This is a genomic window from Mesorhizobium sp. WSM1386, assembly GCF_055901595.1.
The window spans coordinates 1,708,608-1,765,485 of record NZ_CM148373.1 but is presented as its reverse complement, the minus strand read 5'-3'; the positions used below and the strand labels follow the sequence as shown (position 1 = coordinate 1,765,485).

The window sequence follows — 56,878 nt, the reverse complement described above, 5'->3', positions numbered from 1 at the left end:
AAGCCGACATTCCCGACCGCTTCAAGGATTTGCTTGACCGCCTCGATCGGGTCGCCGGGAGCCCTTCAGGCAGCAGCGGGCGCCAGTAGCGACGCATCTGCGACGCTGGCCTCCAGCCACGACGCGCACGAATTTGACTCCTCAAATGTCCACGGCCTTGCCGTCTCGGCATCGAAAACAGGTTCAACTTGGTGTAGCGCCACGGCACGGAATTGATCCATCGCGCGACGATTACGCACAGTAATTTCGCGTGATCTTTGTCTTGCGGTGGCGGAACGCGCCGCCTATGGTTCCTGATGAACATGATTTCCCCTGAGGCCGCGGCCAACAGCAAGCGCGCCTGGCTCAAAATTCTGGCGCGCTACAAGAAGCCCGACCGGCGGCGCAGCACACTTGAACTCGCCATCACCCTCATTCCGTTCGCCACGCTCTGGGCGCTCTCTTCGGCCGCCTATGCCTATGGCCATTGGTGGGGACTGATCCTCATCCTTCCCGCGGCCGGGTTCCTGGTGCGGATCTTCATGATCCAGCACGATTGCGGCCATGGCTCCTTCTTCGCCAACCGCTACGCCGACGACTGGATCGGCCGCGCGCTCGGCATTCTGACCTTGACGCCCTATGACTGCTGGCGGCGCGCCCACGCCGTGCATCATGCCAGCGCCGGCAATCTCGACGAGCGCGGCATGGGAGACATCAGGACGCTGACCGTTACCGAATACCGGCAACTGTCATGGCGAGGCCGCCTGGCCTATCGTCTCTATCGCCATCCCCTGGTGATGTTCGGCCTGGGGCCGATCTGGCTGTTCATCTTCGAGCAAAGGCTGCCTGTCGGCATGATGCGCGGCGGCCTGACACCCTGGGTGTCGTCGATGACCACCAATCTCGGCATTGCGCTTGCCGCGGCCATCCTCATCTGGTTCGTCGGCCCCGGCGCCTTCCTGGTGGTCCATCTGCCGATCGTCATCCTCGCCGGTTCGGCCGGCATCTGGCTGTTCTATGTCCAGCATCAGTTCGAGGAGACGGAATGGGCGAAGGATTCCGAATGGGAATTCCAGCATGCCGCCTTGCACGGGTCATCCTACTACGACTTGCCGCGGGTGCTGAACTGGTTCACCGGCAACATCGGCGTCCACCACGTTCATCACCTCTCCGCCAAAGTGCCCGGATACCGGCTGCAGGAAGTGCTGCGCGACTATCCAGAGCTGCGTGGCATCGGCCGCGTCACGCTGATCGAGAGCCTGCGCTGCGTCAAACTGGCATTGTGGGATGAAAGCCGCCGCAAGCTGGTGTCGTTCCGCGAGGCACGGGCAGCGGCCTAGGCAATTCCAGGAAAAGTGTGACGGTTCCCCGGGGAAAAGCGCGTAGCGCTTTCCCTTGGGGAATTGCGTCAAGACAAGAAGTAGAACCGCCGCGCCTTGGGCGCGACGGCTGGCAGCGTCCGGATCACGCCGCCTGGCGTTCGTCGCGCATCAGGATCTCGCCATGGCGGATTTCCGTGCCCAGCACCTTCAGGCATTCGCGGATGAAGTTGGACAGGCCCGGCCAGCCCTTGGCTGACACGAGATTGCCGTCGACATGGGCGCCGGTCGGCGCGACGTCGATGTAGATGCCGCCGGCCAGCGTCACTTCCGGCTCGCAATAATGGAGTGCCGCGACTTCCCTGCCGCGCACCACGCCGTCGACGGCGATCAGGATCTGCACGCCGTGGCAGATGGTGAAGATCGGCTTGCCGGCCTCGTGGAAATGGCGCACCAGCGCCTGCACGCGCTTGTCGATGCGGATGTATTCCGGCCCGCGTCCGCCCGCCGCGTAGACGGCGTCGTATTTGGCCGGGTCCACCTCGGAAAACGTCTTGTTGAGGATATAGTCGTGGCCGAGCTTTTCCGTATAGGTCTGGTGGCCTTCGAAGTCGTGCAGCGAGGTCTTCAGGACGTCGCCCGCCTTCTTGTCCGGACAGACGACATGCACCGTGTGACCGACGGCATGCATGGCCTGTTCAAAGACGAAAATCTCATACTCCTCGCTGAACTCGCCAACGAGCATCAATATCTTCTTGCCAGCCATTTCCGGTTCCTCCCTTGTGGCCATATTTATTTCGGATCACGAAATAATACCCATATCCTAAGGGCAGGACGGCGAAAGGGAAAGCATAAATCGCACAATTGGTACGACCAGTTGGCGTCGATACCTGTTCCCGCGGTCATCGAGCACTTCGCGGCAGCGGAAAACGGCGCCACTGGTTCGACCAGAGCTACAATCAGGCGGCCGTCTTGATCGTGTCGGCGGCCTTTTCGGCGATCATGATGGTCGGCGCGTTGGTGTTGCCGCCGATCAGCGTCGGCATCACCGAAGCGTCGACGACACGCAAGGCTTGCATGCCGCGCACACGCAATTGCGGATCGACTACCGCCATATCGTCGACGCCCATCCTGCAGGTGCCCACGGGGTGATAGACGGTGTCGGCGCGAGCGCGGATATGGGCCATTAGTTCGGCATCACTCGAAGCTCCGGCGGTGTAGATCTCCTTGGCGCGGTATCTGGCCAGCGCTGGCGCTTCCAGGATGCCGCGCATCGTCCTGACGCCCTTGAGGAGCAGATGGGCGTCGCGTTCGTCGGACAGGAAGCGCGGATCGATGCGCGGTGGCGCCAACGGATCCGGCGTCGACAGCCCGACCTCGCCGCGCGAATGCGGCCGCAGCACGCAGACATGGCAGGAGAAGCCGTAGCCCATATGCAGCTTGCGGCCATCATCATCGACGATGGCGATGCAAAAATGGAGTTGCAGGTCAGGGCGGTCGATCGCTGGGTCGGATTTGAGGAAGGCGCCGCCCTCCGCATAGGGCGTGGCGATCATGCCGCCGCCATCCTTGCGCCAGCGCAGCATATGCCGCAGCAAGCCAGGCAGACCGCGCAGCCCGATGCCCATCATGTCGGCATCCCTCGATGTCCAGCCCATGATGAAATCCAGATGATCCTGCAGGTTCTTGCCGACGCCAGGCAATTCATGGACCATCGGAATTCCGTGGGCGGCAAGCTCGACGGCTGGGCCTACTCCAGACAGCAACAACAGTTGCGGCGAGCCAAAGGCGCCGCCGCAGACGATGACCTCGCGCCTGGCACGCGCAACGGCTTCGCTGTTGCCCTTGCGATAGCGCACGCCAGTGGCCCGCTTGCCGTCAAGGACAATCCCGGTGGCATGCGCTCCGGTGATGACCGTCAGGTTTGGCCGGCCGATCGCCGGATGCAGATAGGCCGCCGCCGCCGAACAGCGTTCGCCATTGCGGTCTCCACCCCAGAATTGCGTGACCTGATAGAGTCCTGCTCCTTCCTGTTCCGGTCCATTGAAATCGTCATTGCGGCGGATCTGGTTTTCGCCGCAAGCCTCGACAAAGGCCCGGGAGAGCGCACGCGGCTCCTGCTGCTCGGCAACCCGCAGCGGCCCGTCATCGCCGTGCAGGGCATCGCTCCCGCGCTGGTTGCCTTCCGCGCGCCGAAAATACGGCAACACCTCGTCCCACGACCAGCCGTCGCAGCCGAAATTGGCCCACTCGTCATAGTCGCTGCGATGGCCCCTGACATAGAGCATGGCATTGATGGCACTCGAGCCGCCAAGCGCCTTGCCGCGCGGCTGGTAGCCCTTGCGGCCGCCAAGACCTTGCTGCGGCACCGTCTCGAATGCCCAGTTGTGGATCTTCGGCCGGCCGGGCAACAGCGCGATGACGCCGGCCGGGGCGCGGATGAACAGGTTCCTGCCCTCGCCGCCGGCTTCGACCAGGCAGACCGTCCTCGATGGATCCTCGGAGAGACGCGCGGCAAGCGTGCAGCCCGCGGATCCTCCGCCGGCGATGACGTAGTCGAAAGTCATGATTCCCTCCTCCCACCCGGCGGATGTTTCCGTCCGGATAGCCCAGAGAAGGCCCGATCAGAGCTGATGTAAAGACGTCGGCGATTACCGCAGCGTCAGCTGTTGCGAAGGCGCCGCCAGGAATATTTCGGGCCCTTGGGTTCCTGCGCTTCGGCCGGCTGGTAGTAGAGCCCCAAGCCGCCAGTGCGGCCCTCCTCCAGGCGCTTCAACAGCACAGGGTTGGAGATCTCGAACTCATCGAAGCCGAGGCGCAGCATATGCGGCAGCTGGTCGACGAGAACCTGGCCGGTAGCGCGGACAGCGCCCTCGAAATCATAGCGCTCGCGCAGCAATTCTCCCTTGGAAAAGGAACGGCCGTCGCTGAAGGCAGGAAAGGCCAACGCCACCAGCGACAACTGGTCGAGCAGGTCGGCTATCTTCTCGAGCTGATCGCCGGGCTGCAGCACCACGCCGAGCCGTTCCTTTGCGGAGCGGCGCACCTCCGGATCGAGATCGAGGAATGCCTGCAGCGGCAGGATGAAGCAGCCATTGCCGGCGAGCGCGTCCGCGCTCTCGGCATGCGTCCATTCATCCTCGCGAAAACCATCCGGGGTCCAGAGCCGCGTGACCGGTGTCGTCGGTTCAGTCATCAAAAAAGTTCCTAAATATCCAAACGAGCCAAGGGTGTGTTGAGATTCAGGTCAGGCTGCGCCGAAAATGGCGGCTTCCGAGAACCGGAGCGGAGCGTATTTGAAGTACGTGAACACCGGCCTACGCCGACCGTAGCCTTAATCGCCACGGCCATTCAAGAGTACTTCGGCCGGCGAAGGCCGGAAGCGCGGGAAGCTGGCATTTGCAGGCCAGTCTCACCTGAATACCAGCATATCCTACAGGGATGCGTCGGTCAGCGATACTTCCAGCCCCGACAGGTGAATGCCGCACTCGGTCTTGGCATGGCCGGCCCAGCGGCCGCTGCGCGCGTCCTCGCCCGGCTGCACCGGCTGCGTGCACGGGAAACAGCCGATCGACAGATAGCCATAGGCGACCAGCGGATTTTCGCGCAGCGCATGCGCACGCATGTAGTCCGCCTGATCCGATGTCGTCCAGTGCGCCAGCGGATTGATGCGGATGCGCGGACCGACCGCCTCGAACACCGGCAGCGCGGCGCGCGTCGAGGCCTGGAAGCGCTTGCGCCCGGTGAACCAGGCACGGAACGGTGCAACGCCACGCGCCAGCGGCTCGACCTTGCGCACGTTGCAGCAGGCATCGGTATTGCTCTGGTGCAGATTGCCCGTCGGGTCGACCCGCTCGAGCGCCGCTTCCTCGGGTTTGATCACCCTTATGTTGGTCAGCCCGAAATCCGCGACGAGCGCGTCGCGATAGCCGAGCGTCTCCTCGAAATGCTTGCCGGTGTCGAGGAAGATGACAGGCAGTGTACGGTCGATCTCCGAGATCATGTGCAGCAGCACGGCCGAATCCGCCCCGAAGGACGACACGGCCGCGATCTCGTCATGAAACAGATCGCTTGCCGAGCGTTCGATGATCTCGAGCGCGTTCAGGTGACCATAGAGCGCATCGAGCCCCGCCGCCTTGGCGGCGGCGCCGTCATCGACGTCGGCTATTTGGTCAAGCGGCCTTGGCTTCGCCAGCATAGAGCGCCTCCTTGAACGGCGCGGGACCGACTCGGCGGTAGGCGTCGATGAATTTTTCCTGCGGGTTGAGCCGAAGGCCGAGATAGGTATCGACGATCTGCTCGATGGCGTCGGTGATCTCTTCCGACGAGAAGCCGCGGCCGATGATCTCGCCGACCGACGTGTTTTCGTCGGCCGAGCCGCCCAGCGTCACCTGGTAGAGCTCGGAGCCCTTCTTCTCGACGCCGAGGATGCCGATATGGCCGACATGGTGGTGGCCGCAGGCGTTGATGCAGCCGGAAATCTTCAGCTTCAGCTCGCCGATCTCGCGCTGCCGTTCAAGCGAGGCGAAGCGGCGCGAGATTTCCTGCGCGATCGGGATCGAGCGCGCCGTGGCCAGCGCGCAATAGTCGAGGCCCGGGCACGCGATGATGTCCGATATCAAATTGGAATTGGCCGTCGCCAACCCGATGTCGACCAGCGCGTCATACACGGCCTTGAGGTCGGCGCGCGCCACATGCGGCAGGATCAGGTTCTGTTCATGGCTGACGCGAAGCTCGTCGAAAGCGTATTTCTCGGCGATGTCGGCGACCGCTTCCATCTGGCTGTCCGAAGCGTCGCCCGGCACTTCGCCGATGCCCTTGAGCGAGATCGTCACCGCCGCATAGTCGGGATGGCGATGCGTCACCACGTTCTGGTCGAGCCATTCCGAGAAGCCCCTGGAATCGAGACGTGCCAGTTTGACCGTCTCGTCGCCGTCCGGCCGATCCGTCAGCACCGGCGGCGCGAAATAGGCCTCGATGGCGCGAATGTCGGCATCCGGCAGCTTCAGCTCCGCATCCTTCAACTCCTGCCACTCGGCCTCGACCTGGCGGGTGATTTCCTCGACGCCGGTCTCGTGCACCAGGATCTTGATGCGTGCCTTGTACTTGTTGTCGCGGCGGCCATAGAGGTTGTAAACGCGCAGGATCGCCGTGCAGTAGGACAGAAGATCGGCTTCCGGCAGGAAGTCGCGGATCTTGCGGGCCACCATCGGCGTGCGGCCCTGGCCGCCGCCGATATAGACGGCAAAGCCCAGTTCGCCGGCCGCGTTCTTCTTCAGGTGCAGGCCGATGTCATGCGTCTGGATGGCGGCGCGGTCGCGCTCGGCACCGGTCACCGCGATCTTGAACTTGCGCGGCAGGAACGAGAATTCGGGATGCACCGACGACCACTGGCGCAGGATTTCCGCATAGGGGCGCGGATCGGCGACCTCGTCGGCGGCGGCTCCGGCAAAATGGTCGGCGGTGACGTTGCGGATGCAATTGCCGCTGGTCTGGATGGCGTGCATCTCGACGCTTGCGAGATCCGCCAGGATCGCCGGAATGTCCGACAGCGCCGGCCAGTTGAACTGGATGTTCTGGCGCGTGGTGAAGTGGCCGTAGCCCTTGTCGTATTTGCGGGCGATGTGGCCGAGCATGCGCAGTTGCTTGCCGTTCAGCGTGCCATAGGGCACCGCGATGCGCAGCATGTAGGCATGCAGCTGCAGATAGACGCCGTTCATCAGCCGCAGCGGCCGGAACTGGTCCTCGGTGATCTCGCCGGACAGCCGGCGCTGGACCTGGTCGCTGAACTCGGCGACGCGGGCCTGGACAAAATCGTGGTCGAACTCGTCGTAACGGTACATGCTTCGTCTTTCAGGGCGCGTCCGCCCGCGTCTGGTGTCTGTTAGGCCGCCCAAGTCGACTGCTTGGCAGCCTGCTTGCCGAGATCGTTGCGGATGGTAGGACCCGCGGCGCGGATCTTCTCGCGCAACCGCACCGGCTCGACCACGCCGCCGACGACTTCAGCGTCGATCAGATTGACGTCGACCACTTCATTGTCGGCATAGGCCTTGGCGCCAATCGCCTCCAAGCGGTCTTCGGCCGCCTTGTCATGGGCAAGGTCGGCGTGGTCCACCGTCTCGGCCCAGCCGCCATCGGCGTACCAAACGGCGATGCCATCGCTTAGGCGGTTGGCGGTCAGTATCTTCATGACTGAACTTTCTCGGAGGTGGCCTTGGCCACGCCTTCATGCATGTGTGCCGCGAGCGGCTCGGACTGCTCGAAATTGGCACCGGCGACGGCGTCGCCGATAATGGTCATGACCGGGCCAGAGAGATCGGCGCGCGCTTCCAGCGACGGCAGGTCGGCGAGCGTGCCGTGGAAGCGGCGGCGGTTGGCGAGGCTGGCATTCTCGACCACGGCGACCGCCGTGTCCGGCGACAGGCCGGCCTCGACCAGCCGGCCGGCAACCTCGGCGGCGACCGAGCGGCCCATATAGACGGCGACGGTGGCGCCGGAAATGGCGAGCTTGGCCCAGTCGGGCAGGGAATTGCCCTTGAGGTCGTGGCCGGTGGTGAACACCATAGACGATGAAACGCCGCGCAAAGTGAGCGGCAGTTCGAAATCGGCGGCGGCGGCGAAGGCCGCGGTGACGCCGGGAACCACCTCATAGGCGATGCCGGCATCGCGCAGTGCCGCCATCTCCTCGCCGGCCCGGCCGAACACCAGCGGATCGCCCGACTTCAGCCGCACCACGCGCTTGCCCTGGCGGCCAAGCTCGACCAGCAGCGCGTTGATTTCGGCCTGGCTCTTGGTGTGGCAGCCTTTGCGCTTTCCGACCGGCAGGCGCTCGGCGTCGCGGCGGCCCATGGCAACGACCGCCTCCGGCACCAGCGCGTCATGGACAATGACGTCGGCCTCCATCAGCAGGCGATGCGCCCGCAGCGTCAAAAGATCCTCGGCACCGGGACCGGCGCCGACCAGGGCGATGTGGCCCGAAACCGGTGCGTTCGACAGCAACAGGTCGGTCGCGGCTTCATGCGCCCGCGAAAGCTCGCCCGCCTCGACGGCACGCGCTGGCGCACCGCCGAAGAAGTCGCTCCAGAAGCGGCGGCGAATATTGCCCTTGGGCAGTCTCTCGGCGGCGGCACGGAATGAAGCGGCAAGCGCCGCAAGCCCGCCGAGCGACGGCGACAGCATGCGGTCGATGCGGCTGCGCAATATCTGGGCCAGCACCGGGCCGGCACCCTCGGTGCCGATGGCGATGGCGACCGGTGCACGGTTGACCAGAGCCGGGGTGAAGAAATCGCAAAGTTCCGGCCGGTCGACGGCGTTGACTGGAATGCCCAGCGTGCGCGCGTCCTCGGCGACCCGGCGGTCCAGCGCCTCTTCGCCGCTGGCGGCAAACACCAAGACCGCGCCTTCGAGCTGCGCCGCGTCGTAAGCCGCCGCGACATGGTTCGCGCCCGTCTGGGCGATGAAGGCCAACAGCTCCGGTTCGGCGTTTTGGGCGATGATGCGCAAAACCGCACTCGACTGTCCGATCAGCCGCGCTTTGGCCAGCGCTTCCTCGCCGCCGCCGACGATGGCCACGGCTTCGCCCTCGACCCGCACGAAGACGGGGAAGGCATTGAGCTTGGGGGCGGTGTACGGCATGAAAACGGGCAGAGTCCTGAACTGGCTGCAGTTTTACGCCCGGGCGCGGAAAACCAGAAGCAAAGCACTCGCGCATCCTGTGATGGCAGGCAATCGCTTTTTCGCAACTGCGAAGGGCAAGAGAAAAATATTCCACATCCGCGCAAAGCGCGGATTCAAGCAACCGGGACAAAGCTTGATTTCAGATCTTTTTAGCCATCGGCGCAGCATCTCGCAAAACACTTTTTTCTAATTTCTACCAATTCAGTAGATTAAAGCCGCCTTCGGGCGCACCTGCCTTTCGGCGGCCGTCGCGCGGCCCTCAGGGCCGATTCCAGAGGTTGGAACATTAACGGTTCGCCACGCGTTCCCCTCCTGCCGAAGTCGAACTGTTCGGGACGCTCGGAAAGCCATGACCTCGAAGAAAGGAACCCGCCACATGATCAAGCTGAAGCATGGTATCTGGGTCGTGGTGGCTGACGGTGAAAAGGCGCTTTTCCTTCGGAACGCCGGCGACAACAAATTTCCGGACCTTCAGGTCGTGCAGGAGATGGAGCAGGAAAACCCGCCAACGCGCGAGCAAGGCACCGACAGTCCGGGTCGCTACAGTGACGGTCCCTCGGTGCACCGCAGCGCGGTCGAGGATACGGACTGGCATCGCATCGGCAAGGAACGCTTCGCCGACGAGATCGCCGACCGGCTCTACAAGCTCGCGCATGGCGGCGAGTTCAAGGAAATCGTGCTCGTCGCCCCGCCAATGGTGCTCGGATCCATGCGCAAGAAATTGCACAAGGAGGTCGAGGACAAGGTTATCGCCGAAGTCCCTAAGACATTGACCAATCACGCCATACCAGAGATCGAGGCCTTGCTGCGGGCCGCCTGATCGGTAGTCTGCCAATCGCCATTGGGGCAGCCCGATTTTCAGGTCGAATGGCTGGCTGCCCAGCCCTGTGCTCAACCATCCGCGGTCAGTTGGGTGCGCTGGTGAATGAGCATCCCTGGAGCGTCTTCGGTTGTTCCAGGAGCCGTTCGTTCCGCCACGCGGCAATGAGGTGTGGACCATGCTCGCCCTAGTCATTTCTTCCGGTAGTGTGGCCGGGCTGACGCTCGCCGAAGTCGACGAACCCCAGCCTCTCCCGAATGAAGCGCTGATCTCGGTCCGAACAACCTCGTTGAACCGCGGTGAACTGCGCCTGCTCACCATACGTCCGAACGGTTGGAGACCTGGCCAGGACATCGCCGGGATTGTCGAACGGGCTGCCGCCGATGGCTCCGGGCCAGCCGTGGGCGCCCGGGTTGCGGCATTGGTCGACCAGGCCGGCTGGGCCGAACGTGTCGCCGTTTCAACCGACCGTCTCGCCGTTATCCCGGATGAGGTCAGCTTCGTTTCCGCCGCCACGCTTCCGGTCGCGGGCACCACGGCGCTTCGGACTTTGCGCCATGGCGGCGACCTGGCCGGCCAGCGGGTCCTGATCACCGGTGCAAGCGGCGCTGTCGGCCGTTTCCAGATCCAGATCGCCCGCGAGCAAGGCGCTTCCGTGACAGCAATCACCGCCGCCCGGCATGCCGAGGATCTCCGCGGCCTCGGAGCCGAGCAGATTGTCGGGTCGATAGAGCAGGCCGAGGGGCTATTTTCACTGATTACCGAGTCGGTCGGTGGCGAAAGCCTGGCACACGCGATCGAACGCGTCGCACCCGGCGGCACCATCGTCATGTTCGGTTCGAGCAGTGGCGAGCTCACGCCGGTCGGGTTCCGCCAGTTCGTTCCGGGCCACGAGGGGGCGAAGCTCCAGACCTTCGCCTACTACACGTCCGGTCCTGACATTGGCACGGACATCGCATCGCTGCTCACCCTGGCCGCGGCCGGCCGGCTGGAGACCCGCGTCGCCATGACAGTGCCGTGGACGGACATCGCCAAAGCCCTGGATGCGCTGCGGCAGCGCAGCTTCAGCGGCAAGGCCGTTCTCACCATGACCGGATGAGGCAATTCTTAGCCTGAAGCCTCACACGTGCTGGCCGCCATTGATGTGAATTTCCGAGCCGGTCACGTAGGACGCCTGCTGCGAGCACAGGAAGAAGATGATGTCGGCGACCTCGGCCGTAGTGCCGAGGCGCCTAAGCGGGATCGTCTCGACGATCTTGTCCGTGCCCGGCGACAGGATCGCCGTGTCGATCTCGCCCGGCGCGATGGCGTTGACGCGGATGCCGTGCGGCCCGAAATCATGCGCCATTTCACGCGTCAGCGAGCCGAGTGCCGCCTTCGATGTCGCATAGGCGGTGCCGGCGAAGGGATGTACGCGCGTGCCGGCGATCGAGGTGACGTTGACGATCGATCCCTTGGCCGCCGTCAGTTCCTTGAACAGGCCGCGCGCCAGCATGATCGGCGCGAAGAAATTGACCTGGAACACGTCGCGCCAGACATGCATCGGCGTGTCGATCGAGTTCATGCGGCTGTTGCCATCGCTGAGCTTCGGCGAAATGCCGGCATTGTTGACCAGCGCGTGCAACTTGCCGCCATGCGCTTCCAGCCGGTGCCGAATTTCGGAAACGGCGATGCCGACGTCTTCCTGGTCGGCGAGATCGACCTTGATGTGGTCCTCGGGACCTGCTGGCCATGGGCAATCCTCGGCAAAGGCCTGGCGCGAACAGGTGATGACGCGCCAGCCCTCGCGCGAAAAGCGCTTGACCGTGGCATGGCCGATGCCCCGGCTGGCGCCGGTCAGCACGATGGTTTTTCGGGTGTCGAGTTCAGCCATGTCGGGTCTCCTGGCTGGAGATGTAGCCGAACGCCAGCGAGGTGGCGAGAGGCCGAAATGTCACCATTCGCCAGAACGCCGGAACCGGGAAGCTGCCGCCTCGTTGGTTCGACAATGCCAGCCAATCGACGAGATATAGCCATGAAACAGACAGCACCTCTCGACATCGCCACCGCCTTCACCACGGCGTGGACCAGCCATGACCTCGAAAAGGCGGCATCCTATGTCGCCGAGGACGTCGTTTTCGAAGGGCCGATGCAGCAGTCGACCGGCAAAGAACCCTATCTGAAAGGCCTGGCGAAGCTCTCGCAGGACGTGACCGGCGTGCGCATGATTGCCGCCTTTGGCGACGATCGCCAGGCTTTGCTCATGTACGACCTGATGACGAAGTCATCCGGAGCGCTGTCCTGCGCCAAACATCTTACCGTCAGCGACGGCAAGATCCATAGCGACAAGTTGACTTTTGACAGCAAGAAGCTTGGCAGCGCCAAGCCAAAGGCGAACGGCAGCTAACTCAACCCCCGCCGAGGATGTCGAGGATCGAGGTCTGCCGCTTCTTCAACGGACCACCGACGCTGCCTGGCGGCACGGGATGTCCGACCGAGGCCGTGGTGCCATCATCCGCCGGCATGCTGAAGCCATCGGCATCGACAGTCTGGGCAGGCCGCGCCGCGCGAACCGGTGCGGCCGCTTGTGCGGCCGGCGCCTGCTGGCCGACCGACGCGGAAGGAACCGGCGCCGGCTGGTTGTTGCCGGCCGACGGTATCTCGTCGGGTACGATCGTGTCGGGCGGCGTCGATTTCCAGGTGCCGGGCAGCGGCCTCACCGGCACACCCTCATGCGCGGCGACCATGAACTCGTGCCATGCCTGCGCCGGAAGCGCACCGCCGGTGACCTTCTTCATCGGGCTGCCATCATCATTGCCGAACCACACACCTGTGGTGAGGTTGGCGGTGTAGCCGACGAACCAGGCGTCGCGCGAATTCTGGCTGGTACCGGTCTTGCCGGCCGACGGCCAGGCAAAGGCTGCCTTCTTCGCGGTGCCGATCTCGACGGTGCCGGTCATCATCGAATTCATCATGCCGACGATCTCGGGCTTGACGACACGCGGCGCGCTGCCGCCACCGCTGTCGTACAGCACTTTGCCGTCGGCGGTTGTGATGCGGCGGATGAAGTGGATGTCCGGCTTGTACCCACCATTGGCGAAAGGCACATAGGCCGAGGTAAGTTCCAGCGGCGTCACTTCCGACGTGCCGAGCGCGATCGAGGTGTTGGACTGCAGATCGGATTGCACGCCCATGCGGTGCGCCGCCTCGACCACCGCGTTCGGCCCGACCTCCATGGTCAATTGCGCGGCGACGGAGTTCAGCGACTTCGCCAAGGCGGTCGCCAGCGTCACCTTGCCAAAATACTTGCCGCCGTAATTGTCGGGCGTCCAGTTGCCGATCTTGATTGGCGCATCGTTGCGTACGCTGTCGGGCGTGCGGCCGGCTTCGAGCGCCGCCATATAGACGAACGGCTTGAACGCCGAGCCCGGCTGGCGGCGTGCCTCGGAGGCGCGGTCGAACTGGCTGGTCGAGTAATCGTAGCCGCCGACCATGGCGCGCACCGCGCCGGAATCGTCGATCGACACCAGCGCGCCCTGGGTGACGTTGAGCTTCTTGCCGCTGTCGTCGATCAGCCTGCGGATCGACTGTTCGGCCAGCTTCTGCAGGTTCAGGTCGACAGTGCTATCGATGACGATGTCGCCGCGCACGTCGCCGATCAGGTCGGGCAGTTCTTCCATGATGGTATCGGCAACGTAGTTTTCCGACCCGGTCCAATAGGACGGCGAGCGCGTCGCCGGCGCGCTCAGCGCGGTCTTGAGCTCCTTCTCGCTGATCTTGCCCTCCTCGCGCATGGCGGCGAGCACGAGCTGCGATCGCTCCTCGGCAGCCTTCGGATCGCGCGCCGGCGACAGCCGCGACGGGGCTTTCAGCAAGCCGGCAAGCAATGCCGCTTCCGACAGGGTGACGTCGCGCGCGCTCTTGCCGAAATAGCGCCGGGAAGCCGCTTCGACGCCATAGGCGCCGGAACCGAAATAGACCCGGTTGAGGTACATTTCGAGGATTTGGTCCTTGCTGTGCTTGTGCTCCAGCCACAGCGCCAGCAGCACCTCCTGCACCTTGCGCTCCAGCGTTCGGTCGGGCGTCAGGAACAGGTTTTTGGCCAATTGCTGGGTCAGCGTCGAACCGCCTTGCGAGAAATGCCCGCCGATGACGTTGGTCACCATGGCGCGCGACAGGCCGATCGGGTCGATGCCGAAATGTGAATAGAAACGGCGATCCTCGATGGCGATCACCGCCTCGGGAATATAGGGCGACATTTCGTGCAGGCCGACCGCCTCGCCGCCGCTCATGCCGCGATTGGCGAGCAACTGGCTGTCGGCCGAGACGATCTTGATATTGGGGGCGCGGTCCGGGATCGACCAGGTGGTGGCCGCCGGCATCTTGGCGCCGTAATAGACGACGACGCCCGCCACCGCGATGCCGCCCCAGATGGCGAGCACGAAGCACCAATAGAACAGCCGGCCAAACACACCGAACAGGCCGCGCCGGCCTCTGCCACGCCCACCGCGCGACGACTTCGCCTTCGACGATTTGCGCTTTACGGAGGCTTTGCGGTTGCTCGGCACGACGCGATCCTCTTCGCTCACCGAAAGACCCGGCTGGGATCGCGCCTGTCGCGGTCCCTCGAAACTCGGTTCGATGCGGTTGTCCCTGCGGTTCGCCATGCGCTGCGCTGTCTGTCCCCGGTGCCTATGGCGCTCCGGTTGAAGAGTAGATGCGGCGATTTAAGGGCGGGTTAAAGCAGGGTTTATGCACCCTTTTGAAATTCCTTACGATTTTCTAAATTCGTTACCGCCCGTCACCGCTATGAGAGAGAAAAAGGCCAGTGCCTGCTCCTCGCAGGTCACCGCCACGACGCTGTTCGACCGGTCGATGTCGAGGCCTTTCGGGCCGCCTTCCTCGATGCTGGCTCTGCCGCGCTGAAAAATTTCCTCATCGAGCACGGCGACCGAACGCGACGGGCGGCGATGCCCGGTCCAATCGCCATTGCTGGCATAGACATGCACCGCCGGGCTGCCCGCGTCGGCGACGAGGATGTGCCGGTCGTCATCGGTAAAGCGCAGGCCATGCGGAAAGCCGGCGTCCTGCAGGATGCCGGTGGGCTCGCTGTCGAGCCCAAGCGATGGCGAGATCCGGTAAAGCTTGACGTCCCGGGTACCGTGGCTGCTGACGGCAATCCACCGGCCGTCATGGTTGAGCGCGATGCCGTCGGGAATGTCCAGCCCATTCCTGAGCAATGGCCGGTTCCTGATCGTCCGGTAGCCCAGCCAGCGGACAGCCACATGCCGGGTGACCAGATGCGTGTAATTGTTGCAGACCAGCAGGCTGATGCGGCCGCCGGACTGACGCCGGACGACGACCGAGCCCGGTGTGTTAAGTTTGCAAAAGGGCTTGCCGTTGATCCGGCGAACGGCCGTGATTTCCCGATGCTGCCCCGCCATGCTTTCCACCGGCAGTTCGAACACCGCAAGCTTCCCGTCGCGGTTGGCCACCACCAAGGTTCGGTCATCGATGAAGTCCAGCCCATGCACCTCGCCGATGCTCTCCGATCTCAGCTCCATGAAATCATGGATCGTGACATCGGGACCACCCGGCCCCACCCCGACATCGACACGCAGGACCAGGCACCGCTTGCGCGCGAAGGCCGCGATCGCCAGCAGCCGATTGTCCGGCGAAAAGCGCAGGTCCTCGGTTCTTCCGATCGCTGAAAGGGCCGCCCGCACCGCTTCACTGGCCTTGAAGCCGATCTGGGGTGTCATGATGTGCTTTTCGTCCAGATCGAACGCGGGAAATACTCGGTTTGCACCCGCCGGCGAATCTCCAACCCGTTTTGATGTCATGCTAGAGACCCGCTGCCTTTGCCAGATAGCCCTTGAATTTCAGGCCGCCAGCCATGCTCTTTGTGCCTATCGGTCAAGGCCGTCCGCCATCTGCACATCGAGCGGCATGAAGACCCCCATTTTCAGATCGGCTCGAACGTCACATCCGGCTGGTCGGGGCCGCCGGCTTGCCGCAGCAAGGCAACCAAGTGTTCGCGCCTGTCGACCGGCTGTTTTCGCCAGTTCGATGCATTCGTTATGTGCAGCCAGCCGTCGACAGACATGAAAAAGTCCTCATGCCGATCATCCCCCTCGCCGAAGCGGACCAAGGTGTCCTCCGTGAACCGGATCGACGCCGGATCCATCGACCGGTAAAGCACCGGCCAGTTGCCGCCGCCCGAATCCATGTGAAACTTGTAGCTCGGGGCGAAATCCAGCGGTCGCCGCAGCAGGCTCCCGTCGAAGAAGCAGAAGGCGGGCCACAGGAACCAGCCGCCTAGCGTCGGCGTATCGCGCCGCACGCTGCCGTAGGCGCTCTTGCCCTCGAGCCGGTCACGGATGGAAAAGGCTTGCGTGGGAAAGATATCATGGTCGATGAAGCCGAAGAGCTTCGGGCCGAAACCGGTCACGAAGTTCCGCACGATCCAGTTCAGCGCCTGGCCGTGCGATCTGGAGACGACAAGCCTGTTCTTCGGCAAGGCGACATAGGGGACCTGCTGGCGACGGCAGAGGTCGCGGATCGCCTCCCTTGCCTCGTCCTTCTTGCTGTTGTCGAAGACGATGTAGCTCTCATGTTCGGCCAGGTATCGGCGCACAAGATGGATCTGCCACTCGATCACATCGGGCCGGTTGAAGGCCACGGTGGCGATGATCGCGTTGCGGAATGCCTGTTGTCGCCCCTGCAATTCGCTAACCGGCGCGGCAGTCCGCAGGAAGCGAAATGTCCGCCAGCGATAGCGCAGCAGCGCTTCGCGCCTCGGCGGCCTGTTCAGCCGCTCCCATTCCGCAACGCTAATCCTGGGCTGATCGTCGCCCTCCGGCGCGTCGCAAGCCCCCATGTCGCGCTCCTGCATCCGCCGCCAAACCAACGGCGGGTTCAGTTCTGCTGGATCGAAATGCCCTTGTCGTCGATCTTGAGTTCGACGCCTTTCGGCTTGGTCTGCTCGCGGTAGACATAGACGCCAAGCGCGATGACCACGACGGCGAGCGCGCCAATGATGAGATAGAGCGTATTCTGTTTCATGCCGCGCTCTTTCCGATGTCGAGCCTCAGGCTCGTTTCAGCACCTTCACCAGCACCAGCAGGATAATGGCGCCGATCGTGGCATGGATGATGGAAGCGATGATGCCGCCGCCGATGGAAAAGCCGATCCGCGGGAAAAGCCAGCCGGCGATGAACGCGCCGACGATGCCGACGATGATGTTGCCGATCAGGCCGAAGCCGAAACCCGAGACGACGAGGCCGGCAAGCCAGCCGGCGATGGCACCAATGATGATGAAGACGAGAAGGCTTTCGACACCCATAGCGATTTCCTCCGAGCAAGAGGGCGAACGCGGAGCGGAAAGCTCCGAATCGGCCTCGATATCAAGGGCTTCAAGCTATGCGAAAGCAGCCGGCCTCGCCAGCGGCGCGCTCACTGGAGCATGATCCCGAAAAGTGGGAACCAGTTTTTCAGAAAAGATGGTGCTCCAACAAAGGGATAGAGCAATTCCAGGAAAGCTGTGAGCCGGTTTTTCCGGGAAAAGCGCGTAGCGCTGTGGCTTGGGGATTGCGTCAAAAACCTAATCGTCATCGTCGCTGGCGGCGGGCCGCCAACTGGTCGGCTCGACCTTCTTTTGCGTGTGGCTGTCGGTGTAGACCCACCAGCCGTCGTCGCGATATTGCGCGATGGATTCGTTCAGCACGCCGTCGCTGTCCTTCCAGGTAACGCTGACCTTGGAGCCGTCGGTCGGCGCGGTCGCAATGGGCTTTCGGTCGACCATGTCATCCCCTTCGAACCGACTAACTGAGCCGACAGAACGCGACGGCTTGCACGTGGTTCCAAACTGCTCCGGCGACGCAAGTTGCGCGAGGCCGGTCAGCTGTGAGCGAAGATATCCTCTTCGCCCCAGCCCATCAGGTCAAGCTTGGCCCGCGTCGGCAGGAAGCGGAAACAGGCATCCGCCTCCTTGGCCCGCCCGTCGCGTGCCAGCCGCCCGGCAAGGACATCGCGCAGCCGGTGCAGATAGAGCACATCGGAAGCGGCATATTCGAGCTGTTCGGGCGACAGTGTTTCAGCCGCCCAGTCCGACGATTGCTGCGCCTTGGAGAGGCCGACGCCGAGAAGCTCGAAGCAGATGTCCTTCAGCCCGTGACGGTCGGTATAGGTACGGGTCAGCCGCGAGGCGATCTTGGTGCAGAACACCGGCTCGGGCATCACCCCGAACGCATTGTAGAGCACGGCAAGGTCGAAGCGCCCGTAGTGGAACAGCTTGGTTATGCCGCGGTTCCTGAGCAGGCTGACGAGGTTCGGCGCCTTCTTCTGCCCCGGTGCGATCTGGATAACGTCGGCGCTGCCGTCGCCGGGCGAGATCTGCACCACGCACAGCCGGTCGCGATGCGGGTTGAGGCCCAGCGTTTCCGTGTCGATGGCCACCGCCCCGACATTGTAATGCGTGAGGTCAGGCAGATCATGCTTGTGGAAACGGATATCGGCCATTGTCTTCTCCGGTCGCGGCGTTACCCGTCCTCGCCGCGATCCGGTGAAAAATCAACAAGAAATCTCGTTTTCCGCCGCTCAGCGCGTCAGTGCATCGAGAATGCGCGCCCAGGAGCGCTGGCCCTTGTGGAAGGATGAGAGCTCATATTTCTCGTTGGGCGAATGGATGCGGTCGTCGTCGAGGCCGAAGCCGACCAGCAGCGATTCCATGCCGAGATAGGTCTGGAAGTCGCCCACCACCGGAATGGAGCCGCCGCTGCCGGTCGTCACCGCAGGCTTCGGCCACTCATCGGACAGCGCATTCTTGGCCTTGGCCAGGAATGGCGAGTCATAGGAAAGCTGGATTGCCGGCGAGCCGCCATGCGGGTGGAACTCGACCGAACAGTCGGCCGGAATGCGCTCGCTGACGAATTTCTGGAAGGCTGCGCGGATCTTCTTGGGATCCTGCTTGTGGACGAGGCGGAACGACACCTTCGCCGAGGCTTCCGCCGCGATCACCGTCTTGAACCCCTTGCCGGTATAGCCGCCGATGATGCCGTTGAACTCGGCGGTCGGCCGCGCCCAGGTGAGTTCCAGCACCGAACGGCCTTTTTCCCCCGAAGGGATCGACAGGCCGACAGGCCCGAGGAAGGTCTCGGCCGTCTCGCCAAGCGTCTCCCATGATTTCAGCACCTGCGACGGCGTTTCCTCGACGCCGTCATAGAAGCCGGGGATGGTGATATGGCCATCCTTGTCGTGGATGTCGGCCAGCACCTTGGCCAGGATGCGGATCGGGTTGGCGGCGGCCCCGCCATAGAGGCCGGAATGCAGGTCGCGGTCGGCGGCCTTGACCGTGATCTCCTCGCCGACCAGTCCGCGCAGTCCCACGCAGATCGACGGCGTGTCGCGGTTCCACATGCCGGTATCGCAGACCAGCGCAAAGTCGGCCTTGAGCTCCCCGGCATTGGCTTCGAGGAACGGCTTCAGCGACGGTGAGCCGGACTCTTCCTCGCCCTCGAACAGGATGGTGATGTTGCATGGCAGGTTGCCATGCACCTGCTTCCAGGCGCGGCACGCCTCGACGAAGGTCATCAGCTGGCCCTTGTCGTCGGCCGAGCCACGCCCCGTGATCACCTTGTGTCCAGGCCCGACCTCCTTGATGGCAGGCGCGAACGGGTCGTTCTCCCACAGTTCAATCGGGTCGACCGGCTGTACGTCGTAGTGGCCATAGAACAGCACATGCGGCGAACCCGCCGGCCCGTCATGATGCGCGACGACCATCGGATGTCCGGGCGTATCACGCACGCTGGCGTCGAAGCCGATCAGCTTCAGCTCCGCCACCAGCCATTCCGCCGCTTTGCGGCAGTCTGCGGCATAGGCCGGATCGGTGGAGATCGATTTGATCCTGAGCAGGCCGAACAGCCGTTCGAGGCTCTGGTCGAGATTCTTGTCGAGGCGGTCGAGGACGGGGGAAATTGCGGACATTTGCTAAGCCTTTCGATTCAGTGCCGGAACCGTAAAGGCAGAGCGGCAAAACGAAAAGCCCGGGACCATTGGACCACGGCCGCGCAGCTATGTCGCAAGGCAAAAAAATGCCGCCGTGGTGGAGGGGAACCACGGCGGCCTTTACTCGAAACGATGCGGCAGCCCGGAGAGGGGGGATAGGCTGCCGCAAGTGTCCGGGATAGGCGGGGGACGGGCCTTGCTCCGGACTTCGGCGAAAACTGCCGATGAGTTCTATTTGGGTCTGTGAACGTGGCGATTCAAGGGCACGAGTATTACACTTTTGTAACGTGGCTGTGATCAGGCCGCCTCGACCTGGTTCTGTCAGGGTGTTGCCGGAACCGATATCTGGCGATGTCTTTGGCATGGACCAAGCCGTCGCGCCGCGCTATCCCTGCCGGCATGAAAAAAGGCGATCATCTCTTCCTTGTCGACGGCTCCGGCTACATCTTCCGGGCCTATCACGCGCTGCCGCCGCTGACACGCAAGTCCGACGGCCTGCCGGTCGGCGCCGTTTCCGGTTTCTGCAACATGCTGTGGAAGCTGATGCAGGATGCCCGCAACACCGATGTAGGCATCGTGCCGACGCATTTCGCGGTCATCTTCGACTATTCCTCGAAAACCTTCCGCAATGACCTTTACCCCGAATACAAGGCCAACCGTTCGGCGCCGCCCGAGGATCTGATCCCGCAATTCGGCTTGATCCGCCAGGCGACCCGGGCGTTCAACCTGCCCTGCATCGAGATGGAAGGCTTCGAGGCCGACGATCTCATCGCCACCTATTGCCGGCTGGCCTGCGAGGCCGGCGGCGACACCACCATCATCTCCTCCGACAAGGACCTTATGCAACTGGTCGGTGCCACGGTCGGCATGTACGACCCGATGAAGGATCGCCAGATCGGTGTTCCCGAAGTGATCGAGAAATGGGGCGTGCCGCCGGAAAAGATGATCGATCTGCAGGCGTTGACCGGCGACTCCGTGGATAACGTTCCCGGCGTGCCCGGCATCGGCCCGAAGACGGCGGCGCAACTGCTGGAGCAGTTCGGCGACCTCGACGGGCTGCTGGCCCGGGCCGGCGAGATCAAGCAGGACAAGAGGCGCGAATCGATCATCGCCAACACCGACAAGGCGCGCATCTCGCGCCAGCTGGTGACGCTGAAGAACGACGTGCCGGTGGCCGAGGGGCTGGACGACTTCGTCCTGCACGCACCGGACGGCCCGAAGCTGATCGGCTTCCTCAAGACGATGGAATTCACCTCGCTGACCCGTCGCGTCGCGGAAGCGACCAGCACCGAGGCCGGGGACGTCCAGGCCGTCGCTGTCACCGTCGAACGCGCCGATAGTGCGCATGGGCCGGATGTCGGCGCCGGAGCACCCGTCATTGCCCGAAACGGGGCCGAGCCAAGCGAGGCCAACGGAACCACCGAAACACCAAAGCAGGGCGACACCCCTTCCCTGCTCGCGGCGCTGCGGCTGGAGCGGGCGGCCACCCGCAAGATCGACATATCGGCCTACCAATGCATTCGCGATATCGCGACCTTGAAAGCATGGGTGGCCGAAGCGCGCGAGACTGGCATCGCCGCCTTCGACGTCAGGGCGACAGCGGCCGATCCGATGCAGGCCGAACTGATCGGCATGGCAATGGCGACCGCACCTGGCCGCGCCGCCTACATTCCCTTTTCCCACAAGAGCGGCAACGGTGACCTGCTCGGCGGCGGCACGCTGGAAAACCAGATCTCTCTTCGCGAGGCGCTGGCGGTGCTGAAACCACTGCTGGAGGACAAATCGGTCCTCAAGATCGCGCAGAACCTGAAATACGATCTCGTCATCATGAGCCGCTATGGCATCGATGTCGCGCCGTTCGACGACACCATGCTGATCTCCTATGTGCTCGATGCCGGCACGCCGCACGGCCACGGCATGGACGCGCTTGCCGACAAATGGCTTGGCCATACCCCTCTCCAGCTCAAGGACGTGACCGGCTCCGGCAAGAGCTCGGTCGGTTTCGATCAGGTCGACATCGACAAGGCGACCGCCCACGCCGCCGAGGACGCCGACGTCACGCTCCGGCTCTGGCTGGTGCTGAAGCCCCGGCTTGCCGCCAAGGGCCTGGTGTCGGTCTACGAGCGGCTGGAACGGCCGCTGGTGCCGGTGCTGGCGCGCATGGAACAGCGCGGCATTTCGGTCGACCGGCAGATCCTGTCCAGGCTGTCGGGCGAACTGGCGCAAGGTGCCGCCCGGCTGGAGGAGGAAATCTACCAGCTCATCGGCGAACGCATCAACATCGGCTCGCCCAAGCAGCTCGGCGACATCCTGTTTGGCCGGATGGGCCTTCCCGGTGGCTCCAAGACCAAGACCGGCCAGTGGTCGACCTCGGCGCAACTTCTGGAAGACCTCGCCGCCGAGGGTCACGAACTGCCGCGCAAGATCGTCGACTGGCGCCAGCTAACCAAGCTGAAATCGACCTATACCGATGCGCTGCCCGGCTTCATCCATCCCGACACCAAACGCGTCCACACCTCCTACGCGCTTGCCGCGACCACCACGGGCCGCCTGTCATCGTCCGACCCGAACCTGCAGAACATTCCCGTGCGCACCGCCGAGGGGCGCAAGATCAGGACCGCCTTCATTGCCGACAAGGGCAACCGGCTGGTCTCGGCCGACTACAGCCAGATCGAACTGCGCGTGCTCGCCCATGTCGCCGAGATCCCGCAACTGCGGCAGGCCTTCGCCGACGGCGCCGACATCCATGCCATCACCGCCTCGGAGATGTTCAACGTGCCCGTGGAGGGCATGCCTTCGGAAGTCCGCCGCCGCGCGAAGGCGATCAATTTCGGCATTATCTACGGCATCTCCGCCTTCGGCCTCGCCAACCAGCTGTCGATCCCGCGCGAGGAGGCGAGCAACTACATCAAGAAATACTTCGAGCGTTTCCCCGGCATCCGCGACTATATCGAGGAGACCAAGGCCTATGCCCGCGAGCATGGCTTCGTCGAGACGATCTTCGGCCGCCGCATCCACTATCCGGATATAAGATCGTCCAACCCCTCGATCCGCGCGTTCAACGAGCGCGCCTCGATCAATGCCCGCCTGCAAGGCACCGCCGCCGACATCATCCGCCGCGCCATGGTGCGCATGGACGAGGCGCTGGAGAAGGCGAAGCTGTCCGCCCGCATGCTTCTTCAAGTGCATGACGAACTGATCTTCGAAACCGTCGACGCGGAAGTCGAGGCGACCATTCCCGTCGTGCGCCATGTCATGGAAAACGCGGCGATGCCGGCTGTATCGATGTCGGTCCCGCTGCACGTCGACGCCCGAGCGGCCAACAACTGGGACGAGGCGCATTAGCGCCAACGCAAGGTGTGTTGCGATTCAGGTCAAGCGGCCATTTGCAGACCGGCCTCACCTGAATATCAATACACCTCAGGCCGCTTCAGCCCGGCACTTGGCGCACGTCCCACGAAACTCGATCACCGCCTTCTTGGCGGCGAAGCCGGTCGAGTTGACCCATTCGTTCAGCCGGTGGTCGACGTCGTGATCGGACATTTCGGTCACCTGCCCGCATGTGTCGCAGATGGCGAAGGCGGTCATGGAATGGCTGTGGTCGTGCGGTTCGGCGCAGGCGACGAAGGAATTGATGCTTTCCAACCGATGCACGAAGCCTGACTTCACCAGCGTGTCGAGCGCGCGGTAGACTTGTAGCGGGGCGCGGAAGCCCCGCTCACGCAACTGGTCGAGCAAGGTATAGGCGCTGAGCGGCCCACTGGCGGTCTCGAGCTTCTCGAGCACGCACAGCTGGTTTTTCGTCAGCACATCCCTTGCCGCCATGGTTCCGTTCCAACTTGTCCCGCGCCGTTTCCAGGCTGCTTCTTCGAACGTAGAGCCTGGTTCCATTCAGATAGCGACGAACCGCGGTCTTTGCTACTCTTCTGTTGCTGTCCCGGCCGATCGATGACCTGCCGGCACATTTGGGGATGGCGGAGGGATAGCGGGATCTATGGCGAAGCGACATTCAAAATACTGACAAGATTCTCGGTGAGGGTGGCCTCGCTTGGGAAATTCGATCGGGCTTGGGGAAGCAATATGATCAAATTGACACGCCGGACGCTGCTTGTCGGCACGTCGGCGCTGATGGCTGCCGGTACGGTGCCGTTCCGCGCGCTCGCCGCATCGCGCACCTATCATGCGCTGCTGGTGGCATGCACTGAATATCCTGCCCTGCCCCAGAGGAACTGGCTGATCGGGCCGAAGAACGATGCCGGCCTGGTGCACGAATATCTTCTCAAGAACGTGCCCGATCCGGTGCGGTTCGCGCCCGAAAACATTACGCTGCTCGCCAAGGACGTGCCCGGCGCCAAGGGCTTGCCGACCCATGCGGCGATCAAGGCTGCGCTCGCCGATCTTGCCGAGAAAGTGCAGCGCGACGATTTCGTCTATCTGCATTTGTCCGGTCACGGCGCCCAGCAGCCTGCGAGGGTCAAGGGCGACGAGACCGATGGGCTCGATGAGATCTTCCTGCCTGTCGATATCGACAAGTGGATCAACCGCGATGCCGGCGTGCCCAATGCGTTGGTCGACAATGAGATGGGCGACGCGCTGGACGCCATCCGCGACAAGGGCGCCTTTGTCTGGGCGGTGTTCGACTGCTGCCATTCCGGCACTGCGACACGCGCCGTCGAAGTCGACGACGAGATGGAGCGCAAGGTCGAGTTCGCCGACCTGGTCGGCGGCGACGAAGCAGCCCGGGTGGCAGCCGTCAAGACCTATGAGGATACGGCCGCAAGCGCCTCGCGCGGCCTCGACGAAAATGGCGCGCGCAAGCCCGCTTTCAACCTGACGCCGACTGGCGGCGAACCCATCGCCAAGGGCAAGCTGGTCGCCTTCTACGCCGCGCAGACGGTGGAGACGACGCCGGAGATGCCGCTGCCCAAGGGCACCGCGGATGCACCGCGCTTCGGCCTGTTCACCTTCACCATCCTGTCGAAACTGGCCGAGAACCCCAACATCACCTATCGCCAGCTTGGCCAGGCCGTGCTGCAGCAATATTCGGCCGACAGCCGCACCCGGCCGACGCCGCTGTTCGAGGGCGAACTCGACGCGCGCGTCTTCGGCACCGACAAGATGGACGCGGTCATGCAATGGCCAGTCGCCGTCAAGGACGGTGAGGCGACGATCGGCGCCGGCCTGCTGCACCGCCTGACCCCCGGCAGCAAGCTCGCCATCCTGCCCTCGGCGCTGTCGTCGCTGTCGGATGCCGTTGGCTATCTCGAAGTGCAGTCGGCAAAGAACCTGGAAAGCCGCGTCAAGCCAGTCGAGTTCGACAAGAAGCCGGCGCTGAAGCTGGCCGACATTCCAGCGAATTCCTATGCGCGAGTGGCGGAGATCGCCGTCGACTACAAGCTCACAATCGCGCGGCCTGCCGCGACCAGGGGACTTGAGAAGGAAACCGCTCTCGTCAATTCGGTTCTCGACGAGTTGGCCACCGCCAAGGAAACCGGCTTCAACATCGAGCTGGTCGATCCGGGCAAAAGCGCCGAGCTGCGTTTCGCGGTGATGCGCGAGAACGCCATTGCCGGTTCCGCCAAGGACGCGACCGACAAGCCGGCGCTGTGGTTCCTGCCGGCGTCGGGCGATGTGACCCTGAAGGACGGCGGCAAACCGCCGCTGATCATGATCCACCCGGACGATCGCCAGAAACTGGTCGATGCGACGGTCAGGAATTTGCGCACCATCTTCCGCGCCACCGGGCTTTCGCGGCTGGCGGCGGCCTCCGACTACAGGCCAGAGGATGTCGACGTCCAGTTCCAGGTCAAGCGCAGCGACAAGGACGGGCTCGAGCCGTTGCAGGCTTCGGTGGTTCCCCGCGTCTCACCCGGCGACGAGGTGCATGTGCTGGCCAGGAACAGCTCGGACCAGCTGGTCGACATCAACGTGCTTTACGTCGGCAGCGACTATTCGATCACCCACATCGTTGCCGAGCGCCTCGCGCCGCAGGCCACCCTGGAGGAAGGACTGCTGGCCTTCACCGACACCAGTTTCGGCATGGAGCGGATGATCGCGGTGCTGACCGAGGCGCCACCGGAGAGCGAGAAGGAGGATCTGAGCTTCCTGGCGCAGGACGGCGTCGCGTCGATGACGCGCGGGCTGGGCGCCGCCAGCTTCTCCGACATGCTCGCCGATATCGGCATGGCGCCGCCGACCCGCTCGGTGATGCGGCTTGCCGACAAGAGCGGCCCGAAAGGCGCGGTGATGATCTTCCCGATGGAGACGGTGCCGCGCGCCTGAAACTCCGGCGCTGGGGCGCGCGCCCTGTTGCGCCAGCCCTTGCGAGCCGGCCCTTGCGCGCTTGGCGCGATATGAGAACATTCCCGGCCTCAGCCAAAGGGTGAGCGGCTGATGAAACAGATAGGATCGGTCTTGAGGAACAGTGTTTTTTCCTGGCGTGGAGCGGTTGCCGGACTTGCCGGTGGCCTGTTCATGATCGCCAATGCCTCGGCGCAGGACACTTGCGGCCTCTGTGCCAAGCAGGTGGTCATCAATTCGGAACTGGCAACCTGCTTCCTCGATCAATACGACCAGTTCGCCAAAACCAGCAGTGACGCGGTCGTGGTCGATCTCTCAAGTTGCGCCTCGCGCGGCGTGGTCGAAGCGTTGCCCTCGCCGAGCAAGGCGCCGGCGGAGCCGGACGTGCAGTTCATGGTTTCGCGCCCGCAGCTGGCATGCCTGAAAAAGCAGCTTGAAGCGCCGGGCGTGGTGCTCGATCCCTCCGCCACCATCGAATTGGACAACTGCAAATGAAAAAGCCGGGGGGCACGACAAAGCAGACACAGATGGTTGCGACCACCAAGGCGACGGCGGCAACGCAGACGCTGCCTGAAACCACCGAAGGTTTCCCCTGGCCGAGCAGCCATGAGATCAAGAAGGAGAGCAATCCGTTCACCGACCGCGACTGGCGCATGCTGGTCTATGCCTGGTCGGGGATGCTGGTGCGCTTTGCCATCATCTTCACTTTGGCATTCTCGGTCTACCAGTTCCTGGCCAACCAGGAGCAGAAGCGCGTCGAACAGACCATGTCGCTGGTCGAGCTCTGGGAGACCAAGGACTACCAGCAGGCGCAGCGGGCGCTGAAGGATCGTCTCGCTGCCCTCAACGCCAAATACGACAATCTGCTCAGTGCAAATCCCTCGCCGACCGAGGAGCAGGTGTTCCGGCAGCGCATCGGCATCGAGGCGATGAGCGCTTCGGGGGGTGACATGCCGCTTGCCGATTTCAACGAGAATTTCGACCGCATCGTCTATTTCCTCAACCGCCTGTCCTTCTGCGTCGACGGCGACCTGTGTTCGCGCAAAGTGACCGATGCCTATTTCCACGATTATGCCGTCTCGTTCTGGAGTTACTTTGCCGGCTATGTCGACAAGCAGCGCAAGGCGGGTTCACCGACTTTCGCCACGGCCATCGAAGCCTATGTGCGCAATGGGCAGCCCACTGCCGAAGCCAAATGACGAAGGGAAAAGCGGGCTTCCGCCTTATGCGCGCCTGTCGCTGGCTGGCCGTGGCTGGAGCCCTGGTTTCCGCCTCGGTCGCCCGCGCCGAGGACGTCCCCGATTTCCACCTCGACCTCGACACCGGCGGGCACAGCGCCCAAGTCACCGATCTTGCCTTCACGCCCGACGGCGAAGACATCGTCTCTGCGTCCGACGACAAGACCATCCGCATCTGGGACTGGCAGAGCGGCGTGACGCTGCGCACCATCCGCGGCTATCTCGGCAATGGCAGCGATGGCAAGATCTTCGCGGTCGCGGTTTCGCCGGATGGCAAGACGATCGCCGCCGGCGGCTATTTCGGCGCCAGCCTCGGCGACAAGCCGCCCTATGGCGACGTCAGGCTGTTCGACTTTGCCACCGGCAAGATGAAGGCCGTGCTCAAGGCCGCCGACTACGCGACCTATAACCTCGCCTTCTCCCCCGACGGCAAGACCCTGGCTGCCGGTGGTGGCGACGGCATGGTCTATCTCTGGCGGCCCGACGATACATCGGTGACCGGCTGGACGCTGGACAAGAAGCTCGACGCCGATTCCTGGCACATCGACAAGCTGGCCTTCGCCGCCGAGGGAACCCGCCTGGCGGCGGCCACCACCGACAATGGCATCCGGCTCTGGGATGTCGCCAAGGGCGAGGAGATCGCCTTGCCGGCCGAGGCGGAACAATTGAGGGAGATCAGCGTCCAGGCGCTGGCCGCCTCGCTGGACGGCAGCCTGTTTGCCACCGGCAGCAAGGACGGACAGGTCCAGCTCTGGCGCGCGGCCGACGGCACGCTGGCGCGCACCATGCCGAAGCAGGATTTCCTGATCGGTTCGCTGACCTTCGCCAAGGGTTCGCGGCTGGTCGTCTCCTGCGGCTATCGCTGCGCCGACAAGCATCGTTCCACCGTCTGGAACACCGACAACGGCGAGAATCTGCTCGACTACTCCGGTCACGACGGCACCGTCTACGCCAGCGCCGCCAACGCAGACGGCTCGCTGGTGGCGACCGCCGGCGGCACGCGCAACGCCATCCAGGTCTGGGATCCGGCCACCGGCGAACAAAAGGCATTGCTGCAGGGCTTGGGCGAGCCGGTGACATCAATCGGCATCGACGCGGCGAACGGCGTCATCGCCTGGGGCAACGCCAACCCCTGCCCCGATCGCGTGGCCTGCCCGGAAAAGCAGGGCACGTTGAGCAACGCGCTGATATTGCCGACCACCGAGCGTTTCTTCGACGACCCGCAGCCGCTGACGGAACCGGGCTCGTTTGCCCGCGCCGTGCTGGCCGACGAACACTGGTCGCTACGTGCCGCCACGGGTGGCAAGGACGCGCTGGAAAATGCGGTGCTGGAGATACTTCATGACGGTAAGATGGTGCGCTCGATCGAGAACGATGCAACCGTCGGCTTTGTCCATTCCGCCTTTACCCTGATCGACGACGGGCTTGGCCTGATCACCGGCGGCAATGACGGCACGCTGCTGGAATACAAGGCCGCGACCGCCAGGGTCTCCGGCGAATTCATCGGCCACACCGGCGAAATCAACGCCATGGTCGCCTCGCAGAAAGCCGGCCTGCTGGTCACCGGGAGCGCCGACCAGACGCTCAGGCTGTGGAACCTGACGACCCACGAACTGATCGTGTCGATGTTCTTTGCCGGCTCGCAATGGATCGCCTGGATGCCGCAAGGCTATTACTACTCCTCCGACGAGGGCGACAAGCTGATCGGCTGGCAGGTCAACCAGGGCCGCGACCACGAAGGCCGTTTCATCCGCGCCGGCCAGTTGAAGAAATATCTCTGGAGCCCCGAAATGGTGCGCCGCGCCATCATCTTGCGCAGCGCCAGACAGGCGGTCGAGGAGATGCGGCCGGGCGTCGATAACGAGCTGCAAAAGCTTTTGCAGCGCAAGCCGCCGGAATTCGGCATCCGCCTCGCGGAAGACCAAAGCAAGGTCCGCGACGGTTATGTCGCTGTCGAGATCACCGGCGCCAGGGAAGCCGGAACCGATGTCGCCGGCTTCTCGATCCTATCGAACAGCCGCAATGTCGGGGACCTCACCGCACGCTCGGTGGACGGCAACAGCACCATCGTCGAGGTACCGGTCGAGGACGGGAAAAACACAATCCGCATCACCGGCACCAACGAATATGGCTATCTGACCGAGCGCAGCGTCACCGCGCTGGCGAGGAAGACCGAGAAGGCCGAGCCCAAGGGCAAGCTCTATGTCGCGGTGATCGGCGTCGACAAATATCCGTTCCTGACCGACGCCTGCTCCGGCCACGCCTGCGACCTGCGCTACCCCGTCGATGACGCCACCGAATTCCTCAAGGTCATTGCGCAGAAATCGGCGCCGCTGTTCGCGTCCATGGAGACGCTGGTTTTGGTGAACCGCGAAGCGCTCGACGAAGCCCCCGACAACGCCAAGCAGGCCTACGCGGTCGCCAGCGCCGACAACATCATGGAGCCCGATTCGGACACGATCGACGACCAGCTCGCCGATTTCCTCGACCGGCCTGGCGAGCACGACACCACCATCATCTTCGTTGCCGGCCACGGCATCAACATCGACGAGGACTATTATTTCATCCCGACCGACGGCCGCAAACAGGATGCCGAGCGCTGGAAGCGCTCCTCGCTTGTCGACTGGTCCGACATCCAGAAATCGGTCGAACGGGCCAAGGGCATGCGCTTCATGCTGCTCGACACCTGCCACGCCGCCAATGCTTTCAACCCGCGCTTGGAGAAGGACGCGCAGGATGCGCGCATCGTCGTGTTCTCGGCCACCGCCGCCAACAACACCGCCGCCGAACTGCCCGAACTCGGCCATGGCGTCTTCACCTATTCGATCCTCGAGGGCCTGCGCGGCAAGGCGAGGACATCGGACGGTGGCGTCACGCTGTTCGGCCTCGCCGATTTCATTTCGCGCGAGGTGGTGCGGCTGACCGCGTCGAAGCAGAAGCCGTTCTATTATGTCGGCGGTGTGGAAAACATCGTGTTGGCTGAGCCATGAGGCCGATCTTCCTAATCGTGCTCCTAACCCTGCTCTCCCTCCCCACCTTCGCCGCCCCACTCGTCTGCCCGCCCGGCACCGAAAACTTTCCGCCCTTCTACGACGACGCCACACTGTTCAAAAATGCCATCGCCGACGTTGCCAATGTCCAGCCATCCAACCAGCGGCTGACCGGCATCACGGTGCCGCATCATCTGCTCGCCGCTGATCTGGTGGCGCTCGGTTTCAGGGCAGCCTCCGGCTTCCGCTACAAGCGCATCGTCATCCTGTCGCCGGACCACTTCCACAAGACGCACAAGCTCTACGCCACCTCCGTGCGCGGCTTCGACACCGTGCTTGGCTCGGTTGCAGCCGACGCTGACGCGGTGCGCCGGCTGGAGGCAAACAGCGACATGGTCGAGGAATCCTGCCTGTTCGACAAGGAACATGGCGTGCGGGCAACGCTGCCTTTCCTGCACCATTATTTCCCCGAGGCGAGCATCGTTCCGATAGCGATGTCGGTGAAGGCGAAGCGTGGCGATTGGGACCGGCTGGCGGAGGCGCTCAAAGCCATCGTCGACCAGGACACGCTGATCGTCGAATCCACCGACTTTTCGCATTACCTGCCGCAGCACGACTCCAGGCGTTTCGACCAGCAGTCCCTGAACATGCTGGCCGCCGGCTCGCTCGACGGCATAGCGGCGCTGCGCCAGCCCGATCACGCCGATTCCGCCGGTGCGCTCTACATCCAGACCAGGCTGCAGCGCGAATTGTTCGGCGCCCGGCCGCTGGTTATCGCCAACGAGAATTCGCAGGAGCACACGCCGGATTACGTCGAGCGGACCACCAGCTACGTGGTGGCGCTGTTCGGCGCATTCGGTCCGGGCTTCAACAATCCGGCACGGCCAAAGGACAGGATCTACTATCTTGCCGGCGACGTGAATTTCGGCCGCGCCATGAAGAAGATTTTGGTCCGTGACGGCATCGCCGACCGCGTCGTCGACAGCGTCCTTTCGCTGACTGGATCGCGACCGCTGATCGTCAATCTCGAAGGCGTCATCCTGCCCAACGTTCCGGAAGCGATCGACGACATGACGCTGGCGATGCCGGGAGGCCTCGCCCTCGACATGATGAAGCGGCTCAATGTCGCCGCTGTCAGCCTCGCCAACAACCACGCCTACGATCTCGGCCCGTCAGGCTATGCCGAGACGCTGCGCGCCCTGGACGAAGCCGGCATCCCTCATGTCGGCCAGGGCGAAACGCTGGCGCTCGCCGATCTCGATCTTGTCGGCCTGACCGACATCGACACCAACGGCTCGAAGAACACCGACCTGCTCACCCCTGCCCTGCTCGACCGGCTGCTGCATGAGAATGCAAAGCGGCCGGTGGTCGCCTTCGTCCACTGGGGCCGCGAGTACAAAACCGAGCCGTCGCCGCGCGAAGACATGCTGGCCGACGAGATGCGCCTGCGCGGCGTGTCGGCCATCGTCGGCGGCCATCCGCATGTGTCGAGCGAGGCGATCGTGCCGCTGGCCGGCGGCGATGTCGCCGAGGTTTATTCGCTCGGCAACTTCCTGTTCGACCAGAGCGCGCAACGCTCGTCGGGATCGATGCTGGAACTGCGCGTCTTCGCCCAGGGTACGATCTTCACCAGGCTCATTCCGCTGCCGAATTATTTCGAGATGGGCAGGAAATAGCACCTGCCCGATTAAGCTATGTTGAGATTCAGGTCAGGCCGGCCTCACCTGAATATCGACATATCTTAGCCGCAGCCGACCATATCGCGCGGCAGATAGCACGCCGCCGGCTCGGTCTTGGTCTCGAACAGCGACCGCTTCGGCTTGAAATAGAAGAAGGTCACCGGCTTGCTCTCGCGCACGCTGCCATCGGCGAAATGCGCCGCGATGCTGAAGCTGTGGATCGACGACATCGACGACCACATCTTCAGCCGCGCCGTGTAAGCGCTGATGCTCTTGTTGCCACGCACCGGCATGGCGATCGTGTAGTCATGCTTGCCGATCGGAAACTCGATGTTCTGGTAGCGCATCGCCTCCGGCGTGCCGCCGCCGCCATCGCCACATTCGGCCATCGATTCCGGAGTCTCAAAAACCGCCATGGTCACGGAGGTGCGGAACGGCTCGCTCTGCTGGTGGACGTGACCTTCGTCATCCGCCCAGGAATAATCGAACTTGCCGATAGCATTCAGCGTCATCGCCTGTTGCATGTTGCCGAGATAGTCGGCGACCTCGCCGAACTTGATCTTGTTGGTCAGTTGGCTGCGGCAGACATTGAGACTGTCGACCGAAGGACAGGGAAAGCGTCCGGTCTCGAGGCTCGCCGTATCGACGCCAGCCTCGGCGAGCACACTCTTGACCGACACGTCGACACCTTCGCCGAAACCGCCGATGTCCTTGGTGAACATGCGGCTTGGCTGGCCGGTTGCGTCGCCATCTTCGTTCACCGCTGTGAACTGGATCGACATCTTCATGTCCTTGGCATCGCCCCAGCCATTGTTGATAATCGAGAAATCCGGCCGGAAGCCGACACAGCCGAAATGCTCCGATATCGACAGCATCGGCTTGCGGTAGGCATCGCTCGACGCGACTTTCATTTCCAGGCTGTCGAGCTTGACTTTGGATTTGCCTGTCGTCTTGAGGTCGACCTCGGCGAAGGCCGGCGCATCGTCCCAGTCCTTGCTGCCAAAGACATTGCTGGTCGTGATCTGTCCGCTGCCGTTCCAGCTGTCATTGTCCTCATCTGCCTGCGGATAGATCGCAATGTCCTCCTCGCGTACCAAGTGCTGGTACTGCATGTCGGACTGCTGGGTCATGCGCTGATCGACCACGACGCCGATCTCGACCTTGTCGGCGTCACCGCCACCGGCCTGCGCCTTGATGAGGCCGCCCACCCTGGCGTCGGCCAGAACGTCGGGGCGCGACCCGCCGACCTCCTTGCCCATCACCCATTGCGACGCGTAGACCGTGCCACCGGCGAGTCGGGTCCGGCCCCTGCCGTTTTTCAGTCCGTCGACAAACGAGCCGGCAAAAATCTCCCCGGTCGTTGACGACAGTTGACCCTCGCCATTCGCAATGCCGTCGACGAACCGGCCCTCGTAGCGGTTGCCGTCGGCGTCGATATGCATGCCCTTGCCGTTGAGTTCCCCGGCGAGCCAATGCCCTTCGAAAACCTCGCCCGATCGCAGTTCGAGCCGGCCTTGCCCGTCGGGCCGGCCGTTCCTGACATCACCGAGATAGCTGGAATAGATGGTCTTGGGATCGTAGCTCGCCGAGCCTCGCACCCGCCAAACCAGCCTGCCCTTGCCATTGACGGTGCCGTCCTCGGCGATCGTCCGATCCGGCGATTGGCCTGCAGCCGGTTCCCAGACGAAATCGAGGTTTTTCTCAGGATGGAAATCCCAAACGCGCACTGCCCTGCGCAACACCGAACGGGTATCGGCCTGATAGAGGATTTGTACCCGTTCCGCCCAGGCGCCGTCGGCAGGCGCGGCGGCCGGATCGGCGAAAGCCGGTGAAAGCATCAGCGTGCCCAGCATCGATGCGGCCGCGACCCCGAACACTGCCCTTGCCCGCGCCATCCCTTGAGCCCCCTGGACGCCCCAACCCTTTGTCCGATCGAAGCGTAGTCGGCGACCCGGCCCCGTGCAAGCGAAGCCGCATCGACCCAGGAAAAAGGCGGCGAGATCGACCCGCCGCCTTTTCCCGTGCCGTGTGAATGTGCAGCGATTATTTATACAGGCTGTTGATCCACTGGATGTTGGCGGCGTTCAGACGCACGGCGGTGTTCGCGTCGGGGCTTTCGGCCACGTTGACGCCGGTGATGATGCGCTGCTTGGAGTTGTTGTCATAGGCATAGACCGAGCTGCCGCTCGAGCCCGGGAACGTATCGCAGTCATACTGGAAATATTCCGGACCGATGTTCTCGGCATGCACTTCGCAGCTTGCCTTCCACATCGTGCCCATCGGCTTGTCGCCGGGATAGCCGACGAGGTTGGCGGTGAAGTCGCCGAGATCGTCATAATTGGCGTAGCCCAGCCAGCCCAAATTGGTGCCGACATCCTGCTTCAGCGTCACGATGCCGAGATCCCACGGGATGACCGAACCGTAATAGCCCTGGTAATTGTCGATGAAGCCCTGCAGCACATAGGCACTTTCATAAGCGAAGGCGCCGAACGGCGCGTCGTCTGCCGTGCTGCCGTTGAGGCCCGGCACGAACAGATAGTCCGCCAACCAGTCCTTGTCCTCATGGCTGTAGAGGCAATGCGCCGCGGTGAGAACGGTGCGCGGACCGATCAGCGTTGCCGAGCAGCTGCCGAAGCCGGTCTTCGACTTGGCTTCGAGATAGCCGATCGCCGAGAACGGATAGGTCTTGGTGTTCTTGACCTGCACCCGATCGTCGGGGCCGAAAACCTGCCGCCCGGCTTCGCCTTCGCCAAGGTCCGGATCATCGGTCTCGCGCTGGGCCCCGTCCGCGCCATCCGCCGGCGCGTTCAGTTGCTTGATGATAAGCTCCCGCAGCGCCTCGCTTGGCTCGATCTTGATCTCCTTGCCATCGGCGGAACGCCCGACGATGCCATAGGATTTGACAGCCGTTGCCTCGTCGGCGAGCGGCGCGGCGCGGCTGTCTTCATCGGTCAGCTTGGGCGGTGCGATCGGCTTTGCCCGCCCAGGCGTGAAATCGCCCGAAGTCACGTCCCGCATGCTTTCGCCGTTGCCGGCACTGGCTGAGCCGGGGTCGGCAGCGAAAGCGGGGACCGTCCATATTGCAGTGGACAGCAATACGGACGCAATCATAGCGTTTGTCAGTTTTGTCATGGTGAGACTCTCCCAAAAGTCAGCAAGGACTGGATCAAAATACAGAAATATTGTCGAGATCGTGGTGGCGTCGAAAAATCAGCAAGCCTATCGGCGCGCAGGCCGGATCGTTATTTGCCATGGTCAATCAAAAGCCCCCGCCAAAATGACCCTACCCGATATACTGCCTAAAATAATCCTAGATTGGCAATGATAAATCGCTTCCACCTAGCCCGTGGGGGGCTATAGGATTTTGTGCGGGTTCTGCTCGCGGGCACGGTTAGCAAAAGTGGGATTCGGTTTTGTGACCGATCGCGCGCCGATTGAACGCGGCAAGTGATCGGATGTCCGAACCGGCACCGCCTCCTTGCACAATGCCCGGCGCCGGTCCGCGCGGGAAATTGTCTTAGGAGGGGTTCAGGTGCACATCACAAATCGGTTCGGGTCGATCGTTGCCGCTTCGCTGCTTGGCGTCGCCGCTGCCGTCACATTCATCAACACCGGCCAGGCGGGCGAAGGCAACGCAAGACCCGAAGCGGCTGTCTCGCCGATGAAGCGCGTGACCGATGCCAGGGCAAAGGCCGCGGCGGAGAACCCGGACGGCGCCGACCGGGTCTACGGCGGCAACCAGGCCGAGAAGGGCGCCTATCCGTTCCAGGTCGCGTTGCTCACCACCGAGAGGCTGGATGAGAACCCGGCCTCGCAGGCCAACGCACAGTTCTGCGGCGGCAGCCTGATCGCGCCGCAATGGGTGCTGACGGCGGCACACTGTCTCAACGACAACGGCCAGCCGATCTCACCTGGCTCCGTTACCGTGCTGACCGGCGCCACCGAGCTCAGCGAAGGCAAGCGCCACAAGGTGGCTGAAGTCATCGTCAACGAGGGCTACAGCGAGCAGACGCTCGACAACGACCTCGGCCTGCTCCGGCTTGCCGAGCCGGCCGATGCGCCGGCCATCAAGGTCACCCATGACGCGACCCCCGAGGCCGGCAAGACCACGGTCACCGGCTGGGGCAAGATGCAGGACGGGACATTTCCGACCACGCTGATGGTCGCCGACCTCGACTTGCAACCCAACAGCGCCTGCAACACCGGCATCAAGGCCATCTATGCGCATGACCTGAAGGCTGCACTTGGCGATCTGTCCCATCGCATGCGCTATTCGGAAAAGGGTATCGACGCCGCCGCGAACGCGATCGCCGCCGACATGACGGATCCGCTGACTGGCAACATGATCTGCGCCGGCACGACCAGCGGCGTGCGTGACGCCTGCAATGGCGACAGCGGCGGCCCGCTGTTCATGGTCGGCGCCGACGGCCCGGTCCAGGTTGGCGTCGTCAGCTGGGGTGAAGGCCCGGCGGACGGAAGTGCAGCCTGCGGCCATAAGGATGCCTACGGCATCTACACGCGGCTGGCCAACTACACCGGCTGGATCGAAGCCAAGATGAAGACCTCGACGCCGGCGCCGGAAAAACCCAAGGCGGGGCTAGGCACGGCCCAGAAGCCGAAAGCACCCTGAGCCGGCGATAGCGCGCAAAATGGCGGGAGAGGCTCCCGCCATTTTGTTTGCCGGCTTGATGCGCGCGCCTTACTTCCTCGGCGGACCTTTGCGCTCGGCGGAGGCCGCCCACAGATTGATATCGGACTCACGCGCGTAAGTGTCGATCTCGGCCAATTCGGCATCGCTGAAGTCGAGCACCTTGAGCGCTCCGACGCAGTCCTCGACTTGCTCCGGCCGGCTGGCGCCGATCAACGCCGAGGTCACTTTGCCCCTGCGCAGCACCCAGGCGAGCGCCATCTGCGCCAACGTCTGGCCGCGTTTGCCGGCGATCGTATTAAGCGCCTTGATATTGGCGATGGTGCGGTCGTTGATAAAGGCTGTCTTCAGCGACTTGCCCTGGGAAGCGCGGCTACCCTCGGGAATGCCGCCAAGATATTTGTCGGTCAGCATGCCTTGCGCCAGCGGCGAGAACACGATGGAGCCGACGCCGAGCCCTTCGAGGGTGTCGAGCAGGCCGTCATCCTCGACCCAGCGGTTGAGCATCGAATAGCTCGGCTGGTGGATGACGCATGGCGTGCCGAGCTGCCGCAATATGTCGGCGGCTTCGCGGGTGCGCTGCGAATTGTAGGACGAGATCCCGGCATAGAGCGCCTTGCCCGAACGCACCGCATGGTCGAGTGCACCCATGGTTTCTTCCAGCGGCGTGTCGGGATCGAAGCGATGTGAATAGAAGATATCGACATAGTCGAGCCCCATCCGCTTCAGGCTCTGGTCAAGGCTGGCCAGCATGTATTTGCGCCCGCCCCATTCACCGTAGGGACCGGCCCACATTTCATAACCGGCCTTGGTCGAGATGATCAGCTCGTCGCGATAACCGGCGAAATCCGTCCGCAGGATTTCGCCGAAAGCGGTCTCGGCCGAGCCGGGCGGCGGGCCATAATTGTTGGCGAGGTCGAAATGGGTGATGCCGAGATCGAAGGCCTTGCGGGCGATCGCCTGCTTGGTCCTGTGCGGCGTGTCATTGCCGAAATTGTGCCACAGCCCGAGTGAGATCGCCGGCAGTTTGAGGCCGGACCGTCCGCAACGGTTGTAGATCATTTTCTCATAGCGGTTTTCGGCAGGGATGTAGCGCATGACAGGAATCCTCGAATTTGAACGGAGGGAGCACGGTCATCGTTGCCTGATAACAGTGCCCGCGCCCCCTCCTTACCCTCTCCCCGGCCGAACGGGGAGAGGGGGTAAATCAAAATTATCGATAATCCTGCGCCTACTTTGTCTTCGCCAGCAATTCCTTGGCTGCCTTGACGCCAAGAGCGGCCGGCCGCTCACAAGTGGTCTGCATGGCGACGAATTTGCCGGTCTCGCCGGAGCGCAATATGCCGGTCATGACATCGACGGCATGCAGCGCCAGCTCCATCGAACAGCGGTGCGGCCGCCCTTCGGCGATTGCCAGCGCCATGTCGGCGAGGCCGGCGGTGCGGTAATTGGCCATCAGGCCCTGGCCGTGCATTTCGTTCGGGATGCCAAGCGGATGCTTCCACTTCGGCAGCTTCTTGACCGGCTTGCCTTCGGCGGTAAAGCGCACCTCGCCACCGAAGAAGTTCGGATCCGGTACGAACACGGTCCCCGCTTCGCCATAGAGTTCCATCGGCGCGTGGCCGTGAGCCCAGACGTCCCAGCTGGTGTTCAGCGTCACCACGGCGCCATTCTCGAACTCCAGCAGGCCATGGATGGTGGTCGGCGTGTTGACCGGGATTTTTTCGCCGGCGCGCGGCTTTGAGCTGATCGTCCGTTCTTTGGCCGGGGTTATCGCGAAGGCCGCCACCTGCTTCACCGGTCCGATCAACTGGATCAGATTGGTGATATAGTACGGCCCGATATCGAGCACCGGCCCCGCACCCGGCTGGAAGAAGAAATCCGGATTGGGGTGCCAATGCTCCATGCCATGGCCCATGACGTGGCAGGTGCCGCTGGTGATCTTGCCAAGCTTTCCCTCGTCGATCAGTTCACGCACCAACTGGTGCGCGCCGCCGAGGAAGGTGTCGGGCGCCGAGCCGATGCGCAGCCCCTTCTTTTCCGCCCGCGCCTTGAGGTCCAGGCCCTCTTTGAGCGACAGCACGAACGGCTTTTCCGAATAGACGTGCTTGCCGGCATCGAGCACCTGTTTCGACACCTCATAATGCACGGCCGGTACCGTCAGGTTGACGACAATGTCGATATCATCGGCCTTGAGCAGGTTCTCGACGGTCTCGGCGCGCAACTTGAACTCCTTCGCCCGCGCCTTGGCCACATCCATGTTTATGTCGGCGCAGGCGCGCATCTCGATGCCGCGAAACAGCGGCGCCAGCGAAAAATACGCCTTCGAGATGTTGCCGCAGCCAATGACGCCAATACCCAATTTCTTTGCCATTATGATTGTTCCTAGTAGTTCTTGACGGTTGCGATCGAGCGGCGGGCGAAGCGCTCGATATCGTTGGGATTGTCCTGTTCCATGACAAAGTATTTTGCCGCGCTCTTGGCCCGCAGCACCCTGATGAGGCCGGCCCAGTCGATCGTGCCGTGGCCGACATCCGACCAGCCATCCTCGTCCAGCCCCTCGCCCGGCTTGGCGATGTCCTTCACATGCACGGCGACGATGCGCTTGCCGTGCTTTTCGATCCAGGGCAACGGATCGGCGCCGCCGCGCACCACCCAGGCAAGGTCCATCTCCCAGCCGACATCAGGGGCGGAAGAAAGGATGTGATCCTGCGGCACCGAGCCGTCGGCCAGTGCCTTGAACTCGAAATCATGGTTGTGCCAGGCAAAGCCGTAGCCGGCCTTCGACGCCACCTCGCCGACCTTGGCCAGGCGCTCGCCGAAGCCGCGCCAGCCGGCGCTGTCGGACGGCCTGTCCTCGGCCATCAGATAGGGGCAGATCAAGAGTTTGATGCCGAGCGCATCGGCGATCTTGCGGACGCCGCCGAAGTCGTTCTCCAGCGCATCGATGGAAAAATGCCCGGTCGGCATGGCAAGTCCGTTCTTGTCGAGTTCGGCACGGAAGGCCTTGGGATCGTCATAGACGCCGCCAAAGCCTTCGACCTGTGTATAGCCGAGCTTGCCGAGTGTCTCGAGCACGCCTTCCCAGGGCTGGAAATTGCGGGCGCTGTAAAGTTGGAATGACCAGTTCATCGTCTTTGTCCGTTTTGCTTGTTTTGCTTTGGGGATGGTTATTCGGGCGTTAGATGCGGCTGCCGGTTTCGGCGTTGAATAGCGAGGCTCGCATCGGGTCGAAGCCCACCGTCACCGCCTCGTCGTTTTTGGGCGTGCGTTCCGAGGTGACCCGGACGCTGAATTTCTGCTCGGCAAGCTTCAGCCACACCAGCGTGTCGGAGCCCATCGGTTCGACCACCTCGACATTGGCCGCTGTCGAGAACGGCCAGCCCGTGCCGCTGTTCAGACTGACATGTTCAGGCCTGATGCCGAACACCGCTGGGCCGGCTTCCGGTTGCCCGTCGAACTGATAGGTGCCGAGTGGAATATTGAGATCTTCGGCCACAAAGAACCAGCCGTCACCGCGCTTGTCCAGCCGCCCTTCGACGAAGTTCATTGCCGGCGAACCGAGGAAGCCCGCCACGAACCGATTGACCGGGCGGTTGTAGATGGTCTGCGGCGCGTCGAGCTGCTGGATGACACCGCCCTTCATAACCGCGATCCGGTCGGCCAGGGTCATCGCCTCGATCTGGTCGTGGGTGACGTAGATCATGGTGTTCTGCAGCCTGCGGTGCAAAAGCTTGATCTCGACGCGCAGTTCCGAGCGCAGTTTGGCATCGAGATTGGACAGCGGCTCGTCGAACAGGAAGACGTCGACATCGCGCACCAGCGCCCGCCCGATCGCTACCCGCTGGCGTTGGCCGCCGGAAAGCGCCGAGGGCTTGCGCTGCAGCAGCGGTTCGATCTGCAGGATCTCGGCGGCGCGCGCGATGCGTTTGGCGATCTCGCCCCTGGCCAGGCCCGCGACACGCAGGCCGAAGGATAGGTTCTTCTCCACCGTCATTTGCGGATAGAGCGCGTAGGACTGGAACACCATGCCGATGCCACGGTCCTTGGGCTCTTCCCAGGTGACGTTCTTGCCCTTGATGAAGATGCGGCCCTTCGAGATGTCGAGCAGCCCGGCAATGCAGTTGAGCAAGGTCGACTTGCCGCATCCGGAGGGTCCCAGCAGCACGATGAACTCGCCATCGGCGATATCGAGATTGAGCGTCTGCAGAACCGACACCGCGCCGTAGTTCAGCGACAGGTTCTGGATCGATACGCTGGGATTTTCAATTTCTGCCATCATCACCCTTTCACCGCGCCGGCGGCAATGCCACGCACGAAAAGCCTGCCGGAAATGAAGTAGATGACGAGCGGGACCAGCCCGGTCAGGATCGTAGCCGCCATATTGACGTTGTATTCCTTCACGCCCTGCACCGAGTTGACGATATTGTTGAGCTGCACCGTCATCGGATAGGTGTCGGGGCGGGTGTAGACGACGCCGAACAGGAAGTCGTTCCAGATGCCGGTCACCTGCAGGATGACGGCGACGACGAAGATCGGCAGCGACATCGGCACCATGATGCGCAGGTAGATGCCCCAGAATCCGGCACCATCGACACGCGCCGCCCGGAACAGTTCCTCCGGCATGGAGGTGAAATAGTTGCGGAACAGAAGCGTCAGGATCGGCATGCCGAAAATGGAATGGACGATGACCAGGCCGCTGAGGCTGCCATAGAGTCCGATCTCGCGCAGGATGATGACGATCGGATAGATCATCACCTGATAGGGAATGAACGCACCGACGATGAGGATGATGAAGAACGTGTCGGCGCCCTTGAAGCGCCAGTTGGCCAGCGCATAGCCGTTTACGGAGGCAATCGCGATCGACAGGATCACCGAGGGAACGGTGATGCGAACCGAGTTCCAGAAGCCACGCGAAAGCCCATCGCAATTGAGCCCGGTGCAAGCCGTCGACCACGCCTTGACCCAGGGCTCGAAGGTGATCTCGAGCGGCGGCGAGAAGATGTTGCCGAGGCGGATTTCCGGCATGCCCTTGAGCGAGGTGACGATCATCACATAGAGCGGCAAGAGGTAGTAGAGCGCCACCAGGATGAGCGTGCCATAGAGGAAGATGTTGCGGCGCGAGAACATGTGACGCGGCTTCGGTCCATTGGGTTCCGAGGCATCGGCTCGAATGGTGCCGGACGGTGCGGACGGGGAAACGGCATGATCAGACACGCTTCCTGCCTCCGAATTCGAGATAGGCCCACGGCACGATGACGATCATCACCGAGAGCAGCATCATGGTCGAGGCGGCAAAACCCTGGCCGAGATTCTGGGCGAAAAACATGTAGTCGTAGACATACTTTGCCGGCACTTCCGACGCGATGCCAGGCCCGCCGCTGGTCTGGGCGACGACCAGGTCGTAGACCTTGACGATGCCCGATGCGATGATGACCAGGGTGGTGATGAAGACCGGTCGCATCATCGGGATGATGATGAACAGATAGGTCTTCCACATCGGTATCCCGTCGACCCGCGCCGCCTTCCAGATGTCCTCGTCGATGCCGCGCAGGCCGGCCAGCATCAGGCACATGATCAGCCCGGTGCCTTGCCACAGCGCGGCGATCGATATGCCGTAGATGACGATGCTGGAATTGTAGAGCGGATCGAAATTGAAGCTTGTCCAGCCAAGGCCTCGTATCACGCCCTGGATACCGAAATCCGGATTGAGCAGCCATTGCCATACAAGACCGGTGACGATGAAGGAGAGAGCGAAGGGATAGAGGAAGATCGTGCGGAACGTGTCCTCGAAACGGATCTTCTGGTCGAGCAGAGCGGCCAGAATGAAGCCGATCACCAGCGAGAACACCAGCGAGATCACGCCATAGATCAGAAGATTCTCGATCGAAATCAGCCAGCGCGGAGTCGCCCACAACCGGTGATACTGGTCGAGGCCGACGAAATTCAGCCGCGGCAACAGCTTCGAATTGGTGAAGGAATAGAGCACCGTCCACGCTGTGCCGCCAACGAACACCACCAGCGCGGTGAGGATCATCGGGATCGAGGCGATCTTCGCATTCAAGTTGCGAAACAGTCGAATGGGGCGTTCGCTCTTGCTCATCGGAACAGCCATGCTGGATCGGGTAAGGGCGGCGGGCTCCCGGCCCGGTTTTGCACCAAGCCGGGAGGAAGGGAATTTGCCTGCGATATCAGTCCGCCGTCGCGATGATATCGGCGAAGCGCTTCTGTGCCTCTTCGAGCGTCATCTCGGGCTTGGCGAAGAACTCGGAGAACAGGTCCTCCTTCTGCTTCTGGCTGTCCTGCGAAAGCAGCTGGTCTGTCCACGGCATGACGGCGCCCTTGGCCAGGATGGCGAGGCCCTTCTTCATGCAGTCGTTGGCTGCGTTGAGGTCGACGTCGCCACGTACCGGCAGGGAGCCCTTCTTGAGGTTGAAAGCGACCTGGGTCTTGGGATCGAGCAATGTCTCGGCCAGCACTTCCTGCGCCTTGGACTTGTCGGCATCCTTGAGCAGCGGGAAATAGAAGGCATCGCCACCGGTGGCGATGACCTCATTCAGGCCGAGGCCGGGAAGGCAGGTATAGTCCTTGCCGGCGGTCTTGCCGGCCACCTGGAATTCACCTTGCGCCCAGTCGCCCATGATCTGGCCGCCGGCCTTGCCGGTGATGACCATGTTAGTGGCCTGGTTCCAGTCCTGCACATTGGTATTCTTGGCCATCTTGCGCGCATCATCGGCCGCCTTGAACACCTTGGCGACCTCGGGACCGGCGGCGAACTTGGCGTCCTTGTCCTTGTAGACCTTGAGGAAGGTGTCGGTGCCGCCGACCGCGGCAAGCAACACGTCGAAAGCGCCGGACGACTGCCAGGCCTGCCCGCCGACCGCGAGCGGCACGATGCCTGCCTTCTCCAGCGCCGGGGCGGCGGCGACGTATTCATTCCAGTTCTTCGGCACCGGCACGCCGGCCTTCTCGAACGCGGCGTTCGACAGCCACAGCCACTGCCAGGAGTGGATGTTTACCGGCACGCAATAGATCTTGCCATCGATGGTGCAGCTGTCGAGCAGGCTCTTCGGCCGCACGACCTCGGTCCATTTGCCCTTGGTGGCGACATCGGTGAGGTCGCGCATCAGGCCGGCCTGCACCAGCTCTTCCGCTTGCCGGCCGTGATTGAACTGGGTGGCGCCCATCGGATCGCCGCCGGTGATGCGGCTGATCATGATCGGCCGCGCCGTGCCGCCGGAGCCGGCAATGGCGCCATCGACCCAATGGTTGCCGGTGGCGTCGAAAGCCTTGGCGAGTTCCGCGACCGCCGCCGCCTCGCCGCCGGAGGTCCACCAATGAGTGACTTCCAGGTCCGTCGCGGCGGCTTGGCCGGCGAACTGCAGAGCGGCCGTTGCCGCCAGCGCGGCGGTCAAAAGTTTGTATCGCATTTCGGTTCCTCCCAGAATCTGAAACGTTACAGATTTTCGATACGGCAATTGCGCGAATGGCGCAAGCCCTTGAGCAAACGGGCTTCGACATTTTTTCGAGCCGTGAACAAATTCGGTCGAAAACCCGTGCCGATGTGCACCGCAGCATAGATCGCTGCGACGCAAAAACACCCCACAGTGCATTAAAGCCGGCAAAAATCCGTGATCAAGGCATTTTCCTCTGGAATCCCAATAGGTTTCGCAAAACGCGCCATCACGTCTCGGACACGCTCAAGCCTGGCGACATTGGCAATCTGTAACGTTTCAGTATATTGAGCCAATTCTGGCTGGAGCGCATATCGTATCGCAATGACGGCGATTGCCGACCCAGCCTGCGGCTGCTATGCGCCTGACGGGCGGGACGAATGGACAGACGGCGTACGGACAAGAATGACGAGGCGTCGGCGCAAGGGCGGCCGACGTTGAAGACGCTTGCCTTCATGACCGGGCTCGGCGTCACTACCGTCTCGCGCGCCTTGAAGGATGCTCCGGAGATCGGCGCCGAGACCAGGCGCCGCGTCCAGTTGGTCGCCAAGCAGATCGGCTACCGGCCGAACCGCGCCGGTGTGCGATTGCGCACGGGCAAGACCAATGTCATCAGCCTCGTGCTCAACACCGAGCAGGAGATCATGAGTTTTGTCTCCGACATAATATATGGCGTCTCGGAGGTCATTGCCGACACGCCCTACCACCTGATCGTCACGCCTTATTCGCGCTCTCAGGATCCGCTCGACCCCATACGCTATCTGGTCGAGACCGGTTCCGCCGACGGCGTCATCATTTCACGCACGCAGCCGAACGACGCCAGGGCGCGCTACATGCTGGAACACGGCATTCCCTTTGCCACGCATGGACGCACCGAGATGGGGCTGGTTCATCCCTATCATGATTTCGACAACTACGCCTTCGCGGTGGAAGCCGTGCGGCGCCTGGCCGGCATTGGCCGCCGCAGGCTCGCTTTGCTTGCGCCTCCGGTCGGGCTGACCTATCACAGCCACACCGTCAACGGCTTTGCCGACGCGCTGAGCGAGGTCGGCGCCAGCGAGATCCCGTTCAGCACCGTGTCGATCGATCAGTCGATCGAGCAGATCAGGACGAGGACCGCGCAGTTGATGCGCCGCGACGTCAGGCCGGACGGCTTCGTCAGCAGCGCCGCCGCCGCGACGCTCGCGCTCGTCGCCGGCATCGAGGATGCCGGCCTCAAGCTCGGTCGTGACGTCGACATCGTCTCCAAGCAGTCGTCGGACCTTTTGCATTTGTTCCGGCCGGAACTGCTGATCGTCAACGAGAACTTCCGGCTGGCGGGCTCCGAGCTCGCCCGCTCCGTGCTCGGCTGGATCGGCGGCGCCGCGCCCGGCACGCTGCAGTCGCTCAGCGTGCCGGGTGAAGTCCTGGCCTACAGACGTTCGGGCGACTAACCCGCCGCGCCGCTGCCCCACGGGCCGTGGAACGCGCCCTGTTCGCCGATGCGTTCGAAGCCATGCGCGCCGAAGAAGTCACGCTGCGCCTGGATCAGGTTGGAGGTGCCGCGGCCCTGGCGATAGCTGTCGAAATAGGCAAGCGCCGAAGCCAGCGCTGGCACCGGCGAGCCGGCCTCGGAAGCCCTGGCCACGGCGCGCCGCAGCGACGGGTGCGCCTCCTGCATCATGGTGATGAAGGCCGGCGCCATCAAAAGATTGGTCGAAGCGCCGCCGCTGCCGAAAGCCTCGGCCATCGTATCCAGCATCTGCGAGCGGATGATGCAGCCGGCCCGCCAGATCTTGGCGATGGTCGGCATCGGCAGGTTCCAGTTGAACTCCTTCGAGGCGCCGCTCATCACAGCGAAGCCTTGCGCGTAGGCGGATATCTTGCCGGCGAATAGCGCCAGTTCGAGGTCTTTCAGCAGCGCATCCTTGTCGCCGGAAATTTTCGTCACGCCGATGTTGCCATAGGCCTTTTGCGCCGCCTGCCGCTCGTCCTTGATCGACGACAGAACGCGCGCCGCCACCGCCGCCTCGATCGCGGTCGCCGGAATGCCGAGCTGCTGCGCCTCGATGACCGACCATTTGCCGGTGCCCTTCTGGCCGGCGCGGTCGAGAATGATGTCGACCACCGGCTTGCCGGTCTTCGGATCGTCGGCGGCCAGCACCTTGGCGGTGATCTCGATCAGGTAAGAATTGAGCCGGCCCTTGTTCCAGGTTTCAAACACCGTGCCGATGTCCTTCGGCCCCATGCCCAGGCCGTCGCGCAGGATGCCGTATATCTCGGCGATCATCTGCATGTCGGCATATTCGATGCCATTGTGGATGGTCTTGACGAAATGCCCGGCGCCGTCGGTGCCGAGCCAGGCGGCACACGGCTCGTCCTTGAACTTGGCGGAGATCGCCGTCAGCACCTTCTCGACACGCTTCCAGCTATCTTCGGTGCCGCCGACCATGATAGACGGCCCGTGGCGCGCGCCCTCCTCGCCGCCCGACACACCCATGCCGATGAAGGTCAGGCCCGAGCCCGAAAGCTCGGAGAAGCGCCGCATCGTGTCACGGAAATTGGCGTTACCCGCATCGATGACGATGTCGTTGGCCGACAGCACGCCGCGCAAGGCTTCGATCTGCTCGTCGACCGGCTTGCCGGCCAGCACCATGATAATGATCGGGCGCGGCGGCCGGATCGCGGCGGCGAGCTCTTCCAGGCTGTAACAGGGAACAACCATATCCCTGAGCGCGCCGGCATTCTCGACGAAAGCGTCGGTGCGCGCCCTTGTGCGGTTGAAGACGGCGATGCGGTGCCCGTGCTCGGCGATGTTGAGCGCCAGGTTGGAGCCCATCGTGCCAAGGCCGATCAGGCCGATTTCGGCTTTTTCCATCGTTTCTTCCCTGCTTTCGGATTTTGTTGAGACCGCGTTTTGGGAACGATGATTGACGGGCCTTGCGGGTCGCGTCAACCGCCTCGCCGAATTGTGTTGGGCCGAACTCCGGTCGGGGTGCTCGGCCCTACGGCCTGATATCCACCGGCGCTTCGATCTTCACCATGTCGAAATCCGAGACCAGGATGTCGAGGCGCACCGTCCAGCGGCCGGGAACCGGAATGACCAGGTTGTCGACACGCCAGCTGCCGTCGCCGGGCTTGGTCGCCTCCCGCTTCAGCGGCTCGATGCCGGAATCGGGTTTCGACAGGACCAGCGTCACTTCCTTGGCATCGAGCGGCCCGAAATCGCCGCTCATGATGATCATCGAGGCGGCAACCGGTCCGGCATGGCCGGGGGTGATGCTGAGATCGGCCATCGCCTGCAGCGCGTGGACGTGAACCGAGACCGGCCGCGCTGCCGCGATTGCGAGCGCCCTTGGCGGCGGCGTGAAGCGCCAGCCCGCGGCAACGCCGAAGATCGCCAGCACGATCAGAATTTCGACGCCGATCGAACGGGTGAGCCTGCGCTGCACCTCCGTCGATCCCGCCTCGGCCGAGGCGGTGAGCCTCCAGCGGTTGACGGCGGCCAGCGTGAACAGAAAGACCAGCAGCGCGAGCTTGACCAGCAGCAGCCGACCATAGGCGGTGTCGACCAGCGCAACGGGCGTCTGCGCCTGGATCGCCGCCAGTGCGACGCCGGCCACGGCAAGCACGGCCACCACCGGCATGATCAGGCGCGAAAACCGGCGCAGGAAGGGTGCCGCATGTGCGGACGAACCCTTTAGCGCCAGGCCGAGCGGTACCAGGGCGCCGGCCCAGAAAGCAATGCCGATGCCGTGCAGGAACACCAGCGGCCGCGTCAGCCATTGCGGTTCGGCCGCACTGGCATGGCCGCTGGCGGCAAGCGCAACGCCGACACCGGCGAGGCCCGCAAGGGCGAATGGCCTGGCGACCACGCGCGGTCCGGCCAGCGAAAGCAGGCCAAGCCCCAGTGCGATCAGGGCGATCAGCACCGTCCAGCCGAAGCTGGTGCCAAGCCCGGTTCGCCAGATGACCGGCTGCGCCAGGTGGGAGAGCGGCGCCCCGAGCGCATCGAGACCCTGAAAGCCCAGCGAAAGCGGCGCCGCCACCAGCCCGCACAGGACCGCGGCCGTGACGAAGCGCTGACCGGCCCGTGCTTCACCGGCCAGCCAGGCAAGCGCGAAGGCTCCGCCAACACCGAGGAAAAGGCCCGTGTAGAGGAATATCTTGCCGATCCAGATCGCCGACCGCAGCGGCCACTCGACCGCTTCCGACACGACCGGCGGCTCGCTTGGCGCGCCAATCGAAAACAGCAGCGAGCCGCTGACCGGATGGCCGTCGGCGGAAATGACGCGCCAGCTCAGCACATGCGTGCCGGATTTGAGTGCCTGCGGATTGCCGATCTCGACAGTCTGGTCGCTGAGGCGGAAATCGGTCAACGGAACCGGCGTGCCGTCGGGCTTCACCAAGGTCAGCACCAGTGGCGAGACCGGCTCGCTGAAGGTCAGCGAGAACCGCGCCGGAGCCTGCGCCAGCACGGCGCCATCGGCCGGATCGGTCTTGATCAGCGCTGCGTGGGCAAAAGCCTGATTTGTCGAGGCCATGACGATAAGCGCCATGACCGCGGCGAGCAGCCCGCCGGCGGTCCAGCCGACGCGCTTGCCGGTCATTGCGGCCCTTTGAAGTGGAAATATCGCGCTCATGTCACCGCCATCGAACCGGCGGCGCACCTTGCGGACGGAGTGCGCCGCCAGGAGATCATTTCTTCGGCAACAGCTTGATGCCGGGCGCCGGATTCTCCAGCGCGTCTTCATCCTGCCCCGCCGCCGGGATTTCGATCCAGCGGTCGGCGGCGCCGTCGCATTCCTGCACCACCGGGAAGTAGAGTTTCTGGCCGACGGGCAGGTCCGCCGTCAGCGTCGCGCGGAAGACGAACTCGTCGTAGAATTCATCCGGCAGGCTGCCGCCGCTCCAGTCGAGTTCCTTGACCCCATCGGTCACCGCCTGTCCGTAGAGCTGGTAGGACTTTTCGTATTTGCCCTTCTTGGTCTGCAGCGTCCAGCCGGGCTTCGGCATCGGCTTCACCGCGATCACCCCTTCCGGAATCTGCACGCGCACGGCGGTCGTCGCCTTGCCCTCGCAACCATGCGGCACGCGCAGGACCGCCTTGTAGGTCGAGCCGACGGCCGCTTCCTGGGTTTCGAGCGTAATGTGCGCGAAGGCGGCATTCGTCCCCAGCGCCAGAAGTGCGCCGGCCGCCAAGAGATACTTGTTCATGATGGTCCCTCTGATCTCAAATTGTAGAACTGGCAGGATCAATTGGCGCGGTCGTCCATGCCGCCGCCCATGCCCTCGACCGCGAACTCGACGCTGACGGTGCCGGCCTTCTCGAAAGTCAGCGTGGCGGAGAATTTTTCGCCCTGCTTGGGTTGCCGCTTCAGGCCGATGAACATCAGATGATAGCCGCCGGGCGCCAGCGCCACCTTGCCGCCGGCCGGAATCTCCAGGCCGCCGGTAACCGGCCGCATGGTCATGACGCCATCCTTGACGCCCATTTCATGCAGCTCGGCTTTTTCAGAGACGTCGGAGGAAATCGACAGCAGCCGGTCCGATGTGCTGCCCTTGTTGGTGATGGTGAAATAGCCGCCGGCCACCTTGGCGCCGGCCGGCGTGGCGCGCGACCAGGGATGTCCGATCTCGAGGTCGCCGACCTTGAACTCGTGCGCCAGGACGGCCTGGGCGCCCAGGAGCACAAGCCCGAAGGCCAGTGCTGCAATGCCGAATTTTTCACGCAAGCGCGAGACGATGCGGCCGAACATGATGTCCGCCACGATGTGGAGGGAATAAGACATGGTTGCTCCATGAATTGGCGATCGCGCCGATGCCGGCCGCGAACAGTTTGATCTTTGGATGGGTGCGCCCGCGAAAGGTTCCACCGGGCGAACAAGCTCAGGCCGCCGGAGGCGCGCGGGGATTCGACGGCGAGCGCTCGCGGGCGAAGTCGAGATGGATGCTTGCCGGAAAGACGAAGGCGACCGCTTCGAAGGACAGGCCTGCCAACCCCAGGCCAGTATCGAGCGGCGGGGCATGAACGGACGAAAACATGCTGCAGCCAAGCGTGCAGCAGGCCGGCAAATGAGATGGGTGCTGGTCTTCGCCAGGAAGCTGCGTGGCGCCATCATGGGTACAGATGACGTTGCCGAAGGCATCGAGCTGCGCGGTGTTCGGCCCGATGCCGAAGGCGAAGGCGCCGAGCGTCGACTGGAGCAGCAGCAGATAGGCCGCGACAAGCGCGACCGGCATGTTCCACCGTCTCCCCTTCTTGTTCAAACGACTTGCCTGTTTCAAACGACTTGCCTGTTCAAACCATCTGGAGAGATACCTATCACGCCCGCGGAAGGTCGAAAATCGCCAAATCCAGACTGCGGCAACACGGCACGATCAGGATTTTTGCGGCCGGCTTTCGGGGATCGACGTCAGCAATGTCTGGCGCGCCGACTTCAGGTGCTTGCGGCAGGCGGCGTCGACCTTGCCGAGATCGCGCGACTTGAGCGCCTCGATATAGGCAAGATGCTCGCCGACCGCGACTTCATTGCGCTCGCGTTCCTGCGCCTTGTTCCATTGGTAGTGGTAGTGGAAGATCATGGCGATGACGTCGTAGAAATCGACGATGAAGCGGTTGTGCGAGGCACGATGGATGAGCCGGTGGAAGCGCTCATCCAGCTCGGAGAACTCGTTGAAGCGCGTCGCGATCTCGCTTGCCAGGAGACGATGCTCCCCGTCCAATCGATCGAGATCGGCCCAGACCGGACTGTCCTGCGGCAGCGCCGCGAAGGCGGCGGCCGAGCGCATTTCGAACATCTCGCGGATTTCGGTCAGTTCAAGTGCAAAGGCCCGTGTAAAGCCCTTCAGCACCCAATGGCTGTTGCGGCGCTTCTCGATCAGGCCGAAACGGGAGAAGCGGATCAGGAACTCGCGCACGCTGGTGGTGCCGACGCCGATCTCGCGCGCCAGTTCGAGCTCGTTGATCTGCATGCCGGCCTCGGCGCCGCTGGCGAGCAGCCGCCGCATGAAGGACCGCTCGATGATCTCGGCCAGCGTGTCGGTCTCTTCCTCGGGGAAGAAATCATCGGGACGCGGATCGCGCAGCACCGTCTTGGCACGCTTGTTCCAGGCGATCAGCCCGGTTTCTTCCATGCGCGTCAGGATGCTGCGCACGGTCGTGCGGCTGACGCCGAGCAGCGCGCCCAGCTCAGGCTCCGACGGCAGGCTGCGCGTCTCGTCGAGCAGCCGGAGACACCTGTTGTAGGCATCCTTGTAGACGTTATTGCTCTTCGACATCCCCTGACCCAATCATGCCGGCGCTTGCGGCTGCCGGCTTGAAGCGCAATATGACGTTCACATGACCCTGAAAAGCGGAATCGCTTTCGCCAGGGACTCGCCCACCGGTTGCAGCACCACTCATCCAAGGCGGAGCCGCCACGAAAAAACAATTGACGCAAAACTGTTTTTTCCCGATAAAAGACATTAACTCTTAACAGGCGCGTGTCAATCCGCCCGCGCATCCCAGGATCACCCAGGAAACGCTCGTGAACGCCTCAAACACCATTCTTCTGTCCCCCGCCGACAATGTCGCGGTTGCCAATGGCCGCATCGAAATGGGCACCGTGCTGCCAGGCGGCGCGCTTGCCAGCTCCGTCATCGAACCCGGCCACAAGGTCGCGATCAAGCCCATTCCCGCCGGTTCCGCGGTGGTCAAATACGCCCAGGCGATCGGCCGCGCCACGCAGGATATCGCGCCGGGCGAGCATGTCCATTCGCACAATCTGGTATTCGAGGCCGGCCGTCTGCCGGTGGTGCCGCCGAGCGAGGCCGAACACGCGACCGAAGCCGATCGCGCCCGCACCTTCATGGGCTATCGGCGCGCCGACGGCCGTGCCGGCACGCGCAACTTCATCGGCATCATCGCCAGCGTCAATTGCTCGGCCACCGTCTGCCATTCCATCGCCGACACCGCCAACCGCACCTTGCTGCCGAAATATCCCGGCATCGACGGCTTCGTGCCCATCGTCCACGGCCAGGGCTGCGGCATGAGCGGCACCGGCGACGGCATGATGGTGCTGCACCGCACGCTTGCCGGCTATGCCCGACATCCCAATTTCGGCGGCGTGCTGATGGTTGGCCTCGGCTGCGAGGTCAACCAGCTCACCCTCTACGGCCAGAAGGGTGCGGCCGCGGGAAAGCGCCATTTCAACATCCAGGACGCCGGCGGGTCGCGCAAATCGGTCGAAAAGGCGATGGGCGTGCTGGCCGAGATCGCCGAGGAGGTCGGCCAACTGAAGCGTGAGCCGATCCCGGTCAGCGAGATCGTCGTCGGCCTGCAATGCGGCGGCTCCGACGGCATGTCGGGCATCACCGCCAATCCGGCACTGGGTGCGGCCGTCGACATATTGGCCGGCGTCGGCGGGATCGGCATCCTGTCCGAGACCACGGAAATCTATGGCGCCGAGCATCTGCTCGCCTATCGCGCCGCGACCCCCGAGATCGCCAAGAAGCTCGACGGCTATGTGAAGTGGTGGGAAGACCACGTCGCCAAGCATGGCGCCTCGATCGACAACAACCCCTCGCCCGGCAACAAGCGCGGCGGCCTCACCACCATCCTGGAAAAGTCGCTGGGCGCGGTCGCCAAGGGCGGCCAGACGCCGCTCAACGGTGTCTTCGGCTATGCCGAGAAGGTCATCGGCAACGGACTGGTGTTCATGGACACGCCCGGTTACGATCCGGTCTCGGCCACCGGCCAGGTCGCGGGTGGCGCCAATGTCATCGTCTTCACCACTGGCCGCGGTTCCTGCTTCGGCTGCCGGCCGACACCATCGATCAAGGTCGCCACCAACTCGACCATGTATCACCAGATGGAAGAGGACATGGACGTCAATTGCGGCGTCATCGCTTCGGGAGAAAAGACCATCGCCGGCATGGGCCGCGAAATCTTCGAACTGATCGTCGAGACGGCTTCGGGCCGCAAGACGAAGAGCGAGGATTTTGGCTATGGCGACAACGAATTCGTGCCCTGGCATCTCGGCGCGACGCTCTAACGTCGACTGAATATCTGGTAGACTTGCCGGGCCGGACAACGGCCGGCAACGGGGAGGTTGTGCATGGAAAAACGCCGCATCGGCCAGACAGCGCTGGAGGTCACCGAGGTCAGCTTCGGCGGCGCGGCGATCGGCGGCCTTTACCGCGCCTGTTCGCGCGAGGCGGCAATGGAGACGCTGCAAGGCGCCTGGGAAGCGGGCTTGCGCTATTTCGACACCGCGCCCTTCTATGGTTTCGGCCTGTCGGAGCGGCGCTTCGGCGATTTCCTGCGCTACAAGCCGCGCGATTCCTACGTGCTGTCCACCAAGGTCGGCCGCCTGTTCCGCCCGGTGCCCGAGGACCAGGTTCCCGACCATTCCTATGTCGATCCGCTGCCCTTCGCGCTCGACTACGACTATTCCTATGACGGCATCATGCGGTCGATCGACTTCAGCTATGCCCGGCTTGGCCTGAACAAGATCGACATCCTCTACGTGCACGACATCGGCACCTACACGCACGGCGTCGAGAAGACCAAACTGCACCTTCGCCAGCTGATGGACGGTGGGCTGAAGGCGCTCGAGGAGCTGAAGCGGTCGGGCACGATTTCCGCCTACGGGCTCGGCGTCAACGAGGTCCAGATCTGCCTCGACGTGATGCGCCGGGCGCCGCTCGACTGCATCCTGCTCGCCAGCCGCTATTCGCTGCTCGATCGCAGCGCGGAAGCCGAACTGCTGCCCTTGTGCAGGGCGCAGCAGACATCCCTGGTCATCGGCGGCGTGTTCAACTCCGGCATATTGGCGACCGGACCCGTACAAGGCGCGCATTTCGACTACCGGCCCGCCAACCGCGATATGCTCGACCGTGTCGACGCCATGGAGAAGATCGCCAGCGAAGGCGGCTACCCGCTGGCCGCCGCCGCATTCCAGTTTCCCCTGCATGAGCCGGCGGTCGCTACCGTGCTGACCGGCACCGCCAAGCTAGCGAACCTGACACGAAACCTCGAACTGCTCGACATCGACGTGCCGGGGACGGAATACGCCAAATATCGTCCCTACACGGTGGTCCAGGATCTGACGTGAAGCCGGTATGCCGTCAATGGCGGGCCCCGGCTTCACAAATCCGCGACCTCGTAGGAAGAATGAATATTCCATATTGACTGACACATGGAATTAATATTCCATGTATTTCCAGAACGGAACGGGAGCTTCTGACTGCATTTGGGGAGGAGCGGCGTATGAATGTGTCTTCGCCCGAGATCGGGCGCGAAACACCGCTTGCATCCGCCGGGTCGATGCACTATCAAAACAGCGTAAATGTTTTTTATTGATAAAGTTCTGTTTGGGTCACGCCTATCCGAACGGAGCTTCCGTAACGTTCACCGGGCGACTTAGGGAGGATCCTATGAAATTCGTGACCAGCATTCTCAACCGCCGCGCCGTCATGGCGCTGGCCGCGGCGTCCATGCTCGCCGGCGTCATGCATTCGGCGCCGGTTTCGGCGGCGGACGTGATCATTCCGATCATCGTCAAGGACACCACGTCCTTCTACTGGCAGATCGTGCTTGCCGGCGCCCGCAAGGCCGGCAAGGATCTCGGCGTCAACGTGCCGGAACTCGGCGCCCAGGCTGAAACCGACGTCAACGGCCAGATCTCGATCCTCGAGAACGCCGTCGCCGGCAGCCCGGCCGCGGTCGTCATCGCGCCGACCGAAGCCAAGGCGCTCGGCAAGCCGATCGACGAGGCGGCGAGCAAGGTCAAGATCATCGGCATCGACTCCAGCGCCGACTCCAAGGCCTTCACCTCGTTCCTGACCACCGACAACGTCCAGGGCGGCCGCGTTGCAGCGGACGGTCTTGCGGCGGCCATCGGCGCGGCCAATGGCGGCAAGGTCGAAGGCAAGGTTGCCTTGATCACCGCACTGCCCGGCGCCGGCTCGCTCGAGCAGCGCGCCCAGGGCTTCAAGGAACAGCTCAAGGCCAAGTATCCCGGCCTTGAACTGGTCGCCGACAAATATGCCGACGGCCAGGCCACGACCGGCCTCAACATCGCGACCGACCTGATCACCGCCAATCCAGACCTGAAGGGCATCTTCGCGTCCAACCTGATCATGGCGCAGGGCGTCGGCCAGGCGATCGCCGAGAACAACCTTGCCGGCAAGGTCGGGCTGATCGGCTTCGACAGCGACGAGAAGCTGATCAAGTTCTTGAACGACGGCGTCATTTCCGGCCTCGTTGTCCAGGATCCGTACCGGATGGGCTATGATGGCATCAAGACCGCGCTCGCCGCCTCGAAGGGCGAAAAGGTCGAGGCCAATGTCGACACCGGCGCCAACCTCGTCACCAAGGCCAACATGAAGGATCCCAAGATCGACGCGCTGCTCAATCCGAAGCTCTAGCATCGGTACAGCCGCACAGTTTCCGGGGCCTGGTGCCCCGGAAACGACAGTCATATCGCTTGGAAATCCGTCAACCTGGGCTAGGCTGCCCCAGCGGGCGTTCAAGAGCCTCGCGGCGTGCCAAATCGTGAGGCCGGTCTGGGAAGCCAGTCTGGGAGGCCCATTTGGGAGGCCCATTTTGGGAGGATTGTCATGACATCGACGGCGCAAGACCTGCACCCCGCCCCCGTTCTGGAGCCCGGCAGGACGATCCTGGAACTACAGGGGCTGGAGAAGAAATATCCTGGCACCCATGCGCTGAAGCCGGTGACCCTCGCCTTCAAGGCGGGTGAGATCCACGCCATCGTCGGCGAGAATGGTGCCGGCAAGTCCACCCTGATCAAGCTTCTGACCGGCGTCATGCCGCGCACCTCGGGCGAGGTCATCTGGGAAGGCAAACCGGCAGCACTCGCGACCCCCCATGAGGCGATGGCGCTCGGCATCAATGCCGTCCACCAGGAAGTCGTGCTCTGCCGCCACCTGACCGTCGCCGCCAACATGTTCCTCGGCGAGGAGAATTCGCGCTTCGGCATCCTGCAGCAGCGCGCCATGGTCAAGGAAGCACAGAAGATCATCGACGATCTCGGCTTCGACCTGCCGGCGCATGTCGTGCTCGGCGACCTCACCATCGGCCAGCAGCAACTGATCGCCGCCGCCCGCGCCACCGTGCGCGGCACCAAATTCCTCATCTTCGACGAGCCGACCGCCTACCTGACCCGCAAGGAGGCCGACCAGCTCTTCACCCTGATCCGCAGGCTGAAATCCGAAGGCGTGACCATCATCTACATCAGCCACCGCATGGAGGAAGTGTTCGAACTCGCCGATCGCGTCTCCGTGCTGCGCGATGGCACGCTGGTCGGCACCAGGAACATCGCCGAGACCGACGACGCCGAACTGGTCAAGCTGATGATCAACCGCTCGATCGAGCAGATCTACCATAAGGAGCATTTCACCCCGGGTGCCGCGATCGTCGAGGCACGCAACCTGTCCGGCAAGGGGTTTGAAAATATCTCGATGACGGTTCGCGCCGGCGAGATCGTCGGACTCTACGGCCTGATCGGCGCCGGCCGCAGCGAATTCGTCACCACCCTCTACGGCCGCCATCGCAAATCGGCCGGCCATATCCTGTGGGAAGGCAAGGACGTTCTGGTCAATTCCGAGCACGACGCGATCAGGCTCGGCATGGCGCTAGCGCCTGAAAGCCGCCGCGACCAGGGCCTCTGTCTCAATCTGCCGGTCGGCTTCAATCTCAACCTGCCGATCTACAAGCGCATCTCGAACAATCTGCTGATCTCCGGCGTGCAGGAAAAAACCCAGGCCGACCGCCAGATCGCCGATCTCAGGATCAAGACCCCGACGC

51 protein-coding genes (2 of these 51 only partly in view) are annotated in these 56,878 nt (G+C 63.3%); 19 read left to right on the top strand and 32 right to left on the bottom strand.

Translation table 11 applies throughout. The annotated features are described in order from the left end of the window. On the top strand, positions 1-89 hold the end of the coding sequence (locus AC0NIH_RS08620; protein WP_224687411.1) for a NepR family anti-sigma factor. It extends 115 nt beyond the left edge of the window; only the last 89 of its 204 coding nucleotides appear in the window; the start codon falls outside the window, past its left edge; it ends in the stop codon at positions 87-89. Positions 90-296: 207 nt separating this feature from the next. Further along, positions 297-1,319, top strand: coding sequence for a fatty acid desaturase (locus AC0NIH_RS08615; protein WP_023779253.1), 1,023 nt, complete (start codon positions 297-299; stop codon positions 1,317-1,319). Between the two features lie 124 nt (positions 1,320-1,443). Here the strand turns inward: AC0NIH_RS08615 and AC0NIH_RS08610 are convergent, their stop codons facing one another. The 7 genes from AC0NIH_RS08610 to cysG all read right to left on the bottom strand — a co-directional run bounded on the left by AC0NIH_RS08610 (position 1,444) and on the right by cysG (position 8,933). Further along, positions 1,444-2,064, bottom strand: coding sequence for a DJ-1/PfpI family protein (locus AC0NIH_RS08610; protein ID WP_013892983.1), 621 nt, complete (start codon positions 2,062-2,064; stop codon positions 1,444-1,446). Positions 2,065-2,257: 193 nt separating this feature from the next. Beyond that, positions 2,258-3,865 carry a GMC family oxidoreductase gene (locus AC0NIH_RS08605; RefSeq protein ID WP_473463822.1) on the bottom strand — a complete coding sequence of 536 codons (1,608 nt, stop codon included), beginning with the start codon at positions 3,863-3,865 and terminating at the stop codon, positions 2,258-2,260. Positions 3,866-3,960: 95 nt separating this feature from the next. Further along, complete coding sequence (locus tag AC0NIH_RS08600) at positions 3,961-4,494, bottom strand: DUF934 domain-containing protein (RefSeq protein WP_352714568.1); 534 nt, start codon at positions 4,492-4,494, stop codon at positions 3,961-3,963. A gap of 237 nt (positions 4,495-4,731) precedes the next feature. Then, positions 4,732-5,496: a phosphoadenylyl-sulfate reductase gene (locus AC0NIH_RS08595; RefSeq protein ID WP_023779250.1), complete on the bottom strand. Its 765-nt coding sequence runs from the start codon at positions 5,494-5,496 to the stop codon at positions 4,732-4,734. Further along, the gene (locus AC0NIH_RS08590; protein ID WP_473463819.1) at positions 5,471-7,141 is read right to left on the bottom strand and encodes a nitrite/sulfite reductase; all 1,671 of its coding nucleotides are present in this window, start codon (positions 7,139-7,141) and stop codon (positions 5,471-5,473) included. Before AC0NIH_RS08590 ends, AC0NIH_RS08595 begins: the two co-directional genes overlap by 26 nt. Before the next feature lie 41 nt (positions 7,142-7,182). Continuing rightward, positions 7,183-7,488: a DUF2849 domain-containing protein gene (locus AC0NIH_RS08585; RefSeq protein ID WP_023764030.1), complete on the bottom strand. Its 306-nt coding sequence runs from the start codon at positions 7,486-7,488 to the stop codon at positions 7,183-7,185. Beyond that, positions 7,485-8,933: a siroheme synthase CysG gene (gene cysG, locus AC0NIH_RS08580; RefSeq protein WP_473463816.1), complete on the bottom strand. Its 1,449-nt coding sequence runs from the start codon at positions 8,931-8,933 to the stop codon at positions 7,485-7,487. The genes AC0NIH_RS08585 and cysG overlap by 4 nt, the downstream gene beginning before the upstream one ends. Between cysG and AC0NIH_RS08575 the strand changes: the two genes are divergently transcribed. The 3 genes from AC0NIH_RS08575 to AC0NIH_RS08565 all read left to right on the top strand — a co-directional run bounded on the left by AC0NIH_RS08575 (position 8,932) and on the right by AC0NIH_RS08565 (position 10,894). Beyond that, the gene (locus AC0NIH_RS08575; protein ID WP_473463814.1) at positions 8,932-9,165 is read left to right on the top strand and encodes a hypothetical protein; all 234 of its coding nucleotides are present in this window, start codon (positions 8,932-8,934) and stop codon (positions 9,163-9,165) included. The two genes, cysG and AC0NIH_RS08575, sit on opposite strands and share 2 nt — an antisense overlap. A gap of 186 nt (positions 9,166-9,351) precedes the next feature. Next, entirely contained in the window at positions 9,352-9,795 is a 444-nt protein-coding gene (locus tag AC0NIH_RS08570) for a baeRF12 domain-containing protein (protein ID WP_031250270.1), read from the top strand. Positions 9,796-9,973: 178 nt separating this feature from the next. Then, positions 9,974-10,894 (top strand): zinc-binding dehydrogenase, encoded by a 921-nt coding sequence (locus tag AC0NIH_RS08565; RefSeq protein WP_473463930.1) that lies wholly within the window; start codon positions 9,974-9,976, stop codon positions 10,892-10,894. Positions 10,895-10,915: 21 nt separating this feature from the next. Here the strand turns inward: AC0NIH_RS08565 and AC0NIH_RS08560 are convergent, their stop codons facing one another. Further along, positions 10,916-11,668: an SDR family NAD(P)-dependent oxidoreductase gene (locus AC0NIH_RS08560; RefSeq protein WP_287275299.1), complete on the bottom strand. Its 753-nt coding sequence runs from the start codon at positions 11,666-11,668 to the stop codon at positions 10,916-10,918. A 141-nt stretch (positions 11,669-11,809) separates the two neighbouring features. Here AC0NIH_RS08560 and AC0NIH_RS08555 point away from each other — a divergent pair, with 141 nt between their 5' ends. Continuing rightward, positions 11,810-12,181 (top strand): nuclear transport factor 2 family protein, encoded by a 372-nt coding sequence (locus AC0NIH_RS08555; protein WP_023779246.1) that lies wholly within the window; start codon positions 11,810-11,812, stop codon positions 12,179-12,181. A 1-nt stretch (position 12,182) separates the two neighbouring features. Here the strand turns inward: AC0NIH_RS08555 and AC0NIH_RS08550 are convergent, their stop codons facing one another. The 8 genes from AC0NIH_RS08550 to AC0NIH_RS08515 all read right to left on the bottom strand — a co-directional run bounded on the left by AC0NIH_RS08550 (position 12,183) and on the right by AC0NIH_RS08515 (position 19,758). Beyond that, complete coding sequence (locus AC0NIH_RS08550) at positions 12,183-14,441, bottom strand: transglycosylase domain-containing protein (RefSeq protein ID WP_473463810.1); 2,259 nt, start codon at positions 14,439-14,441, stop codon at positions 12,183-12,185. Between the two features lie 105 nt (positions 14,442-14,546). Then, entirely contained in the window at positions 14,547-15,536 is a 990-nt protein-coding gene (locus tag AC0NIH_RS08545; RefSeq protein ID WP_473463807.1) for an SMP-30/gluconolactonase/LRE family protein, read from the bottom strand. A 203-nt stretch (positions 15,537-15,739) separates the two neighbouring features. Continuing rightward, positions 15,740-16,654 (bottom strand): hypothetical protein, encoded by a 915-nt coding sequence (locus AC0NIH_RS08540; RefSeq protein ID WP_473463805.1) that lies wholly within the window; start codon positions 16,652-16,654, stop codon positions 15,740-15,742. A gap of 38 nt (positions 16,655-16,692) precedes the next feature. Further along, entirely contained in the window at positions 16,693-16,839 is a 147-nt protein-coding gene (locus AC0NIH_RS08535; protein ID WP_013892968.1) for a hypothetical protein, read from the bottom strand. Positions 16,840-16,864: 25 nt separating this feature from the next. After that, positions 16,865-17,119, bottom strand: a complete 255-nt coding sequence (locus tag AC0NIH_RS08530; RefSeq protein ID WP_473463802.1) for a GlsB/YeaQ/YmgE family stress response membrane protein — start codon at positions 17,117-17,119, stop codon at positions 16,865-16,867. Between the two features lie 258 nt (positions 17,120-17,377). Then, complete coding sequence (locus tag AC0NIH_RS08525) at positions 17,378-17,578, bottom strand: hypothetical protein (protein WP_023779242.1); 201 nt, start codon at positions 17,576-17,578, stop codon at positions 17,378-17,380. A gap of 95 nt (positions 17,579-17,673) precedes the next feature. Then, positions 17,674-18,294 carry a ribonuclease D gene (locus AC0NIH_RS08520; RefSeq protein ID WP_023779241.1) on the bottom strand — a complete coding sequence of 207 codons (621 nt, stop codon included), beginning with the start codon at positions 18,292-18,294 and terminating at the stop codon, positions 17,674-17,676. 78 nt (positions 18,295-18,372) lie between these two features. Further along, positions 18,373-19,758 (bottom strand): M20/M25/M40 family metallo-hydrolase, encoded by a 1,386-nt coding sequence (locus AC0NIH_RS08515; RefSeq protein WP_023779240.1) that lies wholly within the window; start codon positions 19,756-19,758, stop codon positions 18,373-18,375. A 420-nt stretch (positions 19,759-20,178) separates the two neighbouring features. Between AC0NIH_RS08515 and polA the strand changes: the two genes are divergently transcribed. Beyond that, complete coding sequence (gene polA, locus AC0NIH_RS08510; RefSeq protein WP_473463927.1) at positions 20,179-23,124, top strand: DNA polymerase I; 2,946 nt, start codon at positions 20,179-20,181, stop codon at positions 23,122-23,124. A gap of 75 nt (positions 23,125-23,199) precedes the next feature. Here the strand turns inward: polA and AC0NIH_RS08505 are convergent, their stop codons facing one another. Further along, positions 23,200-23,604 (bottom strand): Fur family transcriptional regulator, encoded by a 405-nt coding sequence (locus tag AC0NIH_RS08505; RefSeq protein WP_224687424.1) that lies wholly within the window; start codon positions 23,602-23,604, stop codon positions 23,200-23,202. Positions 23,605-23,859: 255 nt separating this feature from the next. Between AC0NIH_RS08505 and AC0NIH_RS08500 the strand changes: the two genes are divergently transcribed. From AC0NIH_RS08500 to amrB, 5 genes are all read left to right on the top strand, one after another. After that, complete coding sequence (locus tag AC0NIH_RS08500; RefSeq protein WP_473463798.1) at positions 23,860-26,061, top strand: caspase family protein; 2,202 nt, start codon at positions 23,860-23,862, stop codon at positions 26,059-26,061. Between the two features lie 192 nt (positions 26,062-26,253). Further along, positions 26,254-26,574: a hypothetical protein gene (locus tag AC0NIH_RS08495; RefSeq protein WP_013892960.1), complete on the top strand. Its 321-nt coding sequence runs from the start codon at positions 26,254-26,256 to the stop codon at positions 26,572-26,574. Then, positions 26,571-27,278: a DUF4760 domain-containing protein gene (locus tag AC0NIH_RS08490; RefSeq protein ID WP_473463795.1), complete on the top strand. Its 708-nt coding sequence runs from the start codon at positions 26,571-26,573 to the stop codon at positions 27,276-27,278. The genes AC0NIH_RS08495 and AC0NIH_RS08490 overlap by 4 nt, the downstream gene beginning before the upstream one ends. After that, positions 27,275-30,307 (top strand): caspase family protein, encoded by a 3,033-nt coding sequence (locus AC0NIH_RS08485; protein WP_473463793.1) that lies wholly within the window; start codon positions 27,275-27,277, stop codon positions 30,305-30,307. Before AC0NIH_RS08490 ends, AC0NIH_RS08485 begins: the two co-directional genes overlap by 4 nt. Beyond that, entirely contained in the window at positions 30,304-31,983 is a 1,680-nt protein-coding gene (gene amrB / locus AC0NIH_RS08480) for an AmmeMemoRadiSam system protein B (RefSeq protein ID WP_473463790.1), read from the top strand. Before AC0NIH_RS08485 ends, amrB begins: the two co-directional genes overlap by 4 nt. 65 nt (positions 31,984-32,048) lie before the next feature. Here amrB and AC0NIH_RS08475 read toward each other — a convergent pair whose 3' ends face one another. Both AC0NIH_RS08475 and AC0NIH_RS08470 read right to left on the bottom strand, forming a co-directional pair. Further along, the gene (locus tag AC0NIH_RS08475; protein ID WP_473463787.1) at positions 32,049-33,881 is read right to left on the bottom strand and encodes an MORN repeat-containing protein; all 1,833 of its coding nucleotides are present in this window, start codon (positions 33,879-33,881) and stop codon (positions 32,049-32,051) included. Between the two features lie 148 nt (positions 33,882-34,029). Next, a complete protein-coding gene (locus AC0NIH_RS08470) occupies positions 34,030-35,118 on the bottom strand; it encodes a trypsin-like serine peptidase (protein WP_023764008.1) in 1,089 nt (362 codons plus the stop codon). A gap of 400 nt (positions 35,119-35,518) precedes the next feature. On the opposite strand from AC0NIH_RS08470, the gene AC0NIH_RS08465 reads away from it, so the two are divergent. Continuing rightward, positions 35,519-36,616: a S1 family serine peptidase gene (locus AC0NIH_RS08465; RefSeq protein WP_023764007.1), complete on the top strand. Its 1,098-nt coding sequence runs from the start codon at positions 35,519-35,521 to the stop codon at positions 36,614-36,616. Between the two features lie 69 nt (positions 36,617-36,685). On the opposite strand, the gene mgrA is transcribed toward AC0NIH_RS08465, so the two are convergent. The 7 genes from mgrA to AC0NIH_RS08430 form a co-directional block, all read right to left on the bottom strand. After that, positions 36,686-37,732 (bottom strand): L-glyceraldehyde 3-phosphate reductase, encoded by a 1,047-nt coding sequence (gene mgrA, locus AC0NIH_RS08460; protein WP_473463785.1) that lies wholly within the window; start codon positions 37,730-37,732, stop codon positions 36,686-36,688. Positions 37,733-37,865: 133 nt separating this feature from the next. Continuing rightward, positions 37,866-39,008 carry a Gfo/Idh/MocA family protein gene (locus AC0NIH_RS08455; RefSeq protein WP_473463782.1) on the bottom strand — a complete coding sequence of 381 codons (1,143 nt, stop codon included), beginning with the start codon at positions 39,006-39,008 and terminating at the stop codon, positions 37,866-37,868. Between the two features lie 11 nt (positions 39,009-39,019). After that, entirely contained in the window at positions 39,020-39,766 is a 747-nt protein-coding gene (locus AC0NIH_RS08450; protein ID WP_473463780.1) for a sugar phosphate isomerase/epimerase family protein, read from the bottom strand. Between the two features lie 49 nt (positions 39,767-39,815). Next, positions 39,816-40,913, bottom strand: a complete 1,098-nt coding sequence (locus AC0NIH_RS08445) for an ABC transporter ATP-binding protein (protein WP_473463925.1) — start codon at positions 40,911-40,913, stop codon at positions 39,816-39,818. A 2-nt stretch (positions 40,914-40,915) separates the two neighbouring features. Next, positions 40,916-41,809 carry a carbohydrate ABC transporter permease gene (locus AC0NIH_RS08440; protein WP_224687468.1) on the bottom strand — a complete coding sequence of 298 codons (894 nt, stop codon included), beginning with the start codon at positions 41,807-41,809 and terminating at the stop codon, positions 40,916-40,918. A 34-nt stretch (positions 41,810-41,843) separates the two neighbouring features. Then, complete coding sequence (locus tag AC0NIH_RS08435) at positions 41,844-42,737, bottom strand: carbohydrate ABC transporter permease (protein WP_023764001.1); 894 nt, start codon at positions 42,735-42,737, stop codon at positions 41,844-41,846. An 88-nt stretch (positions 42,738-42,825) separates the two neighbouring features. After that, a complete protein-coding gene (locus AC0NIH_RS08430) occupies positions 42,826-44,064 on the bottom strand; it encodes an ABC transporter substrate-binding protein (protein ID WP_023764000.1) in 1,239 nt (412 codons plus the stop codon). A 56-nt stretch (positions 44,065-44,120) separates the two neighbouring features. Here AC0NIH_RS08430 and AC0NIH_RS08425 point away from each other — a divergent pair, with 56 nt between their 5' ends. Together AC0NIH_RS08425 and AC0NIH_RS08420 are read left to right on the top strand one after the other, a co-directional pair. Continuing rightward, positions 44,121-44,363 (top strand): hypothetical protein, encoded by a 243-nt coding sequence (locus AC0NIH_RS08425; protein WP_473463776.1) that lies wholly within the window; start codon positions 44,121-44,123, stop codon positions 44,361-44,363. Between the two features lie 105 nt (positions 44,364-44,468). Further along, complete coding sequence (locus AC0NIH_RS08420) at positions 44,469-45,521, top strand: LacI family transcriptional regulator (RefSeq protein ID WP_023763999.1); 1,053 nt, start codon at positions 44,469-44,471, stop codon at positions 45,519-45,521. On the opposite strand, the gene gndA is transcribed toward AC0NIH_RS08420, so the two are convergent. The 6 genes from gndA to AC0NIH_RS08390 form a co-directional block, all read right to left on the bottom strand. Continuing rightward, a complete protein-coding gene (gndA, locus tag AC0NIH_RS08415; RefSeq protein ID WP_473463774.1) occupies positions 45,518-46,945 on the bottom strand; it encodes an NADP-dependent phosphogluconate dehydrogenase in 1,428 nt (475 codons plus the stop codon). The two genes, AC0NIH_RS08420 and gndA, sit on opposite strands and share 4 nt — an antisense overlap. Positions 46,946-47,072: 127 nt before the next feature. Next, positions 47,073-48,710, bottom strand: coding sequence for a copper resistance CopC/CopD family protein (locus AC0NIH_RS08410; RefSeq protein ID WP_473463771.1), 1,638 nt, complete (start codon positions 48,708-48,710; stop codon positions 47,073-47,075). 55 nt (positions 48,711-48,765) lie between these two features. Beyond that, the gene (locus tag AC0NIH_RS08405; protein ID WP_473463769.1) at positions 48,766-49,284 is read right to left on the bottom strand and encodes a YcnI family copper-binding membrane protein; all 519 of its coding nucleotides are present in this window, start codon (positions 49,282-49,284) and stop codon (positions 48,766-48,768) included. Between the two features lie 38 nt (positions 49,285-49,322). Continuing rightward, positions 49,323-49,859 carry a copper chaperone PCu(A)C gene (locus AC0NIH_RS08400; protein ID WP_473463765.1) on the bottom strand — a complete coding sequence of 179 codons (537 nt, stop codon included), beginning with the start codon at positions 49,857-49,859 and terminating at the stop codon, positions 49,323-49,325. A gap of 97 nt (positions 49,860-49,956) precedes the next feature. After that, complete coding sequence (locus AC0NIH_RS08395; RefSeq protein ID WP_473463763.1) at positions 49,957-50,310, bottom strand: DUF2946 family protein; 354 nt, start codon at positions 50,308-50,310, stop codon at positions 49,957-49,959. Positions 50,311-50,448: 138 nt separating this feature from the next. Then, positions 50,449-51,348, bottom strand: coding sequence for a GntR family transcriptional regulator (locus tag AC0NIH_RS08390; RefSeq protein ID WP_023779223.1), 900 nt, complete (start codon positions 51,346-51,348; stop codon positions 50,449-50,451). 248 nt (positions 51,349-51,596) lie between these two features. Here AC0NIH_RS08390 and AC0NIH_RS08385 point away from each other — a divergent pair, with 248 nt between their 5' ends. The 4 genes from AC0NIH_RS08385 to AC0NIH_RS08370 form a co-directional block, all read left to right on the top strand. Further along, a complete protein-coding gene (locus AC0NIH_RS08385; RefSeq protein ID WP_473463760.1) occupies positions 51,597-53,102 on the top strand; it encodes a UxaA family hydrolase in 1,506 nt (501 codons plus the stop codon). A 63-nt stretch (positions 53,103-53,165) separates the two neighbouring features. Next, positions 53,166-54,164, top strand: a complete 999-nt coding sequence (locus AC0NIH_RS08380) for an aldo/keto reductase (RefSeq protein WP_473463758.1) — start codon at positions 53,166-53,168, stop codon at positions 54,162-54,164. Positions 54,165-54,486: 322 nt separating this feature from the next. Beyond that, positions 54,487-55,479, top strand: a complete 993-nt coding sequence (locus tag AC0NIH_RS08375) for a substrate-binding domain-containing protein (RefSeq protein WP_473463756.1) — start codon at positions 54,487-54,489, stop codon at positions 55,477-55,479. Positions 55,480-55,671: 192 nt separating this feature from the next. Next, positions 55,672-56,878: the 5' portion of a sugar ABC transporter ATP-binding protein gene (locus AC0NIH_RS08370; RefSeq protein WP_473463754.1), read on the top strand. Its footprint extends 347 nt past the window's final position; the window shows 1,207 of its 1,554 coding nt (coding positions 1-1,207); it begins with the start codon at positions 55,672-55,674; its stop codon lies beyond the right edge, outside the window.

What these genes read in the sequence shown, in the direction of transcription:
- AC0NIH_RS08450 (WP_473463780.1), bottom strand. Translation starts at nt 39,766, where the DNA reads ATGAACTGGTCATTCCAACTTTACAGCGCCCGCAATTTCCAGCCCTGG.
- AC0NIH_RS08410 (WP_473463771.1), bottom strand. Translation starts at nt 48,710, where the DNA reads ATGAGCGCGATATTTCCACTTCAAAGGGCCGCAATGACCGGCAAGCGC.
- AC0NIH_RS08615 (WP_023779253.1), top strand. Translation starts at nt 297, where the DNA reads ATGAACATGATTTCCCCTGAGGCCGCGGCCAACAGCAAGCGCGCCTGG.
- AC0NIH_RS08575 (WP_473463814.1), top strand. Translation starts at nt 8,932, where the DNA reads ATGAAAACGGGCAGAGTCCTGAACTGGCTGCAGTTTTACGCCCGGGCG.
- AC0NIH_RS08500 (WP_473463798.1), top strand. Translation starts at nt 23,860, where the DNA reads ATGATCAAATTGACACGCCGGACGCTGCTTGTCGGCACGTCGGCGCTG.
- AC0NIH_RS08545 (WP_473463807.1), bottom strand. Translation starts at nt 15,536, where the DNA reads ATGACACCCCAGATCGGCTTCAAGGCCAGTGAAGCGGTGCGGGCGGCC.
- amrB (WP_473463790.1), top strand. Translation starts at nt 30,304, where the DNA reads ATGAGGCCGATCTTCCTAATCGTGCTCCTAACCCTGCTCTCCCTCCCC.
- AC0NIH_RS08515 (WP_023779240.1), bottom strand. Translation starts at nt 19,758, where the DNA reads ATGTCCGCAATTTCCCCCGTCCTCGACCGCCTCGACAAGAATCTCGAC.
- AC0NIH_RS08445 (WP_473463925.1), bottom strand. Translation starts at nt 40,913, where the DNA reads ATGGCAGAAATTGAAAATCCCAGCGTATCGATCCAGAACCTGTCGCTG.
- AC0NIH_RS08405 (WP_473463769.1), bottom strand. Translation starts at nt 49,284, where the DNA reads ATGAACAAGTATCTCTTGGCGGCCGGCGCACTTCTGGCGCTGGGGACG.
- polA (WP_473463927.1), top strand. Translation starts at nt 20,179, where the DNA reads ATGAAAAAAGGCGATCATCTCTTCCTTGTCGACGGCTCCGGCTACATC.
- AC0NIH_RS08540 (WP_473463805.1), bottom strand. Translation starts at nt 16,654, where the DNA reads ATGGGGGCTTGCGACGCGCCGGAGGGCGACGATCAGCCCAGGATTAGC.
- AC0NIH_RS08590 (WP_473463819.1), bottom strand. Translation starts at nt 7,141, where the DNA reads ATGTACCGTTACGACGAGTTCGACCACGATTTTGTCCAGGCCCGCGTC.
- AC0NIH_RS08490 (WP_473463795.1), top strand. Translation starts at nt 26,571, where the DNA reads ATGAAAAAGCCGGGGGGCACGACAAAGCAGACACAGATGGTTGCGACC.
- AC0NIH_RS08505 (WP_224687424.1), bottom strand. Translation starts at nt 23,604, where the DNA reads ATGGCGGCAAGGGATGTGCTGACGAAAAACCAGCTGTGCGTGCTCGAG.
- AC0NIH_RS08475 (WP_473463787.1), bottom strand. Translation starts at nt 33,881, where the DNA reads ATGGCGCGGGCAAGGGCAGTGTTCGGGGTCGCGGCCGCATCGATGCTG.
- AC0NIH_RS08560 (WP_287275299.1), bottom strand. Translation starts at nt 11,668, where the DNA reads ATGGCTGAACTCGACACCCGAAAAACCATCGTGCTGACCGGCGCCAGC.
- AC0NIH_RS08485 (WP_473463793.1), top strand. Translation starts at nt 27,275, where the DNA reads ATGACGAAGGGAAAAGCGGGCTTCCGCCTTATGCGCGCCTGTCGCTGG.
- AC0NIH_RS08555 (WP_023779246.1), top strand. Translation starts at nt 11,810, where the DNA reads ATGAAACAGACAGCACCTCTCGACATCGCCACCGCCTTCACCACGGCG.
- mgrA (WP_473463785.1), bottom strand. Translation starts at nt 37,732, where the DNA reads ATGCGCTACATCCCTGCCGAAAACCGCTATGAGAAAATGATCTACAAC.
- gndA (WP_473463774.1), bottom strand. Translation starts at nt 46,945, where the DNA reads ATGGAAAAAGCCGAAATCGGCCTGATCGGCCTTGGCACGATGGGCTCC.
- AC0NIH_RS08550 (WP_473463810.1), bottom strand. Translation starts at nt 14,441, where the DNA reads ATGGCGAACCGCAGGGACAACCGCATCGAACCGAGTTTCGAGGGACCG.
- AC0NIH_RS08535 (WP_013892968.1), bottom strand. Translation starts at nt 16,839, where the DNA reads ATGAAACAGAATACGCTCTATCTCATCATTGGCGCGCTCGCCGTCGTG.
- AC0NIH_RS08610 (WP_013892983.1), bottom strand. Translation starts at nt 2,064, where the DNA reads ATGGCTGGCAAGAAGATATTGATGCTCGTTGGCGAGTTCAGCGAGGAG.
- cysG (WP_473463816.1), bottom strand. Translation starts at nt 8,933, where the DNA reads ATGCCGTACACCGCCCCCAAGCTCAATGCCTTCCCCGTCTTCGTGCGG.
- AC0NIH_RS08585 (WP_023764030.1), bottom strand. Translation starts at nt 7,488, where the DNA reads ATGAAGATACTGACCGCCAACCGCCTAAGCGATGGCATCGCCGTTTGG.
- AC0NIH_RS08425 (WP_473463776.1), top strand. Translation starts at nt 44,121, where the DNA reads ATGGCGCAAGCCCTTGAGCAAACGGGCTTCGACATTTTTTCGAGCCGT.
- AC0NIH_RS08595 (WP_023779250.1), bottom strand. Translation starts at nt 5,496, where the DNA reads ATGCTGGCGAAGCCAAGGCCGCTTGACCAAATAGCCGACGTCGATGAC.
- AC0NIH_RS08430 (WP_023764000.1), bottom strand. Translation starts at nt 44,064, where the DNA reads ATGCGATACAAACTTTTGACCGCCGCGCTGGCGGCAACGGCCGCTCTG.
- AC0NIH_RS08395 (WP_473463763.1), bottom strand. Translation starts at nt 50,310, where the DNA reads ATGCCGGTCGCGCTTGTCGCGGCCTATCTGCTGCTGCTCCAGTCGACG.
- AC0NIH_RS08435 (WP_023764001.1), bottom strand. Translation starts at nt 42,737, where the DNA reads ATGAGCAAGAGCGAACGCCCCATTCGACTGTTTCGCAACTTGAATGCG.
- AC0NIH_RS08525 (WP_023779242.1), bottom strand. Translation starts at nt 17,578, where the DNA reads ATGGTCGACCGAAAGCCCATTGCGACCGCGCCGACCGACGGCTCCAAG.
- AC0NIH_RS08520 (WP_023779241.1), bottom strand. Translation starts at nt 18,294, where the DNA reads ATGGCCGATATCCGTTTCCACAAGCATGATCTGCCTGACCTCACGCAT.
- AC0NIH_RS08470 (WP_023764008.1), bottom strand. Translation starts at nt 35,118, where the DNA reads ATGACAAAACTGACAAACGCTATGATTGCGTCCGTATTGCTGTCCACT.
- AC0NIH_RS08400 (WP_473463765.1), bottom strand. Translation starts at nt 49,859, where the DNA reads ATGTCTTATTCCCTCCACATCGTGGCGGACATCATGTTCGGCCGCATC.
- AC0NIH_RS08530 (WP_473463802.1), bottom strand. Translation starts at nt 17,119, where the DNA reads ATGGGTGTCGAAAGCCTTCTCGTCTTCATCATCATTGGTGCCATCGCC.
- AC0NIH_RS08605 (WP_473463822.1), bottom strand. Translation starts at nt 3,865, where the DNA reads ATGACTTTCGACTACGTCATCGCCGGCGGAGGATCCGCGGGCTGCACG.
- AC0NIH_RS08565 (WP_473463930.1), top strand. Translation starts at nt 9,974, where the DNA reads ATGCTCGCCCTAGTCATTTCTTCCGGTAGTGTGGCCGGGCTGACGCTC.
- AC0NIH_RS08570 (WP_031250270.1), top strand. Translation starts at nt 9,352, where the DNA reads ATGATCAAGCTGAAGCATGGTATCTGGGTCGTGGTGGCTGACGGTGAA.
- AC0NIH_RS08390 (WP_023779223.1), bottom strand. Translation starts at nt 51,348, where the DNA reads ATGTCGAAGAGCAATAACGTCTACAAGGATGCCTACAACAGGTGTCTC.
- AC0NIH_RS08600 (WP_352714568.1), bottom strand. Translation starts at nt 4,494, where the DNA reads ATGACTGAACCGACGACACCGGTCACGCGGCTCTGGACCCCGGATGGT.
- AC0NIH_RS08375 (WP_473463756.1), top strand. Translation starts at nt 54,487, where the DNA reads ATGAAATTCGTGACCAGCATTCTCAACCGCCGCGCCGTCATGGCGCTG.
- AC0NIH_RS08380 (WP_473463758.1), top strand. Translation starts at nt 53,166, where the DNA reads ATGGAAAAACGCCGCATCGGCCAGACAGCGCTGGAGGTCACCGAGGTC.
- AC0NIH_RS08420 (WP_023763999.1), top strand. Translation starts at nt 44,469, where the DNA reads ATGGACAGACGGCGTACGGACAAGAATGACGAGGCGTCGGCGCAAGGG.
- AC0NIH_RS08455 (WP_473463782.1), bottom strand. Translation starts at nt 39,008, where the DNA reads ATGGCAAAGAAATTGGGTATTGGCGTCATTGGCTGCGGCAACATCTCG.
- AC0NIH_RS08495 (WP_013892960.1), top strand. Translation starts at nt 26,254, where the DNA reads ATGATCGCCAATGCCTCGGCGCAGGACACTTGCGGCCTCTGTGCCAAG.